The sequence below is a fragment of the Paenibacillus sp. JSM ZJ436 genome, assembly GCF_044383795.1.
Taxonomy (GTDB): Bacteria; Bacillota; Bacilli; order Paenibacillales; family Paenibacillaceae; genus Paenibacillus_AQ; species Paenibacillus_AQ algicola.
The window spans coordinates 115343-173013 of record NZ_JBISEO010000005.1 but is presented as its reverse complement, the minus strand read 5'-3'; the positions used below and the strand labels follow the sequence as shown (position 1 = coordinate 173013).

Below are 57671 nucleotides of genomic sequence, written 5' to 3'. Positions count from 1 at the left end.
TTTGGGTCAGAAGAGGAAGAGATCTTAGGAATCATAAGCAATAAGCCTCCAGTCAGTAAAAAATGATGCCGTAGTTCCATGGTAGCCCCAGACTTGAGATAAGAAAAATAAATTGTTATGATCATCACGATAAGTAAACGCTTATAGTAGAAATATCAGAACAATGTAAAGGGGCTGGCCCGGGATGGATCAAGCGCTGGAGGTATTGGTTACCGTCATTGAGAAGAAGAATTTTACCCGGGCCGCAGAGGAGCTCAGCATGACGCAGCCTGCGGTCAGCCAGTATATCCGCTCCCTGGAGCAGTCGCTGGGAGCCAAGTTGCTGGAGCGGAGTAATAAATATGTACGGCCTACTCATGCAGGAGATATTGTCTACCATCACGCCAAATCCATTCTGGGCACGTATACGGCCATGCAGTCCCTGGTGGATGACGTTATGAACCGGGCCGGGGGCGAGCTGGCGATCGGTGCCAGCTATACATTTGGCGAATATGTCCTGCCGCGCCTGCTGGCCCGGCTGAAGCAGCAATATCCGCTCGTCCGTCCCAGCATTCATATTGGCAATACCGATGTCATTGGCGAGATGGTTCTTAACTATGAAATTGATATCGGCATTGTCGAGGGCGAGTACGAGCATGCCAAGCTGCTGGTGAGTCCCTTTGCCCAGGATGAGCTGCAGCTTGTCGTTCCCAATGAACCGAGGTTTCAGGGAATACGAGACCTTGAGCTGCAAGAGCTGCTGCAGGAGACTTGGATCTTGCGGGAGAGCGGCTCGGGCACCCGGCGCGCAGCCGAGCGGATGTTTGAGGGGCGCGGTCAGAGGCCGCCGTACACACTGGAGTTTGGGAGCACGCAGCTGATCAAGGAGTCCGTCGAGGCGGGCCTCGGCATTTCACTGCTCTCCCGCTGGGCGGTGCAGAAGGAGCTGCAGCTGGGCTCGCTGCTGCTGGTGCCGCTGCGTGGAGAAGCGGTGGTCAGGCCTTTTTCCTGGATTCTGCACCATACACCTTACCGCACCAAAGCCGTTGATGTATTTCTCGATATGCTGAAATCCCCTCTTCAGGGATAGAAGTTCGCAGGCCGGCGAATTAACGTTTGTGAAAAGGATGGATTTGGGTAATACTTGTCACCATAACAAGTTTGGGGTGAATTCTGCCGGTCTTTTGTCCGGCTTCATGATGAATAATATCCATATGCCAGGAAACAAGCTGACACGGACGCAAAAACGAAGAGCCGCCCGCAAGCGGGCCAAAGCGCGGGCTGTAGCTGCGGAGCAGGTACTGCTGGCCAGCGATGCCGCTGTACAGTCAGCAGCTGAATCCAGCAGCAAGAGCAGGCACAGTGGAGGATCCGGGGGCAATCAAGCGAAAAGGCGCCGCCATTCAGCCGCCCGCCGGGACACCGCCTTGAATGTGCCTGCCGCCGCAAAGACCACGGCGAAGGGGCGTCCGGCTGCACCGCCAAGGCCTCCCCGGGTGCCGGGGCAGCCGGACCCGTATGATGCTGCGCGCCTGGTGCCGACCCGGGCCGGCTTTATACGGATGCGGGGCCGCACCGACAAGAACCGCCGCTGGCAGCAGGATATTGATCCGCAGCTCGCGGAAATCCTGGTGAATGAAAGCGCAGCGGTCGTCGTCAACCGGAATACCATCCGCCGCTTATATACGAACAAGGGCTTTCGCAAATATATTTTGGAGCGCGATGCATATCAGTGTTATTTTTGCGGAAACTATGGAAACACGATTGATCACCTCCTGCCCCGGGCAAAGGGCGGGCATACGACACCGGTGAATTGTGTCTGCGCTTGTATGGATTGCAATCAATCCAAGGCAGATCAGCATCTGGAGGATTTCATCAGAAGCAAGCCGCTGGAGGATGGGGAGAAGCCTTCAGGCAGTCAATTTCACGGCATGTGACTAAAAGCGAAGAGATTAGGGAAAATTGTTGTTAGCATGCTCATCGTGGTCAGCTTGCTATGAATTACGCATCCATCAAACTCCAGACGAGGAGGAAACCAACGTGAAAACCATGAACACTATTGCGCTGCTTCTGCTCATTATCGGCGGGATTAACTGGCTGCTTGTCGGCCTGTTCCAGTATGATCTGGTCGCTTCAATCTTCGGAGGCCAGGAGTCCGCCGGTGCCCGCGTCATCTATACTATTGTCGGCCTGTGTGCGCTGTACTCCATTAAATTTTTTGGAGATGTAGCTGACGACCGCCGTGCAGATGCGCGCTAGGCTGTAATATAGCTGCAGAATATGCACAGGAGCAAGCCGTAACGGTGAAAGCCGGGACGGCTTGTTTTTTGATGTTTTTATAGGAAGAAAGATGCAATCATAGGATCCGATCAGCTTATCTATAATGTGTTAGATTACATAAAGGGAACGCTTTTAACTGAGCTAACATACAGCATACAGGTCACAACGTCTCGGGATTGCAGCGTCTTGGAGCAGGGATTTGGGTAATGGGTAACATCAGGTTTTGGAGCACGAGGGAAGCATTGGTTCTAGGGCGGGAGCTTTATTTATAATAGGTAGCTTTGGATGCAACGGAAGGGAGAGCTCAAGCATGAATGACATTCAGGTGACAGTATGGAATGAATATCGGCATGAGAAGCAGAATCCGCAGGTACACAGCATTTATCCGAATGGGCTTCATGAAGCCATTGCCGGCTATCTTCGCAAGGACAGCAGACTGAAGGTACGGACCGCGGTGCTGGATGAGCCGCAGCATGGTCTGAGCGAGGAGGTGCTGGACAACACGGATGTGCTGATCTGGTGGGGCCATAAGGCGCATGACGAGGTACAGGATGATGTCGTTGAAAAAGTACAGCAGCGCGTACTGGACGGAATGGGGCTGATCGTGCTTCACTCTGGCCACGGCGCGAAGATCTTCACGGAGCTGCTGGGGACGAATACCCCGTCTCTGAAGTGGCGGGATGACGGTGAGCGGGAGAAGCTCTGGGTGGTAGAGCCGGGTCATCCCATCGCGAACGGCTTGAGTGATTTCATCGAGATTGAGAAGGAAGAGATGTACGGCGAGCGATTTGAAATTCCGGCACCGGATGAGCTGGTGTTCATCTCCTGGTTTGAGGGCGGCGAGGTGTTTCGCAGCGGCTGCTGCTACCGGAGAGGCACGGGCAAAATCTTCTATTTCCGTCCCGGACACGAAACCTTTCCGACCTATCATCAGCCGGAAGTGATGCAGGTGATCCAGAACGCCGTATATTGGGCGGCCCCGACAGAAGGCGCTGAGGTCACGTATGGCCGGGTGGAGCGTGACCGGGAGCATCAGGCCAGTCTCTAAAACAAGCGGTTACCTCAAAAACCCTGCAGGGCGTGCCTATGCGCCTTGCAGGGTTTTTGAAGCGTGTCTTGGTTCGGTATTAAGAGGTATACCGCTGCCGCAGCGTCTGGGTCATGGCCGCGACCTCTTCCTCCCGCGGCAGGCGCAGGGCGGCTGCTGCGGCGTCCATGGCCTCGGGGCTGAAGGACTGCTGCTGCATACGCACCGTCTCCTTCAGGAGCCGGATTAGCTCAGGCACCGCCAGGGCACCAAGTGAGGTGAGCTCCTGCAGGCTGGCCGTGGATTCTCTCGTGACCTTGGGATAAAGCTCTGGCGGCGTGTCGCCGGCGGCTTCCTCATAGAAGGCGCGCACAAGGTCGGCCCGATTTCCTCCCGACCCTTCCGCAATAATGAACGCCTGCACGATCAGCGCTTTGCTCTGGCGGCGCTGGGCGATGCCGCAGAACTTCTGCCCGGAGATGCTGAGGTCAAAAGCGCCGGGGCAGAAGGCGCCGGCAATTTCGCCTGCCCTGACCTGGCGGCCGGTTCCGCGGAGTGCCTGCTCGATGAGCCCGGCCATCCGGTGGAAGGCCGGCTGGAAGTCGCCCTGCCCCGGGCCGCTGCTCAAAGGAACGATCAGTGAGACATTGACAACGCCGGGATCCAGCGGTACGGCTGCACCGCCGGAGTGCCGGACAGCAACGTCATAGCCGAGCTTCCGGATGCTTCGGGATGCAGCCGCGGCACCGGGAAGCCGGCTGTCGCGAACGCCCATGACGAGAGCGCCGGGATGCCTCCAGATATGGCAGATAGCCGGCCCTCCGGCCCCCGTCTGTCTGCACAGCAGCTCATCCAGCGCAAAGGCGTTCAGGACATCTCTTCGCTGCAGGTCACCGCTTCGATCCAGGAGCAGAATCGGACCCGCCTCCTCCTGCAAAACATTCAAATCCGACATGGTACAGCCTCCTTCTTCTGGAATGGCACCGGATGCTGCGGCCAGGCTTGCAGCGCCGGGTATATAGGTTCAGCATAGCATAGAGCCATTGCGCGGTGATATGGTCTTTTCTACATAAATTCTTGTAACGGCGATGAAAGCGCTGTGCGGGGGGATAAAAAATATAGGATTGACAAGAAGTGAGTAAAATCCTTATAATCCTAGTGTGTTTCTAGGGATTATATTAGAGGAGGAAGTTATGATGAGAACCCATGCCCGGAGATTGAAAGGGCTGACCATAGGTCTGCTGCTAGTGGCATTATTGGCAATGACTGCCTGCGGGAATGACGCCAAGAGTGGTGAAGCCAGCGGTGCAGGAGAGGGAAAGACTGATTTTGTCGTCGGATATTTAAATGTTATGGATGATGCACAGGCGATGCTCGCTTATGAAGCGAAGCTGTACGAGAAGCATGGGCTGAATGTCACCATGCAGAAGTTCAAGAGTGGAACGGATCTGATCAAGGCGATGGTAGGCAAGCAGGTGGATGCCGGCGTGCTGGGCTTTACGAACGCGGTTTCCTGGGCGTCGAAGGGAGCCGGCGTAAAGGTGGTAGGCGGAGCTCAGCTGGGCTTTCACAGCGTATTGGTGAAGGAAGACAGCAGCATTGCCAAGATTGAGGACCTGAAGGGCAAGAAGCTGGCCTCCCAGGGTCAGGGCAGCACGGCTGATATTGTACTGAACGGTGTGGTGCTGAAGGAAGCGGGCCTGACGAGCCAGGATTTGCAAATGGTTTACGTAGATCCTGCACAGGCGATCCAGTCTCTGTCCTCGGGTGCTGTGGATGCGGCGTTTGTGTTTGAGCCTTACGACAGCATCGCCTCCCATACGATGGGCGCGAAGCAAATTTATGAGATCGGCAAAGTGTGGCCGTTTCCTTGTATGGTCGTCATCACGACCGACGAGAACCTGGACAACAACCGTGACGCTGTAAACAAGCTGCTGGATGCCCAGAAGGAAGCGATCGAAATGCTGCAGGAGGAGCCGGTGAAATCCGCAGGCCTTATTATGAAGCATTTTGTGGAAGGCGACACGATGGATTCCCATCACGGCGGAACGGTAGAATCCGTGGATGTGATCAAGCAGGCGATCGAGACGCAGGTGTTCAACTGGGATATTACCCCTGACCAGATTACACGTATGCAGGAAATTTCCGATATGATGAAAGAGCAAGGCGTGCTGGAAACAGATGTAAATGTAGAAGAATTGATTGATCTGAGCTGGCAGAATGAGCAGCAGAAGCAGTAAGCATTAACAGCAGTGATATGATCATAATGAAAAAGGAGAGCTTCGGATGATACCTGCCCCGCGTAAAACAACTCGCAGCCGTACTGCATCCGGCTCCTTCTGGCGTAAAGTGCTTCCGTATCTGCTTGCAGTCGGAAGCCTTTTGGCGATTTGGCAGATTACGGCCCTATTCCTGCCGTCGTTTCTGCTGCCGGATGTGCCGGATGTCTTTGTCCGTTTATTTGACAGTATTCAAGACCCGGAATTTATGGGTCATATTGGAGACAGCCTGTTCCGCTTACTATGGGGGTATCCGCTGGCCTGTCTGTTCGGAGCGCTGCTGGGCTTGATCGGCGGGGTGTCCCGGGGCTTTGCTGTATATCTCCGCAGCCTGATTTCCATTTTACAGGCGATTCCGCCGATCACCTGGGTGCCGTTCTTCGTCATCCTGCTCGGCTTCGGCAGCAAGACGATTATTACCGTCATTATTATTGCGAGCTTCTTCCCCATGGCTTTGTCCGTACTGAACGCGACAGAGGGGGTCAACCGGACGCATCTGGAGCTGGCGCGGGTCATGGGCGCGAGCCGGGGCCAGCTGCTATCCAAGGTGTTTGCGCCGGAATCGCTTCCGGCATTCGTAACCGGCGCTCAGGTAGCCTTCGGCAACGCGTGGCGCTCGCTGATCGCGGCAGAGATGGTGGGAGGCGCCATGGCGGGCCTCGGCTTCTACTCCAAGTGGCGCGGTGAGGTGGCGGACATGGAAGGTGTACTGATGAGCATCATTATTATCGGCTCCATCGCAGCGGTGCTGGATCTCGTACTGCTGGAGGGCCTCAAGAAGCGGCTGCTTCGTTACCGTTATGTCAAACCGGGAGGAGAGGATTAAGCTGCAGAATATAGATATTAAGAATGTATCCAAATCCTTTGGCTCACTCCGTGTGCTGGAGCAGGTGGACTTTAGCATCGCAAAAGGGGAGTTCGCAGCCATTGTCGGACCCTCCGGATGCGGAAAGAGCACGGTGCTGCGGATGATTGCCGGGCTGGAGTCTCCGGGCAGCGGAGCCGTTACGGCGAACGGGGCAGACATTGAGAAGCCGGAGCCCAGCCGAATGCTTATTTTTCAGGAGCATGCCTTATATCCGTGGCGGACGGTTGCGGACAACGTGGCCTTTGGCCTGGAGCTTGCAGGAATGCGGAAGAAGGAGCGCAGCCAGCGCGTGGATGAGGTGCTTGCCAAGGTCGGATTGACCGGCTTCCAGAAGTACTATCCTCATCAGCTATCCGGCGGCATGCGGCAGCGGGCGGCCATCGCCCGGGCACTGGTTACGGACCCGGAGGTGCTGCTGCTGGACGAGCCGTTCGGAGCGCTGGATGCCATTACGAAAATTTCCATGCAAAATGAACTGCTCACCCTCTGGGAAGGCACCGGCAAAACGGTGCTGCTCATCACCCACGATATCGACGAGGCGATCTACCTGGCGGACACGGTCTATGTGATGAGCCCGCGTCCCGGCCGGATTGTAGAGCAGATCAAGCTGTCGATGCCCCGCCCGCGTAACCGGAACGGTGCAGACTTTGTTGCGGTACGGGAGCGCGTAATGAAGCATCTGGATCTGGCCCATCATTAATGTGGACTGATCCGATAAGAATGATATGATAGAGAGGCGGAGCTGATGAAGCTTCCGTCCTTCTTTTTGTTCATGATCATCAATGATAAGGAGCTGAAGGCTGTGAAGGTATATAATAACGTAGCCGAAATGATCGGCGGCACGCCCATGGTACGCCTGGGACGCATGCTGCCTGAAGATAGCGCCGAGGTATATGTGAAGCTGGAGATGTTCAATCCGTCAGGAAGTGTCAAGGACAGAGCGGCGTCCAACCTCATTCAGACAGCAGAGGAGCAGGGCTGGCTCACGCCGGGCGGCACTATTATCGAGCCGACCAGCGGCAATACAGGGATCGGCCTGGCAATGATTGCTGCAGCAAAAGGCTATCGGGCGATTCTGATCATGCCGGATAATATGTCCAAAGAGCGGATTAACATTTTGAAGGCTTACGGAGCGGAGGTCGTGCTGACCCCGAGCAGCCAGCGGATGCCGGGTGCCATTGCAAAGGCCCAGGAGCTAAAGAAACAGATTCCGGGGTCCTTCATTCCCCAGCAGTTCGAGAACCGCGCCAATCCGGATGTTCACCGCGTCACGACAGCACCAGAGATCCTGCAGCAGATGGAAGGGCGGCTGGACGCCTTTGTCGCCACAGCCGGTACAGGCGGTACGGTCACGGGCACAGGAGAGGAGCTGCGCCGGCATCTGCCGGATCTGCATATTGCGGTCGTGGAGCCGCAGGGCTCGCCCGTGCTGTCGGGCGGAGAGCCAGGGCCGCACAAGCTGGTGGGAACGAGCCCGGGGTTCGTCCCGGCCATATTGAATACCCATGTATATGATGAAATTATTCAGATTGCCGACGAGGACGCGCTGCAGACGGTAAGAGATCTGGCCCGTAAAGAAGGCATCCTGGTCGGACCCTCTTCAGGTGCCTCCGTGTTTGCGGCCTTGCGTGTAGCCCGAAAGCTTGGTCCGGGGAAAAGAGTCGTCTGCATTGCGCCGGATACCGGTGAACGGTATTTGAGCATGGATATTTTTTAGGAAGAGACGCAGCGAGGCAGGCTGCAGGATTCCTTTCTTGTATAGCTATAACAAGAAGAGGCCCCGGGGAAGATCGCTGGATCTTTCCGGGGCCTCTCTATGGTCATGGGAGTGCGTGCAGCACTCCGGCATGAATGAAGGATAATGTAGAGATATGGAATGGAATTATACGACGCCTTGAGCGAGCATGGCATCTGCGACCTTCAGGAAGCCGGCAATATTTGCGCCGACGACAAGGTTGCCCGGGCAGTCGTACTCTTGAGCTGCCTTCACGCTGCTGTTATAGATGTTCTTCATGATCTCATGCAGCTTGCCGTCCACCTCTTCAAAAGTCCAGGACAGTCTCATGGAGTTCTGGGACATTTCCAGAGCAGATACAGCCACGCCGCCGGCATTGGCAGCCTTGGCAGGTCCAAACAGTACGTTATTGCTCAGGAACAAGTCGATGGCGCCCAGGGTGGAAGGCATGTTGGCACCTTCACCGATCGCGATGACGCCATTCGCAATCAGAGCTGCGGCTGCCGCTTCGTTGATCTCGTTCTGGGTTGCGCATGGCAATGCGATTTCACAAGGCAGGTTCCAGATTCCCTGCCAGCCTTCGGAATATACCGCAGACGGACGGTGCTGAACGTACTCGCTGATCCGCTTGCGCTCCACTTCCTTAATTTGGCGAAGCGTATCCAGGCAGATGCCCTCCGGATCGTAAATGTAGCCGCCGGAATCACTGCAGGCTACGACTTTAGCGCCAAGCTGCTGGGCTTTCTGGATCGCAAACGTGGATACGTTGCCGGAGCCGGACACGACAACGGTCTTGCCCTGGAAGCTGGTACCCTTGGATTTCAGCATTTCCTCCACAAAATAGACGCAGCCGTATCCGGTAGCTTCCGGACGGCCCAGACTGCCGCCATAGTTCAAGCCTTTACCCGTCAGTACGCCAGCCTCATTACCGCCGCGGATGCGCTTGTACTGCCCGAACATGAAACCGATCTCACGTGCGCCTACACCGATATCGCCAGCCGGAACGTCACTGTCCGGACCGATATATTTGTAAAGCTCAGTCATAAAGCTTTGGCAAAAACGCATAATTTCATTGTCCGATTTGCCCTTCGGATCAAAATCCGAGCCGCCTTTACCGCCGCCGATCGGCAGGCCGGTCAGGGAGTTTTTCAGAATCTGCTCGAAGCCGAGGAACTTGATAATGCTGGCGTTCACGGAAGGATGAAAACGAAGACCGCCTTTATAAGGACCGATTGCACTGTTGAATTGTACCCGGAAGCCGCGGTTCACATGCACCTTGCCCTGATCGTCAACCCATGGAACACGGAAAGAAATGACACGCTCCGGCTCTACGAGACGTTCCAGAATACCTGCCTCCTGGTATTTAGGATGTCTTGAGAAAACGGGAACGAGCGAGTCCACGATTTCTTTTACGGCTTGATGAAATTCTGGCTCATTCGGATTGCGCTGCTGTACGGTTTCAAATACGGATGTTACATAAGAGACCGCATCCTGTGTAATCTCGGATGTCAAATTCATGTACACGTCCACCTCACTCATATTTATGTATTACGTTGTATTTTACGAAAATAAGGGACTGATGCAAGCTGTAATTTATATATTTTAGATTATTGTTTGCACTAAAACACATATATGCATATGGTGTAAAATACAAACTGTATGTCATATAATGCAAGCAAGACGGCTCGTTGAACGAGCCGTCTTCATATTCGCGAAATGCTTTAAGGATTGTTGCCATGCTGCTTGGTCGGGAGCTTGGCGGAAGGAGTACCCTTGCCATTGTTTTCCTTGTTATGACGGGCTTTCTCGGCGTTTTCATTCATCTTGTTTACGAACTGACGGGTGCTTTCCATGGAAGTCTCACGCTCCTTCTGAAGGAGAATTGCCGCAAGGAGGGGCATCCTTCTGACATAGCATGTCCAGGTGAGGGATAATGTATAGGCAGATGCATTCATTGTTTATACTTAACATGAAGTTTACACAGCTCATAAAAGTTTCCTATCGAATTCCCAAAAAAGTCTGATGGGGACACTCTGAAATCCGAGAAATCCTTGATTCTATGCGCTTTTTGAGCTGAAATGATGTCTGTTCGGGTGAATTCCTGATGGATTGCTGCAAAATATAAAAAACCTGTTTAATCACGCAAAAAAGCCCGCCATGGTATGAGCCAGGCAGGATTTTTATGCATAATCTCTGACATATCAGGTTCGGTAATGCCCTTCGTTATTGAACCGGAGGATGGCTGACCAGCAGCTCGTATTTATTCAAGGACGCGCCCAGCATATGCTCGCTGCCCCCGCCGCGATGCGCCTGTCGGAAGGACTCGCTGGAGGTCCAGCCTTTAAAGGCGTCCTCATTCTCCCAGACCGTGCACACCTTCAGCTCTTCATAATCCTGGCCTTCCTTCGCCTCATGCCATACCTCGAGACGGATAAAGCCCGGCATATCCTGAACGCCCTTGTTCTGGGCAAACCGCTGCGACAGCTCCTTGCCGTAGCCCGGCGTAACCTTGATCGTGTTCGTAACCACTAGCATGTGCATTCCTCCTCGGTTTATGCTTTTTACAGCCTATTTCGCCTAAAATCCTGGTCCACGTTTATTATACTGCAAATCTTGAGCTCATTTCATCCGGGCAGGGTTAGCAGCAAGCCGCCGTCCCCGCGCCAAATGAATGCGAAAAACCGAACTCGATGCGACCGCCGTCCGTCCCCGCGCCAAATGAATGCGAAAAACCGAACTCGATGCGGCCGCCGCCCGTCCCCGAGCCAAACGAACGCGAAAAACCGAACCCGCCGCCCGGCGCCCGGTCCGCGGTCTTGCGCCCTACGCAGCCTGCGTCCTTGCGGGCTCTTTTTTTATTTGAGCAGGGAAATATGCAATAATAGGGTAAATACATGGTTGAAGCGTTGTCACGGCCTTGGCCCGAGCGCACACTAAAGGAGGAATTTAGATGGACTATCGTATAGAAAAGGATACCCTGGGTGAGATGAAGGTGCCGGCTGACAAGCTGTGGGCGGCCCAGACGCAGCGCAGCCTGGAGAATTTCAAGATCGGAACGGAAATCATGCCGATGGAGATCGTCCATGCTTTTGCCGTCCTGAAGAAAAGCGCAGCGCTGGCGAACCGCCAGCTGGGAAAGCTGAATGAGGATAAGGCCCAGGCTATTGCCGACGCGGCAGATGAGGTGCTGGCAGGCAAATGGGACAGCCATTTTCCGCTGGTGGTGTGGCAGACGGGCAGCGGCACGCAATCCAACATGAATATGAACGAGGTGCTCGCGGCCCGAGGCAATCAGCTGCTGAAGGAGCGGGGCAGTGCCAGCACCATTCACCCTAATGATGATGTGAACAAGTCGCAGAGCTCGAACGATACGTTTCCGACGGCGATGCATATGGCGGCGCTTGCAGCGGTCGAGGATCATGTCCTGCCAGCGCTGCAGAAGCTCAAGCATACGTTTAAGGTCAAGAGCGACGAATATATGGATCTTATCAAAATCGGACGCACCCACCTGCAGGACGCCACGCCGCTTACGCTCGGCCAGGAGATCAGCGGCTGGCACCGCATGCTGGAGAAGTGCGAGCTCATGATCGCTTCCGCTGCAGAGCCGATGCGGGAGCTGGCCATCGGGGGCACGGCGGTCGGAACCGGCATCAATGCACACCCGGAATTCGGCGCCAAAACAGCGGCAGAAATCAGCTCGGCCATGGGTAAGAGCTTCTCCAGCGCGGAGAACAAGTTCCATGCCCTGACCAGCCACGATGAGCTGGTATTTGCGCACGGGGCGATGAAGGCGCTGGCGTCTGATCTGATGAAAATCGCGAATGATGTCCGCTGGCTTTCAAGCGGTCCGCGCTCCGGCATTGGCGAGTTAACGATCCCCGCGAATGAGCCGGGCAGCTCTATTATGCCAGGCAAGGTCAACCCGACACAGAGCGAGGCGCTGACCATGATCGTGTGTCAGGTGATGGGTAATGATGCCGCGATTGGTTTTGCCGCGAGCCAGGGGAATTTTGAGCTGAACGTGTTCAAGCCGGTCATTATTTATAACTTCCTGCAATCTGCACGGCTGCTGGCTGATGGCATGAATTCCTTCAATGAGAATTGTGCGGTGGGTATTGAAGCGAATCTGGAGGTGCTGCGCTCTAATATGGAGCGCTCGCTGATGCTGGTTACCGCGCTTAACCCGCATATCGGGTACGAGAATGCGGCAGCCATTGCGAAGCAGGCACATCAGCAAGGAACGACGCTCAAAGAAGCTGCGCTCGCCAGCGGGCTGCTGACGGAGGAGGAGTTTGATCAGTATGTTCGTCCGGAGGAGATGATTCACCCGAAAGCTTAACAGGCTAAAGGGAATGTGTCCTAATACAAGGTGCATGAAGGGCAGGGGGAGAACGGTGAAAAAGCAGGAGGATGCGGTGAACTGGAACAAGCATCGCTGGACGGCTGTCGTGCTGTCACTGATTGCTACGGGAGCAGGGATGATGTACATCGGTACGGGCTGGATGATATTCTGGGCCCTTCTGTTCATCGTCTTTCAAGGTTTGGCGGTAATGCTGTTCTTCTTCACCCTCGGTTTCATAGGCTTGCTGATTGCTCCGGCGATGCTGTTGATTCATCTGATCGGTGTGGGGGTCGCCGCGATGTATTTCAGGAGACCGAAGGATGGGCAAGAGCAGCTGAACAAAGAGCGGCGCCTGGCTGCACCAGGTCTGCTGCTGCGCGGATTGCTCGGTGTAGCTCTTTTTGCGGGCAGTCTGTATGGAGGTTATACCGTCGGAATGATGCCTTTTACCAAAACAGAGCGAGAGCAGGCTGCAGCAAGCAGTGCAGCAGAGCAATATTTGCAGGATAAATACAGTGAGGCCTTTGAGGTCACCGAGGTAGAATACAACTGGTCCACCGGCTACTATACAATGAAGGCGCATCCGGCCGGGCGCCCCGAGCTTTACTTCAATGTGAGTGCGAAGGATCAGGAACCGCTGGAGTTTCGTGATTATTATGAACTGGCAAAGCCTTGAATCGCGACAGTACGCCATAACTCTAAAAAAGGGGCTTCCTCATCGTAAGATGAAGAAGCCCCTTTCCCATGCGCGCCAGTGACATCGGCTTGCGCCGCATAAGGTTACATACTTACATCAGCCTTGGGACGGCGTCCCAGCGAAAGCTTGTTGAGTATCACCGTAATGAGGAACGAGCACAGCAGGCTCGCCAGCATGGAGATCGTAAAGCCAAACGCATTGTTGGACAAGGTCGGTGCGAAGAAGGACGGAACATAAGCGGTTCCGCGGACTTCGAACAGACCCACCAGCAGTCCGCCCAAGCCGGATGACATGATAGCTCCGCCGAACACCAGCTTGTTCGAGAACATAAAGGGATACGCAGCCTCGACAAAGGTACCAAAGCCCATATTCATGGCAAAGCCGGGTGCGGCGACGGCCGCTTCCCCTTTGTCTCTTGGGGCTACGATGTTGGCGAGCGTAATGCCGGCCGAGACCATCACGAGACCGACCATGTCTACAGCGCCGAGGAAGCTGTTACCGGTGCGTTCCATCTCCAGCAGCACGATCGGCAGAATGGCGGCGTGATATACTCCGCCAATGATGGCTGGCCAGATCAGCAGGCCGGCGATCAATCCAGCGATGGCCGGGTTGAAGGAAACGAGCATTTCAATCAGGCCGCGAATGCCTTCTCCGGCGGCCAGCGCGATAGGGGCGATCAAGAAGTATACAGCTAAACCTGAGATCAGGCCTGCCAAGCCTCCAGCGGCAATGTTCACTGTCGTTGCGGGAAAGCGCCATTCCACACATTTACGAAAAATAAAATGCACCAGCAGTCCGGCCCCGATCCCGCCGATGATTCCGCCTATAATGCCGCCTTCTGTAGACAGCACACCTGCCACAATTCCGGCTACAATCGACACTTCATCCAGCTCAGACACCTGCTTGGCCGCAATAACAGCCAAGATGACCGGCAGCGCCTTGATCATAAGCTCGAACACGGTGGACAGTGACGACAGCCCGGGAATTTTACTCGCAGCCAGGATTAGAGCCATCGCGATAAAACCGGGCAATGAGGCCATCATAATCCCGCGCAGATTGATTCGCTTCCACGGAGAAGACAGTGCATCATCTCCTGTCCCGGCTCCAGCCGTGCTGCCAATGACAGGACGGTACGGCATCCGCCAATGCTTGCACAGTGAGGTTACGAAGGTGACGGCGCGTGTCCGGTTCGTCGTGCCGGTCGTGCCGGATGCAGCGATGACATGAACGCCTCGGGATTGAATGCCAGCCATAGAGGTGCCACCCGTCCCGGTCACCGGGATCTTATGACGGGCCGCGGCTTCAAACACCAGGCGGTTGGTTCCCTCCGGGTCGGCGCTCATGACGATGATGCCGTCAATTTCACCCAAAGTAATCTGCTCTGCAATGTCCTGATCCAGCTGCCGGGCAGCCTCGTTTACTTCCTGCAGCGTTCCTTGGGCCGCGATGACCGGCTCGTCTTGCGACATCTTCCAAGAATAAAGAGTAGCCCGGGTATCAGGCTTGGCCTGATCCATAGACGCCTCTGCGGCAATAAATTGAAGCGCAGCACAGCTTAAGTCAGCACTTTCCATTTGAATTAAAATTTCGCCCAGCAGCCTTCGGGGGTCTTTACCACCCAGATTGTAAAGATTTCCTCCGCTGCTTCCGATGATTGCGATTTGTCGACTCATGCGTCTTTGCTCCCCCTAGTCTAATAGCCATGTGATATTAGCTATATTACATTAGAGAGCTACCACATTAAAGTGTAGACAAGAAAAAAAGCAGGATCCCTAACGGGATACCGCTCATTCTTCTACTAAACATAATACATCCGCCCTAATGCTGCTCCTCCAGGGCTGCCGCTGCTTCCGGATCGGTCTCTTCCTCTTCCGCCTTTACAATCTCCAGCTTCGTATACCGGTGCGTCTTCTTCTCCAGTACGGTGAAGGTCAAGTGACTATACTGCCACTGGTCACCCTTGACCAGCTCGGAGTTGTGCCCGTACAGCCAGCCGCCGATCGTATCCAGCTCTTCGGTGCTCAAGTCGGTTAACAAAATATCGTTGATCCGGTTAATGGACACCTTGCCGTCTACAATGAGGCGGTTTGGCTCCGGCTGAACCAGCTCCAGCTCTTCATCATCATCGAATTCATCGCGAATTTCTCCGACGATCTCCTCCAGAATGTCCTCAATCGTAATCATACCGGAGGTTCCGCCGTACTCGTCAATCAGGATGGCGATGTGCGTGCCTTCCTGCTGCATCTTCTTCAGCAGCTTCTTGACCGGGGTTGCTTCCGATACTGTCATCGCCGGGTGGATCAGCTTCGAAAGATCCACGCTGGCGTTATCGTCAAACTCCAGGAAGAACTGCTTCGTGTTGACCATGCCGATGACCTGGTCCTTGTCGCCGCGGACGACAGGAAAGCGGGTATACTGCTCCCGTTTGATGATCTGCAGATTTGCCGCGAGTGGTTTATCGACGTACAAGCAGATCATATCGGTACGCGGTACCATAATTTCCTTGGCCAACAGCTCGTCGAAGGCAAAAATACGGCTAACATAACCGTATTCGCTTTGATTGATTTTGCCGCTCTCATAGCTGTCGCTTAGAATCACACGCAGTTCTTCCTCTGAGTGCGCCTCTTCATGCTCGCTGGCGGGATGAAGCCCGAACAGGCGAACCAGCCCGTTGGCGGAGCCGTTCAGGAGCCAGATAAACGGGTACATGATGCGGTAAAACCAAATGATCGGCTTGGCGGTCAAAAGTGTAATCTGCTCTGCCTTCTGGATCGCCAGTGTCTTCGGCGCCAGTTCCCCGATCACAACGTGAATGTATGTCATAAATAAAAATGCAAACAAGAAGGACATGGTGCCCGAAAGCGCCGTCGGCAGTCCTAATGCATCGAATACCGGGTGAAATATCGCTTCAAAAGTGCTCTCTCCCAAATAACCGAGACCGAGTGCTGTAATCGTGATGCCCAGCTGACAGGCCGATAGATATCCGTCGAGATTAGTGACGACCTTTTTGGCGGAGAGTGAATTCTTGCGCCCCTCCAGAACCAGGGTATCAATCCGGCTGGTGCGGATCTTGACGATCGCAAATTCGGTCATGACAAAAAAGGCTGTAAAAGCAATAAGTAATGCCACTAAAAATAAATTAAAGCCTATACTGTCGTACAAAACAAAACACATCCTTTATCTTTTTCTGGTCCGAATCTGTTGCTCTAGCTTACGGCAAAGCCACTGTGAAATATGCACTGCACTCTCACATAATTCGACCTGAATTTCAAAGGCTCCAGAAGCCGGTGCTTCCGAATCAAAAACATGCGGGAAGCCTGTTCATGATGGTCTTGTCGGTTAGAGGATAAGCTCCGCACGTATTGGCGCAGCCTGCTTATCCTTCGTATGGGGTCGTCCACGTCGTCACTCCTAATCCGCAGCATGTTACGATGCATGATATGTTCAAAGCTTATATTTCAATATATTTCTTTTATCATAAGAAATATATTGGCTTTATGTCAAATTACACATAACCTGCAGCCGTTAAACCGGCTGCTCACTCCATGAAGCAGAGGCTGCTGCAAACCGCACATAAATCAGCCCTGCAGGCTGGAATGCTTTGCCTGCAGGGCTGATTATTCTAACGATTTATGCTGTCTTATTTGCGGGCCTCCACCTGACCGTAGCCGTAAGTTTCAAACCAGCCTTTAATGGTGTCAAAGTTCTCGGAGAAGGACAGGCTGAGCAGCAGCATGATGCGGGCATGAGCCGGGTTCAGGTTGTCGCCGCCAATAATGCCTTCGCCGCTGGAGTAGTTGCTGCCGGATCCGGTACGGGTGGTGGATACGAAGATGACGCCCTCTTCAATCGCCTGCTTGCGCTCCTCGCTCATAGCCCGGGAGATGCCGCCTGCGCCGGTTCCTGCAGTGACAATACCGTCAGCACCCGCCTTGGCAAAGCCGCTGATTGCACCTGCTCCTGCATCCTGGTAGGAGTAGGCGATTTCGACCTTGGCCAGATCCTCTTTGCCAATCTTGTTCAGATCAAACGGAGTAGCCCACTGGCCGCCGTTTTTCAGTGCGCGGAACGGTGCACGGTAGACGCGGATCTGGTCGCCGTCGATATGGCCCAGGGAGCCGACGCCAGGAGATACGAAGGTATCTGTACGGTAAGAGTTCGTTTTGGTAACCTCACGTGCTGCGTGGAACTCGTCGTTCAGCATCAGCACCGTTCCGAAATATTTCGTTTTGCCGCTGGCTGCCAGCTTGATGGCGTTGTACAGATTCGCTTGAGCATCCGATCCGATGACTGTCCAAGGTCTCATGGAGCCTGTAATGACCACCGGCTTCGGGCTGCGTACCGTCAGATCGAGGAAGTAAGCAATCTCCTCCATCGTATCGGTACCGGTCGTCACGACAACGCCGTCCTGGGTCTTCAACGCTTCATCTACAGTTTTGGACAGATCGTACAGCTGCTCCATAGAATAAGCACTAGAGCCGGAGTTGCCGAATTGATAAGAGCTGACTTCGGCGATCTGATCCTTGTTCGGCAGGGCGGCTACCATATCCTCAATGAGCAGTGTGCCCGAACGGTATTTGGTAAAGCTTGTTTCATCGACAGACTGTCCGGCAATGGTGCCTCCGGTCGCGATGACCTGAACCATAGGAAGCCGCTTGACAACCTCTACTTTAGAGACGACAGCTTCAGCAGCATAGGTTGGCGGAGTGCTGTACGTTAGAGGCAGGATGGCGGTAACGGCCATACTTGCGGCGAGAGTCCATTTTAATCCTTTAGCTTTCCAATTCTTCATGTCATCAACCTCCAGTAGTGTGTGTGTTAGTATTATGTAAGTTAAGGTTACATATAAACAACTTCATGGAGGAATCATAATATGATGTGATATATTTTAACAAAACGGATTTACAGGCAAAATCGTCCAAAAAGACGTATTATCCAACCTTAAAGAAGGTATTACTCGTGAATTTCATAAAATTTCTTGCAAATGCCCTGTTTTATTGGATTTATTTTCATGAAAAGGTCTAAAGTTTGTGTAAGAATACATAACATAAAAAATAAATATAAAAAAATCCTCCTTCGTCTCAAAGAGACCAAAGAGGATGCAAAGTGTTTATACAATGAAGCTACTCTTGCGGAGTATGAAACGGCAACTGCCGGATGTAGCTGTCTGACAAATGCAAGAGCTCCAAAGACCGGTTAAATTCATCTTCTGTTGCGGACATTTGAGCAGCGGTATGACTCGGCAGCGGGTACACCGTGCCATCATCATAGCTGTTGCCCGGCATAAACAGACTGGTGTTGTTGATGAAAGAGCCGGATGGCAGATAATAACGCTCAGGCAAGAGATTGCTCTCCGTCGCATTCAGCAGATCCTGACCGAAGTATAGCTGCTCTTCCAGTGAAGCTCCGGTCAGATTGGCTACCGTCGGCAGGATGTCGATCTGTCCGCCGATCTGCGGCGCAACGCCTGGCTCGATGCCCTCACCGTAAATCATAAACGGAATGTTAATCATATCGGCGGTCACATATTCACGGCCCAAAATTTCGCGCATCAGCTGCTTGTCATCAGGGTCCAGAGAATAAATGGGCAGCCCCAGATGGTCGCCATATACGATAATGAGGCTGTCTTCCCAGATGCCGTCCTGCTTAAGCTGCTCCATAAACTGCCCCAGCGCGTAATCGGCATAATTCTGCGAGCGAATATAGTCTCCCACGAAGGTATCCTCATAGCGCTCCGGCAGCTCCATCTGATGCTTCTCCTCCGGAATCGTATACGGATGGTGAGCCGTCATGGAGATGACCTGGGCGTAGAAGGGCTGTTCCGCCTCATCCAGCTGCTTCATTTGTGAAGCGGTCTTGCGATACAGGGTTTCATCAGAAGCGCCGAAGAACACCTGATCCTCTTCCCCGAAAAATGCCTTGTCATAATAATGATCAAAGCCCAGAGCCTTGTACAGCTCTCCACGATTCCAAAATTCCACAACATTTGTATGGAAGGTGGCCGACTGATAGCCATCCTCCTTCAGCAGCTTCGGAAGGCTGGGCAGCTGCCGGTCAGCATAGTGCTGGGTCGCCGCACCTCGGGGCGGAATGTAGAAGGAGGTGTTGACCACAAATTCGGCATCCGAGGTGTTTCCCTGGCCGACATTCTGGTAGAAGTTCGGGAAATAGAGGCTCTCTGCCGCGATCTTGTTCATGTTAGGTGTAATTTCCTGACCATCAATGCTTAAATTCATCAAAAAGGTCTGGAATGACTCCATCTGGATCAGGATCACATTCTTGCCTTGGGCTATGCCTTCATAAATCGTTGCGGCTGCCGGAGTTATCCCCTTGAGCTTCTGGATCCGTTCCTGTGTAATGCTATCTGCATCTGCAAGCTCAATCTCCTCCGACTTCAGGATGGTGTAAAGCTCATAGTTGAGAATGCCCATCTCTTGCGCCTGGACGATTTCGTTCATGGCCGAGCGGTTGGGAAGTATTTGAAAGATGCAGAGCAGCAGCGAAAAGACAAACACCACCGAAGCCAATGAACGGCGGGTTCTGCGGGCGTGCTTCTGCTTCCAGGCCTTCACATTGTCATTTCTCCACAGCAGCATAAACAATACAATAATGTCAGTAAAAATGAGCAGAAAATGAGGGTCCATCAGTGAGAATACACTGTTACTGACCGCAGTAACCTGATTCACCTGCTCCAGTGCATGATAATTGACCATGACGCCGTAATATTTGTAATACATGATGGCCGCGAAAAAAATAGCGGTGAGCAGCAGGTTCACCGACATATACACCGCCATTTTGCGCTTGGAGGCAAAGCCTTCAATCAGGCTGAAGATCAGCCAGATAAACGGGATTTCTGCCAGCAGCGGGCGCCAGGGCATAACGTCGTCAAAGATGACGGCCCAGGCCAGGTAGCTCTTGAGCACCATAAGGACGGAAAAAAAGATAAAGGGCTTCGTCATCGTCATTGTCAGCCTAAGCCGGTTCTGTGCATACACGGATAAACCGCCTTCCTTTCATTCATTTGAAGCAAAACAGCTCTCATCAGGCGCTGCTGTATTCAAACAATATTTGTAAGGGATTAACAAATTGTATTATGACTCGTTTTGTAAAGGAAGTCAAAAGGCTGTTAACCAAACTACCCAATGCCTACCAAATGTTTACCCTTTTATTAAAGGAGTGTAAACAGGTCAAATCTATACACAAAAAGAACACCGGCATCCTGCACCGGTGTTCTTTCGCATTCAAAGCAGAGGATAAAATTACTCCTGCACGGCAGCCGGGACAGCGGGCGCTATCCCGCGGCGGGAAGCCCAGATCATACTGAGGACGACACCGCCGACCAGAATGCAGGCTCCGAACAAATACGGAATGTTAATGTGAACATCGAACAGGTTGCCTGCAATCGCCGGACCTACGATGTTACCCACGCTCATATAGGCATTGTTCATGCCGGCCACAAAGCCTTGTTCATTGCCAGCCATCTTGGACAGCAGGGTATTGATCGCAGGGCGCATGATAGCTGTGAACACAAAGAACAGGACCGAAATGCCCAGCACATACCAGAAGTTGCTGGAGAGCAGCAGCAGCACCATGCAGACAGCCGCCGCCAGGAAGCTGGCAGAGATCAGCTTGATTTCCCCGAACCGGCGAAGAATTTTGTCAATCAGCATCGCCTGGATGACCGTTCCCACCAAAGCGCCCACCGTAATGACGACAGAGATCTGCTTTGTGGAGAAGTTATAGCTGGCATCAGCGTAAAGCGGGAAGATCGCTTCAAAATTCATCAGGCCCAGTGTCAGGACGAACACGAGCAGCAGTGGTACGAAATACGGCGCTTTAGCCGAGAACACGAACTGCTTGAAAATGTTCTCCTTCTTGGCCGTAACCGCCCGCGCTGCCAGCTGCCGTTCCTTGCTCAGCGTCTCCGGGAGAATGATAGAGGAGAGCACCAGGGCAACCGCAGCTACAGCGGCGGAAACGTACAGGGGTGTACGGATGCTGACCTCCGACAGGAATCCGCCAACGCCGGGGCCTACCACGAAGCCGAGAGACATTGCTGCTCCGAGCATACCCATGCCCTTGCCGCGGTCCTCATCGGTTGTAATATCGGCGACAAACGCCATCATTGGCGGAATCAGGGCCGCGCCGCCCATACCACCGAGCAGGCGGGACAGGTACAGCATCCACACCTCTCCTGCGAAGGCGAACAGCAGCTGGGACAGGGTAAAGAGGGCCAGACCGGCAACGATCATCTTCTTGCGGCCATATTTGTCAGACAATTCACCGACAATCGGCGAGAAGATAAACTGGGTGAGGCCGGAGGCGGCAACGAGATAGCCGGCCGTCTTGCCGCCTGCTCCAAATTCCTTCAAAAACTCAGGCAGGATCGGGATAATCAAGCCGATACCGAGCATCGCGATGAACATATTGACCATCAGCAGAACGAGCGGACCGGTCTTTTTTTGCTGTATAGACATGAGTAGTCTCCTTCTATATATATTCGTGCTTTACATCAAGACATCCGACTGGACTATAGCCCGTGAGAAAGCTACTGGCTTATCGTAGCAGGGTTTAAGGAGCACAGGCAATAGATGATTTAAAAATTTACACATACTTCAGAAAATTTACATGACGCTTCGGATTCCGAACAGATGAGTGAACAATCCACTCATAATTTTGGATTCATCGGGCATTCTATCCAGTGCAAGCCGTTTACAAAGGAGAGATGCAGATGAATCACGATTCAGATAAGCGCCGTATGGAAGGGCCAAACCGTGAAGCAGCCGGAGAAATGGAAACCGGGCAGACGCTGACAGACCGTCAGGGCCATCCGATCCACGACAACCAGAATGTGCGCACCGTTGGCGATCGCGGACCGACGACGCTTGAAAATTATCATTTTCTGGAGAAAATCACTCACTTTGATCGGGAGCGGATTCCCGAGCGTGTTGTTCACGCCCGCGGGGCTGGCGCGCATGGATATTTTGAAGCGTATGGCACGGTGGGAGATGAGCCGGTATCGATGTACACTCGGGCCAAGCTGTTTCAGGAGCAAGGCAAGCGGACACCGGTATTTGTCCGGTTCTCCACTGTGGTGCACGGCTCCGGCTCCCCGGAAACACTGCGCGATCCCCGCGGCTTCGCGGTGAAATTTTATACCGAGGAAGGCAACTGGGATTTGGTGGGCAACAATCTGAAAATCTTTTTTATTCGCGATCCGCTGAAATTTCCTGATATGGTGCATGCGTTCAAGCCGGATCCGGTGTCAAATGTCCCCGGCCCTGTGGGCATGTTCGACTTCGTCTCCCGTTCCCCGGAAGCTACGCATATGATCACGTTCCTGTTCTCCCCGTGGGGGATTCCGGCGAATTACCGCCAGATGCAGGGCTCCGGCGTCAATACATACAAATGGGTGAACGCCGAAGGGAACGCCGTGCTGATCAAGTATCACTGGGAGCCGCTGAAGCAGGGCATCCGCAATCTGACGCAGAAGGAAGCCAGCGAAATTCAAGGGATGAATGACAGTCATGCGACCCAGGATCTGTACGAGGCGATCGAACGCGGAGAGTATCCGGAGTGGGAGCTGTGTGTGCAGATCATGAGTGATGATGAGCACCCGGAGCTGGAGTTCGATCCGCTGGATCCTACGAAGCTGTGGCCGCCGGAGCAGTTTCCGTTTCTGAAGGTAGGCAAGATGGTGCTCGACCGCAATCCGGAAAATTATTATAACGAAGTGGAGCAGGTCGCCTTTGGCACCGGCGTGCTGGTGGATGGACTGGATTTCTCGGACGACAAGCTGCTGCAGGGGCGTACCTTCTCTTACTCAGATACCCAGCGCTACCGGGTCGGTTCGAACTATTTGCAGCTGCCGATCAATGCACCGAAGAAAAGAGTCGCAACGAACCAGCGCGGCGGACAGATGCAGTATTACGTGGACCAGGCTCCGGGGCAGAATCCGCATGTGGATTACGAGCCGTCCATGATGGATGGCTTGAAGGAAGCGCTGCAGTCCGGCAAGCCGCACGAGCCCCACTATAACGAGCGTCTGGTGCGCAAGCCGATTGAACGAAGCCTGAACTTCAAGCAGGCCGGCGACACCTACCGCGCGTTTGAGGAATGGGAGCGCGAGGAGCTGGTCAGCAATCTGGTCGGTGCCCTGTCCCTGTGCAGCTCGGAGATTCAGGAGCAGATGGTGAAGCATTTTACCGAGGCTGACCAAGACTACGGCCGGCGCGTGGCAGAAGGGCTCCAGCATCATACCGGCGGGGGCGATATGCGGGAGCAGGCTGTGGAAGAAGCGAAGCGCGAGGGTAAGGAAGCCGATCCTTATTAAGCATTCATGGAACGCCGGCAGGACGATGGTCTTGCCGGCGTTCACTTGGACGCGCTGGAGAACGCTTACCTCTAAAGTTACGGTCAGTGACCAAGCAGCGATATATGCAAGGATCATGCATTCATTAATTCCAGCAAAAATTTATGCAAACCCCGTCAATGAAGGGTAAACATGGTAAAATAACGAGGTTGTTAGCAATGAAGAATTCATGAAGCGGGGGTAAGCTAGTCATGAGTGAACAGAACGCAACCATCAAAGCGGGGTTAATCGGATTTGGCCTTTCGGGCTCCACGTTCCACGCTCCGATCCTGTCCAGTATACCGGACTATGAGATTGCAGCGGTGGTCTCCTCCCATCCGGAGAAGGTCTACAAAGCTTTGCCAGAGGCGGTTGTCTATAGCCAGGTGGAGCAGCTGCTGAATGATGCCTCGATCGACGTTGTCATTGTGACCAGTCCCAATGCGACGCATTATGAGTATGCCAAGAACGCAATCGAAGCCGGGAAGCATGTGGTCGTAGAGAAGCCCTTTACCGTAACCTCAGAGGAAGCCAAGGCTCTGATTGCTCTGGCCAAAAACCGCGGCGTGCTGCTGACGGTGTATCAGAATCGGCGCTGGGATAATGATTTCCTGACGGTACGCAATCTGCTGGAAACGGGTGCGCTGGGCCGGCTCTCGCTGTATTATGCCCAATTCAACCGGTACCGTCCCGATATCAAAAACAGCTGGAAAGAGCAGGGCGAGCCCGGCACAGGGCTGCTTTATGATCTGGGCTCACACCTGCTGGATCAGGCGCTGGTGCTGTTCGGCAAGCCCCAATCCATCTGGGCGGATCTGCGGGAGGAGCGTCCCGGCTCGGCGGTGACGGACTATTTCCACCTCGTGCTGGCGTATGAGAACCACCGTGCCATTCTGCATGCGGGCTCGCTGGTACGTCAGGCGGGACCGAGGTTTGAGCTGCACGGAGATAAAGGCAGCTTCCTCAAATACGGGCTTGATCCGCAGGAGGGCCAGCTCAAGCAGGGACTGCGGCCCGGCGATCCCGGCTGGGGCGAGGATCAGCCTGATCAGTACGGCGAGCTTGCTACCGAGTTCAGCGGCCTTGCTGTACAGGGGCAGATTGATACGCTGCCGGGACGCTATCACGCTTTTTATCAGGGGCTTGCGGAGGCCATTCGTTCCGGCTCTGTGGTGCCGGTGAATCCCGAGGATGCTCTGAGCACCATCCGGCTCATTGAGTATGCGCTGGAAAGCCACCGCAAGGGCTGCGTCATTCAGGTGGAGGAATAGAGTCCCCTTTACATAACAAGCCGTCCTCAAGGGAACAGTAGACGGGATATGTCCTATGGCGGCGGCCACCGGCTGAGCTTAGTGCCAAAGGGCAAAATTTCGTTCTAGAGGAGGTATTCACCGTGAAAACCGTGAAGCCAGGCTCCCGATGGTTGATTTTTTCGGTTTTACTGCTGTGTACGGCGCTGCTGACATATCTGCTGCTTCCGGCTTCAGTCCATGGAGAAGGGCGGGCCTTTCATTTCGGCTTCAAAAAAAGCGAGGGCGGTAAGCTTCCCTCCATCGACCAGGAGGGCTTCAAGGAGCTCTTGAAAAAGCACGGAGCGGTATTTATGGGCGATCCGGCCCGCAAGGACCTGTACCTGACGTTTGATAACGGGTACGAGAACGGGTTTACGCCGGCAATCCTGGATACGCTGAAGGTGAAGCAGGTGCCGGCGGCTTTTTTTGTCACGGGCCATTATGTAAGAACGCAAGGTGATCTCTTGAAGCGAATGACCGCAGAGGGACACATCATCGGCAATCATTCGTGGAGCCATCCGGATGTTTCGGCGATTACGGAGGACAAGCTGCGGCAGGAGCTGGACCGGGTGAAGTCAGAGGTGAGTGCCGTAACCGGCCAGCAGGAGATGAAGTATTTGCGGACTCCGAGGGGCATTTTTAATGAGCGTTCTCTTGCGGTGAGCAAGGAAATGGGATATACGAATGTGTTCTGGTCGATCGCCTACATGGACTGGGACGTCAATGCGCAGAAGGGACCGCAGCATGCGCTTCAGAAGGTCACGGCCCAGCTGCATCCGGGAGCCGTGCTGCTGCTGCATTCTATCTCCCGGGACAATGCCGAGGCCCTTGGCGATATCATCGACGAGGCCCGCAAGCAGGGCTACGAATTCAGGAGCCTGGATGAGATGGATGCCAAGCTGCCTTAAGCCCTGACCGCAAAAGCTTAAAATGAGGGTGCAGGGGTAAAAGTGGGGCAGGCATAAGCATACGCGCAAGCAGATCAGCAGATGCCCTGGAGGCCGGAAACGGCTTTCGGGGCATTTTTGATGGGGTCTGCTTTGCAGCCTCCTTCACGATTACAGGGGGAACGGGAGTTTGGTATAATACGGATCAGAAACCTGTACGCTAAAAAAGGAGTCTGTACCGCCTATGTCCCATAGAATTGAAATATCGGTCCGGCCGCTGGTAGAGTACGTGTTCCGGAGCGGCAGTATAGTGTCCGGCTTCCGTACCTCCTCCTCCCTGACCGAGGGAACGAGAGCGCATCAGCTCATCCAGCGGAGCTATGGAGAGCAGGACCAGAAGGAAGTGCATCTTACGGCTGAAATTCCGTGCGGCGACCTGATTTTTGCAATTGAGGGGCGCTGTGACGGATTGATTCTGTCTGGGGACGGGCCGGTGATTGACGAAATCAAGTCCACCGCCGGCACTTTGGAGGAGATTCAGGAGGACACCTATCCTGTTCACTGGGCCCAGGCTCAGATGTATGCCTATATGTACAATCGTCTTCACCCGGAGACGCCGATTACGGTGCAGCTGACCTATATTCAGATTAGAAGTCAGGAGATCAAGACGTTCCGCCGGACCTTGACGGCTGCCGAGCTTGAGGATTTTGCCCTTGGTGTAGCGGAGAGCTACGCTCCGTATGCCCGGCTCCGGCTTCAGCATGCACAGCAGCGGGATGAGAGCATCCGGCAGCTTTCGTTCCCTTTTCCGGATTACCGGCAGGGGCAGCGAAGGCTGATGGGAGCGGTCTACCGCAGCATTGGAGAAGGGCAAAGGCTGTTTGCGAGGGCACCGACAGGGATTGGCAAGACGATCTCGACGCTTTTTCCTTCGATAAAAGCGATGGGAGAAGGCACGCTGCAGCGGATCTTCTATTTGACGGCGAAGACCATTACCCGGACCGCCGCAGAAGAAGCGCTGGAGCACCTTGCTGCCGGGGGGCTGCGGCTGCATGCCGTAACCTTGACAGCGAAGGACAAGATTTGCTTCGGGGCGGAAGAGGGCTGCACTTCAGAGGGCTGTGTGTTTTCCGAAGGATATTATGACCGGATCAATGGGGCGATTCTGGATCTGCTGGAGCATGAGACGTCAATGACCCGGCCGGTTATTGAGGCCTATGCGCGCAAGCACCGGGTATGTCCGTTCGAGTTCTCTCTGGATGCGGCTTACGCGGCCGATGTTGTCATTTGCGATTACAATTATATTTTTGATCCCAAGGTGTCGCTGAAGCGGATGCAGGAGGATACCAAGAAATCCTCTGTGCTGCTGGTGGACGAGGGTCACAACCTGGTGGACCGTGCCCGCAGCATGTATTCGGCGGAGCTGAGGAAGTCGATGTTCCTGGACGTGCAGCGCGCTTTTAAAGAGCGGAATCCCGGAGTTTATCAGGCAGCCAAGACGGTGAACAACCGTTTTATTGTGCTGCGCAAGGTAAGCGGGGAGGAGCCGCGGGTGGTCGGCTCGAGTCAGCCGGAAATGCTGGATGAGCTGCTGGAGGCGTTTGTGCAGCAGGCAGAGCCGGAGCTCATGAGCGGGCGGGGCGGCGAGGAGAGTGAGCTGCTGCTGGAGTGTTATTTTGCGGCCCAGGGATATTTGCGCATTTCCCGGCTGTATGATGAGCGGTATGTCACCTATGCGGAGATGGACGGCAGTGAGGTCTTTCTGAAGCTGTTCTGCTTAGACCCCTCGCATCTGCTCCGGCAGGCGGGCAAGAACTTCCGGTCCACCATTATTTTCTCCGCCACGCTGACCCCGCTAATGTATTACCGGGACATGCTGGGTGCGGAGGAGGAGGATTACAGCCTGTCGATCCCGTCTCCGTTCTCTGCGGACCAGCTGGAGGTGAAGCTGCTACCGGTCTCTACACGCTACAAGGACCGTGAGCGGAGCAAGGGAGCGATCCTTTCGCTGCTGACAGGGCTGGTGAAGGAGAAGCCGGTGAACACGCTGGTGTTTCTGCCGTCTTATCCATATATGCAGGAGATCCATGCGGCGTTTAGCGCGGCACATCCTGAGATGCGCACGCTGCTGCAGGGTCACGGGATGAGTGAGGGAGAGCGGGAGGCTTTTCTGGGTGCGTTCCGCCAGAGCGGGGGCGGCCCCATTGTCGGGTTCGCGGTCATGGGCGGAATTTTTTCGGAAGGCATCGACTTGAAGGGAGAGCGCCTTTCTTCCGTCGTGGTGGTCGGAGTCGGGCTGCCGCAGCTGTCATTTGAGAATGACATCATTCGTACCTATTTCGACCGTCTTGGCAAAAATGGCTACGATTACGCCTACGTCTACCCCGGCATGAACAAGGTGCTGCAGGCCGGCGGGCGCCTGATCCGCTCCGAGAGCGATACCGGCACGCTGGTGCTGGTGGACGACCGGTTCCAGAACCGGCAGTACCACCAGCTGCTGCCGGAGGAGTGGCGGAGCTACAAGCGGCTGTAAGCCGAGAACCGCGCAGGTCCATGTCGATGGCATGGGCCTTTGATATATCCGCCGCCTTCCCCCGCGCTCAACGAACGCGAAAAACCGAACTCGATGCGCCCGCCGCCCGCCCCCGCGCCCAATGAACGCGAAAAACCGAACTCGATGCATCCGCCGCCCGCCCCGGCGCCTAATGAACGCGAAAAACCGAACCCGTTGCGTCCGCTGGTCGCCCCCGCGCCCAATGAACACGAAAAACCGAACTCGATGCGCGCGCCGCCCGCCCCCGCGCCCAATGAACGCGAAAAACCGAACTCGATGCGCCCGCTGGCCGCCCGCGCGCCCAATGAACGCGAAAAACCGAACTCGATGCGCCCGCTGGCCGCCCCCGCGCCCAACGAACGCGAAAAACCGAACTCGTTGCGCCCGCTGGCCGCCCCAGCGCCCAATGAACGCGAAAAACCGAACTCGTTGCGCCCGCCGCCCGCCCCCGCGCCCAACGAACGCGAAAAACCGAACACATTCAGCCTCACGCTGCCCAAAACTAGGGACGAATGTGAGCAGGCGCATCCATTTGACTTCACACTTTCCTCAAGTATATATTTAGGTTACCTAATTAATTAGAAAGCTATGTAAAGAGAGCGACTGGCATATTATTAGTTTTACAGAGAGCTACTGTCATCAATTACACCGTTGTCAGACAAACTATCATCACTGAGCAGCCCGTCATCTACTGAGCCATCACGCGATCCATCATCCGGTGCACCGCCACCATGAACGAGAAGTAATCAAAATGGAGTGAATAAGCATAAGAAGCGAGGTGTGGCATGGCAGATTTTCATCGACCTCCACGGACGGAGGACCATAAGAGCAGCAATGGAAAAGGGGGTCACCCGTTGAACGAAAGGGAAAACGAAAGCGAGAGCACTCCCGATGAGCCTATCACGGACACCCCTTCCTCGAGCATAGAGGAGCCTCCTCAATCGCAGGAGCCTCCGCAATCGCAGGAGCCCTCGCCCCCGCAGGCGCCTCCCTGCAGCGAGGTGCCTGACCTCCAGGCTTCTTGCGACGAGGAGCCGGAGGATGTCTGGGGTGAGGCAGCGCGGCAGCTGATGAAGTCATTCGGGCTGTTTCGCAAGCGGCCGTGGGAGCAGATGTCCCTTGGCGGCTATACAGCCGGTGAAATCAAGGTGCTGATGACCTTGAAATTTCATGCAGGCATGCAGGAAACAGACAGCCTGAAGGTGTCCGAGATCAGCAGCCGGATGGGCGTGACGTCCCCGACGATTACCCAATTCATCAATGGCCTGGAGGCAAAAGGCCTCGTAACCCGCATTATGGATCCGCAGGACCGCCGCGCAGTGCGCGTGGAGCTTACTGAGGAGGGGCAGCAGATTGCGGATCAGGCGCATGAGGCGTTCCGGGCGCATTTTAAAGGGCTGGTGCAGTACCTGGGCCGCGAGGAGAGCGCGGAGCTCGCTCGCCTGCTCACGAAAGTATACATCTATTGGACCGAGCACGAGGCAGCGCCTCCACCGCCGGGATCTGAAGCGAAGGGAGAAGAATAGAGAATGCTGAGCTTATTACGATACATGAAGCCGTTTCGGGGAGCTGTGCTGCTGGTGCTGTTATTTACGTTCTTGCAGACGCTGTCCGAGTTGTTTCTGCCAACCTTGATGGCAGATATTGTGGACAAGGGCGTGGTGACCGGCGATATCGCCTTGATCTGGCGCGTTGGCGGGATCATGCTCGCGATTGCGGCAGGAGGCGTGCTCTGCTCCATCGCAGCCAGCTATCTGGCGGCGAGGTCGGCTGCAGGTCTCGGCAAAATTTTACGTCAGAACGTGTTCAGCCACGTCGAGAATTTCTCGCTGCAGGAATTTGACCGCATCGGCACGGCCTCGCTCATTACGCGCACCACGAACGACATCAATCAGGTGCAGCAGGTGACGATCATGATTCTGCGAATGCTGGTGCTGGCGCCGCTCATGTGTATCGGAGGCATCCTGATGGCCGTTTCGCGCGATCCGGGACTGACTACGGTGCTGCTGATTGTGCTGCCGGTGCTGGGTCTGGCGATTTTTCTGATTGCTTCCAAAGGCATTCCGCTCTTCAAAAAAATCCAGGTCAAAATCGACGCCCTCGGGCGGGTCACCCGCGAGGGATTGACCGGCATGCGCGTCATTCGCTCCTTCAACCGCGTCCAGTATGAGGAGAACCGCTTCCAGGAGGCCAACGAGGATCTGACCCAGGTGTCGATCCGGGTGAACAAAATCATGGGCGCCATGATGCCGGTCATGATGCTGGTCATGAATATGGCGACCATCGCCATTGTCTGGTTTGGCGGGGCACGCATTCAGGACGGGTACCTGCAGGTCGGCGATCTCATGGCTTTCCTGCAGTATGCGATGATGATCATGTTCTCGCTGATCATGCTGTCTGTGATGTTCGTCATGATCCCGCGCGCACAGGCATCCGCAGTCCGGATCAATGAGGTGCTGCAAATGCAGCCTGACATTGAGGATCCGAAGACTGCGGCCCCGGCACAGAAGGGGAAGGGCCGGATCTCGTTTCAGGACGTCACCTTTTATTATCCCGGTGCTGAAGCGCCGGCATTATCCAATATTACGTTTGAGGCCCATCCCGGAGAGGTAACGGCGATTATCGGGGGCACAGGCTCCGGCAAATCGACGCTCATTCACCTGATTCCGCGCTTTTACGATGTGACCTCAGGCACAGTCAGCCTGGACGGGGTGGATGTCAGGCAGCTCACCCAGGAGCAGCTTCGGGAAGCCATCGGGTATGTACCGCAGAAGGCTCTGCTATTCACAGGCACGATTGCCGAGAATATTCGCTACGGAAAAGAAGACGCCACCGATGAAGAGGTGGCCCGTGCCGCCGAGATTGCACAGGCCAATGAATTCATATCCGCCATGGAAGGCGGCTACGAGGGATTGATCACCCAAGGCGGGGGCAACGTCTCCGGCGGACAGAAGCAGCGTCTGTCTATTGCGCGGGCACTGGTACGGCGGCCGGAGGTCTATGTGTTTGATGACAGCTTCTCCGCGCTTGACTTCAAGACCGATGCCCGGCTGCGCGCAGCGCTGAAGCAGGAGACCACACAGTCTACCGTCCTGATTGTAGCGCAGCGGGTGAGCACGGTCATGGAAGCGGACCGCATCATCGTGCTGGAGGAAGGCCAAATCGCCGGCATCGGCAAGCATCAGGAGCTTATGGAGACCAGCAGTGTGTACCGTGAGATTGTAGCATCCCAGCTGTCAGAGGAGGAGATCGCATGAGTGGAGAACAACAGATCCGCAGCCAGAATGCCGGCGGACCTCCTCATGGAGGCGCCTCGTCTCATGGCGGAGGGCATCCCCGGGGCGGTGGACATCCCCGCGGGGGCGGTCCCTTCGGAGGCGGACCGCACGGACCGGGTATGCCTGTCGAGAAGCCTAAGGATTTCAAAGGCACCTTCCGGCGGCTGGCCGGCTATCTGAAGCCGCATCGGGGCAAGCTTCTGCTCGTGCTGGCGGCAGCGCTCCTAAGCACGGCCTTCAGTATCGTCAGCCCCAAAATCCTGGGTGAAGCGACCGATGTGCTGTTTGATGGCTGGAAGGCGATTCAGGGAGATCCGGCAGCCAGCATTGACTTTGCCGCACTCCAGCAGATTCTGCTCTGGCTGGGAGGCTTGTACCTGTTGAGCTCCGTATTCGCCTATATCCAGCAATACGTGATGGCAGGGGTTGCCCAGCGCACAGTGTATGATCTTCGGGAAGAAGTGGACCATAAGCTGAGCCGCCTGCCGCTGAAATATTTTGACGCCCGCTCGCACGGGGAGACGCTCAGCCGGGTGACGAACGATATGGACAATATCGCCAGCACCCTGCAGCAGAGCCTGACACAGCTCATTACATCTCTCGTGACCCTGGTCGGCGTCATCGTCATGATGCTCTGGATCAGCCCGCTGATGACGCTGGTCGTGATTCTGACGCTGCCGCTCAGCGTGATCGTCACAATCTCGGTCGCCAAGCGTTCCCAGAAGCAGTTCGCAGACCAGCAGAAGCATCTGGGCCAGCTGAACGGCCATGTGGAGGAGATGTACACGGGGCATCGTGTGGTGAAGGCGTTCGGCCGTGAGAAGCAGAGCATTCAGGAATTTGACAAGGTCAATGACAAGCTGTATGAGGCCGGCTGGAGAGCCCAGTTTATCTCCGGGGTCATTATGCCGCTGATGATGTTTATCGGCAACATCGGCTACGTCATTGTCAGCATTCTGGGCGGCATTCTGGTGACGCGCGGCTCCATCACTGTCGGCGATATTCTCGCCTTTATTCAATATTCCCGTCAGTTTACCCAGCCGATTACCCAGCTGGCGAACATTGCGAATGTGATTCAGTCCACGATTGCTTCCGCAGAACGCGTATTTGAAGTGCTGGATGAAGAGGAGGAGATTCCGGAGGCGGCAGGCTTGCAGCAGACGGCTGCACCGGTCCGGGGCGAGGTACAATTCCGGCAGGTGGCTTTTGGCTATAAGCCGGACCAGCTGCTGATCGAGGATATGAATGTGTCTGTAGCCCCAGGTCAGATGGTCGCGATCGTAGGGCCAACCGGAGCCGGAAAAACAACCCTCATCAACCTGCTTATGCGCTTCTATGAGCTGAACGGCGGGGCGATTACGATTGATGGCACCGACATTACCGACATGAAGCGCAGTGAGCTGCGCGGCTTGTTCGGCATGGTGCTTCAGGACACCTGGCTCTTCAATGGAAGCATCCGGGACAACATTGCTTATGGGCGGGAAGGCGCCAGCGAGGGAGATATTGTACGGGCGGCAGAGGCGGCGCATGCGGATCATTTTATAAGGACGCTTCCGGACGGCTATGATACCGTGCTGAACGAGGAAGCCTCTAACATCTCGCAGGGACAGAAACAGCTTCTGACTATCGCGAGAGCGATCCTGTCCAATCCGTCCATCCTCATTCTGGATGAGGCGACCAGCAGTGTGGATACCCGAACCGAGCTGTATATCCAAAAAGCGATGAAGCAGCTCATGCAGGACCGAACGAGCTTTGTCATCGCCCACCGCCTGTCCACGATCAAGAATGCCGACCTGATTCTCGTCATGAACAAGGGACGCATCGTGGAGCAGGGCAGCCATAAAGAGCTGCTGGCCAAAGAAGGTTTCTATGCCGATCTTTACAACAGCCAATTCAGCGAAAAGCAGCAGGCAGGCTGACGAACACGCAAGTCAAAAAGGGTCCCGGCAAAGGAGAGAAGCTTCTCATCCTGCCCGGGACCCTTTGATGTTATGGGGCTGCAGCCGGCCGGGAGCTCCCGGCCTTGCTCATGACCAGGTCCGCGAACGCTCCGTACAATCCGCCTTGCTGTGCATACTGCTCCTTCAGCGGTGCAGCCGCGCCCTGGTACCGGACATGACCGGCATCCAGAAAAATAACCTCGTCCGCCGACTGCTCCGCCACATTGAGCTGATGCGTCGAGAAGATCACGCTCTGTCCTTCAGAGGCACATTGCGAGACCAGCTCGGCAAAGGCGTTCATCCAGTAGGGATCGAGTCCGTTCGTCGGCTCATCCAGGATCAGCAAGGGCGGTGCCGCGAGCAGGGCCTGAGCGAAGAGCAGCCGCTGGCGCATACCCTTGGAAAAGGCCGCGACCTTCCGGTCCTTCACCTCGCGGAGCCCAGTCCGCTCCAGCAGCTCATGGACTCTGGCCGGCGCTGCGCCCCGGAGAGAGGCGTAGAAGGACAGCGTCTCGTAAGCCGTGAGCGCCTCGCCGAACTGAAAATCATCCGGCATGTACCCGATACTGGCGGCGCATCTCTTGAACTGCCGCTTCCAATTCATGCCCAGCACAGATACCGTGCCGCTGCTGGGGGAGGACAATCCGGCGGCCAGACGGAGCAGCGTGCTTTTGCCCGCGCCGTTGCCGCCGCACAGTGCGAGGATTCGGCCGGCTTCAAGCTTTAGATGGAGCGGCTGGAGCAGGGTTTGCCCTTTGATGACCTTGGAGACCTGCTCTAGCTGCAATACGGCTGTTTCAGACATGGGTTCGCCTCCTTTGCATGATCCAGGCAGACAGGCCCAGCAGCATCATCATCCATACTGTGCTGACACTCAAGAAGATCAGGGTGCCCTCCGGCTGAGCCATCAAGCCGACCCATTTGTAATATTCAGGACCGAGCACCGCTCCGCCGCCCAGCTTGATGACGAGAAACAGCCGGGACAGCTCGGCAGGATTCAGAAAGACCAGTGTCATCAGAACCGGCTTGATCCAGAGGTAGGGCAGCATCCCCAGCACCGCAATGATCAAGGTGGGCCAGCCCAGCACGAGCAGGAACCAGACGGCGACCGAGAGGGTCAAGGCCTGCCAGCGATTGCTGGAAAGGGCGCCGATCAGCAGAGACAGGCTCAAAAAAGAAACAATCAGACAAGCTGAGAACGTGAGAAACAGGATGTAGGTGCTAAAGGTGTATGTCTGTGTCACCAGAAAGCTGACCAGTCCGGAAAGGCCGAAGCCGGCCGCAACAATGATTAGCAGGACAGCCAGTGTGCCTGCAAATTTCCCCGTGACATATCCGCAGGTGCTGATGGGATATGTCGAGAGAAGCTGCCAGCCCCCCTCTTCTCGTTCTGCTGCAATAGAGAAGGAGCCGAGCAGCAGCGCCATGAGCGGAAGCAGATACAGGAGCAGATTCATCACAGCCCCGGTCGTCCCGGTGTACCCTCCGGAGCTTTGCTGCTGGATCAGCAGCAAAGCCAGGCTAAGGAGGACGAACAGAGCCATGAAGGAGTAAGCCCATGCGCTGCGAAAGCCCAGCTTGATTTCCCGGGAAGCCATCGCGGACGCCGCTCTCAGGCTTAGAAAATCCTCCGGCTGATGCTTATTCATGACCCCCGCCTTGCTCAGCCTGGCCATCTCCGTGCTTCTCCTCCCCCTCATGCTGCTGACTGCCGTGCATGTCCTCCATCATATCCATGTTGGACTTCCATTCATGCTCCTCCAGCTGCGCCGCTGTTAACAGCGTTCCGCCGCCGTATTCCTGCATAAACCGCTCGGCACTCGGCTCGTCTTTGAACGATACCATGCCGAACGCCATTGGGGTACGGATGCCATCATCATAAACATAAAAAGCATCCTTCAAATGCAGCCATTCCAGTGTGAAATAATCGCGAACAAACTGGGCTCCGATGTCCTCGGTGCCATGCTCCTGCTTCCACACGTACAGATCGCCGAGATCATCAAACTTTAACGTCCTGTAATCCTTTAGCTGGAGCTGAACCGCATAGGCATTATCCTTGACCTGCATATTGCAGACCGGGCACTTATCGACCTGCTCATCAATCGGGACAGCGGCATATTCCTCTCTGCCGCAGCCCGCGGCAAGCAGTAGCAGCAGGCTTGCGAATACGATCCATGTTATTTTTCTCATGACGAGAACCTCCTGAATTTAAGTATAGTGGCAGATCCGACTCCCAAGAGCAGCAGAGACAACAGCAGCACGCCGGTCTCTGCTTCTCCTTCAGCATTCCTGCTCGCAGGCGGCTCCAGCAATGGGGCAGCATCCCTCAGCCACGTCTCTGCGCCGCTCTGGAACAGCTGCTCCAGCACGGGCATTCCCGGTGACTGGAACAGCAGCTGGAAGGGCGGCACCGGACCAGAAATCTGCAGAAAGAAGGGATTTACCGAGTACGGCAGGCCGCTGAAGCCTGAACCGTCCACATCCAGCGTCGGTGCACTGTCCCAGTAGTTACCGTCTGACGTATTACCGCTGCTATCCACGGCTTGAGCGGCCACGACATTGGCGGTCAAGGTGTTGTTGTGGAGCACATTGTCTGCCGAGCTCAGCATTTGGATGCCGATAAAATTGCTCCGCAGCTCATTGGATAGAAGCCGGTTATTCTCCGAGCCCTGAATATAGAACCCGACCCGATTCCCCTCGGCGATATTGCCGGCAATGGTGGAGTCATACACCTCAAAGAGCAGCAGCCCTTGAGCATTCACGTTCTGACTTTGCTTCTCGAAGCGATTGTTCTGAATACTCGCCTGACGGACACTCATGACCATGGCGCCTGTGATGTTCCCGAAGCCCCGGTTATCCAGCAGCTCCAAATCCTTCGTAAACATGAGGTGAAAGCCGTACCTGGAGCCGGATACCTCATTGTCCACCAGGGAAAGAGAGCTTCCGCCTTCCACATAAATGCCATCCTGCATTCGCTGAATGTCGCTGCCGGTAATAGTAATGCCGCTGGAGTCCAGCAAATCCATGGCATTGCCCCGGGAAGACCCCGGCTGCTGGCTGCCCAGAATGGTCATGTCCCGGAGTGTAATGTCCTTCGCCTGCCTCAGATTTACACCAGCCCCCAGTGTCTTGATGGTGAGGCCAGACAGCCTGCTCTCTGAAATTTGCTGCAGCAGCACCGCCGGAATAGCGGGGTCCCGGTGTAAATGGACTAGGTTCATCCCCTCCAGGTTAATTCCGCTTGAGAGAAGCGTCAGGACGGGCTCCGAGGTCTCGTTCACGATCTTGACATCTTTGCCCTGCAGCGTAAGCGGCTTGTCAATAACAGCAGGACCGCTGTACGTGGTTGGCTCCAGGGTAAGGATCTCCCCGGGCTGAGCTTGATCTAGGAGCGGCTGAAGCGGAACGGGGCTCTCCTCCGCGTCAGCGGACATTCCCAGCGGCAGCAAGACTGCAGCCATGACCGTTAACAGCAAAAAGGCACGGAGCACCGTGCCTGGGCGGAGAAACTGCATGATGAGAAAGCCTCCTTTCCTCCGGCCGGTTTTTTTATCCATCCTAGAGGAAAGGGGGACTGGTGGGTATAGCTCGAAAGAGTCATTTCACCCAGCCCTGATCGTACGCATAGCGGGTCAGCTGAACCCGATTGTCGAGATGGAGCTTCTGCATAATGTTCTTGAGATGGTTCTTGACGGTGTGCTCGGAGATCACCAGCTCCGTAGAGATGTCCCGATTGCTTTTTCCTTTGGCAACCTGCTCCAGAATTTCCTGCTCCCTTGGGGTCAGCGGAGAACGCTCACTGGCCGGTGGCCGGGTGGAGAATTCTTTCAGCAGCTGTACGGCCAGCTCACGGGTCAACGGCGCCTCATCGAGCGCAACGGCTCTGACGTATTCCAGCCAGGCTCCTGGCGTAATGTTCTTCAGCAGATAGCCCTGGGCGCCCTGCTTGATGGCCTCGAACAGATCGGTAATATCATCAGAAACGGTGACCATAATGATCTTGACGTAGGGGTAATTGTTCTTGATCTGACGGGTGGCTTCCAGGCCCGACATGCCTGGCATATTGATGTCCATCAGAATGACGTCGGGCATGTAGACAGCGGTATGCTCCAGGGCCTCCTGCCCGGTTTGTGCCTCGGCAACGACCTCGAATGACGGCTCCGGCTCCAGCAGCTCGCGCATGCCCTCCCGCGCGTGGCGGTGATCGTCTGCGATAAGAATTCGTATCGGCTGCATCAGAGGTCCTCCCTGCTGCTCGTGATGGACAGCACCGTCCGGCCTTCCCGCCGCGCGAGGTTCATGCCCCAGCCCAGCTGTCTGGCGCGCTCGCGGACAATTCGCAGGCCGAAGCGACGCGGGTCCTCCAGCTGCTGTGCATCCATGCCGTGTCCGTTATCCTGGATCGCTACGCGCCAGCCTCCGTCCGGTGTGGACAAGCCCTGCACATAGACCTCGCTCGCCTCGGCATGCTTCCGAATGTTCTGCAGGCCTTCCCGCACCGAGGAGTAGAGTTCCACCTTCTCCTTGGCGCTCAAGGAAGCCTCTGGAATGCTCCATTCCATGATGACCGGAATGCCATGCTCCTCCTCAAATTGGACAATAAGCCGCTGAAGGGAGTCCTGCCAGCTTGACATTTCATGCTCCGGCTCCTTACGCAGGCTGCTGATGGCCTGCCTGACATAATCGTTGAGCTCCTGAGTGACCTGGTGGAGGCCGGGGTAGCTTGCAGCGGCGGCCTCCGTTTCGGCGGCTTTCAGCTTGTCGACCTTGACGCCAAGCAGAAAGAGCGACTGGGCCATGCCGTCATGAAGCTCCCGCGCTACGGCCTCGCGCTCCTGCAGCGCGGCTTTGGCCGACTGCTCCTCACGAAGCTGTGCCTGCAGCTGCTCCATGCGCTGAAACAGCTTCAGGAGCAGGGTCACGCTGACGAGAAAGACGAGCAGCGGTGCCAGCCAGTTCCCGAGCTCCATGGAAATATAGGGAAGCAGATATTCGTGGCGCACAAACTCCCAGATCGCAATGGTCAGCGTGGGAATGACCAGAATCAAAATTTTAATATGCTTATAGTTCATGGCAAAGCCACCTTTTAGGATAGAATCTGGTCTCATCATACCATAGGACAAGAGAGATTTTGGCCAAAACAAAATGAACCCGCTTTGCCGCAAGTTTCTGCAAAGGTCTGCCCCCTGTGCGTGATATGCTTGATTAATAGAAGGCTCTTCAAGGGTAAAGAATAGCAATATGTCTTGCATGTGACAATGTACATATCGGTAAAGGAGTGTTTCACATGTATAATCGGGCGATGCTGATTTATAACGGAAAGGCGGGACAGCAGGATTGGGCCGGGCTGCTGGGCAGCGTGAGTGCGATTATTGCTCCGGCCGTCCGGGAGCTTCTCCTCTATCAGACCTTGAAGCCCGGTGACGGGGAGCAGGTATGCAGGGAGCGGGGGGAAGAGTTTGATCTGGTGTTCATTATGGGCGGTGACGGCACCGTACATGAGTGTATTAATGGCCTTGCGCGTCTGCAGGCGCCGCCGCTGATCGGCATCATACCGGCAGGTACCTGCAACGACTTCGCCAGGTCGCTCAATCTGCCGCCGGACCCGCTGCTGGCGGCTCAGCAGCTGCTTCAAGGCCGCCACCGCTATGTGGATCTGGGCGTAGCGGGGGATCGGGTGTTTACAAATTTTTACGGCATTGGCCTCATTACGGAAGCGTCCGATAACATCTCCTCCGGCCTGAAAGGGGCGCTGGGTAAGATCAGTTATTTCATCAGCACCCTGCAGACCGTGCGTTCTGCCGAGCCGTTCCGCTACAGGCTGGAATGGGAGGGCGGTACGCTGGAGGATGAAGCAGTCATGATTTATGTGTCCAACGGACGTTTTCTGGGCACACAGCCTTTACCGTTCCCGAACAATGCTCTGGAAGATGGAAAGCTGGACGTCATGGTGATCCGAGAAGCCGGTCTGCCCCTGCTCAAAGAGCTGCTTAGCCGCAAGAATCAGGAGGACTGGCAGCCTGGAGACGAGAGCATCTCTTACTTCCAGGCCTCCTCACTAGAACTGTCCACCGCTCATCCGATGAAGGCAGACATGGACGGAGAGAAGTATCTGGATACGCCCGCGACGCTTCAGGTATCGTCACAGGCGCTGCAGTTTCTGACCGGGTAAGCGCGCTGACCTCTTCTTATCGCTTCAGTCCTAGCCAGAACATATCAATTATGTCCCGGGCTAGCTTGGACGCCGGCGTTCCCTTAGCGATCTCCCGGTTGCCGACCATCAGCACGGACGAGATCGCATGGGCCGCGAGAAGGGGGTCCATATCGCGGATTTCCTTGGACTCCATGCCCCGGCGAAGATGCTCGGCGAGAATATCGTGAATGTCGTCTTCAGCGCGGTGGATCTCGTTCAGCTGCTCTGGGGACAGTGAAGAGCGAGCCTCTCTCATGATGGTCTCGAAATCGGCATGATGTCGGCTCAGCTTGGTTTCGGCCAGCAGAATCAGCCGCTCCCGCAGAGACATTTCTTGATCTAGAAGAGCCGCGGTGCGCTGGCTGACCCGGTGCATGACGGCTGTCAGTGCAGCAGTAAACAGCTCCGGCTTTCCCTTGTAGTAGTAATATATAGAGGCCTTCGTAATCCCGCAGGCCTTGGCAATCTGCTGCAAGGACACGGCTTCATAACCAAGCTCCATAAACAGCATAGAGGCTTTGATTAATACGGTTTCCTGCACCGACGGCTCCTGATCCTTCCGCTTGGGTCTGCCGGGAGATCGGAGATTGGATGACATAGTTGGATCCTTCTTTCTTCGCAATCTAATATTGGATTTGATAATTAACCTTCCGGTATATATAATTAATTTCAGCTTCGAGAGCTGCCTTGTTAGCGAGATAATAAACTCGTTATTCCCGGGTGAAACCCGAACAGGCGGCTATAAACAAGATTTTGACAAAACCGCGTGCCTTTTTCAAGTGCACGAAGCTGAAATGCGCGTACAAGCGCCAGAAAGAAGGGAGAATAAGGAAATGAAAGAGCATGGCTTCGGCCGATGGGTGGCTGGTCCCAAGACCAAATGGATTACACTCTTAGTATGGATTGCACTGGTTGCTATTTTGAGCATGGCCTGGCCGATGGTCAACGAGAAGGAGATCAACAATGCGCCAAATCTGCCGGAGGACAGCCTGTCCGTGCAGGCAGAACAGGTTGCCGCGCGCGAGTTCCCCAGCGGAGAAGGGGTTCCGGCGCTGCTCGTATGGCAGCGGACCGGCGGCTTGACGGATGAGGATCTCGGCGTCATTCAGCAGCTGTATGGGAAGCTGTCGGCAAGTCCGGTGCCTTATCAGCTGCCGGAGGTCATTCCCTTTGACAAGCTGCCGCTGCCGGCATTGAAGCAGCAGCTGTCGGAGAACGGGAGCAGCCTTGTGACCCCTGTATTTTTTGAAGAATCGGCAGGGGCGAAGGAGACGGAAGAAGGTCTGGAGCAAATCCAGGAGCTGACGAAGGACATCGCCGGAGCCAATCCGTTCGAGGAGAGCCTTGGAGGAGAGGAGCTCACCGCCCGGGTAACTGGCCCTGCCGGAATTTCGGTGGATGCCACCGGCTTGTTCGAGGATGCGGATGTCTCGCTGCTGATCGCGACCGTGCTCATCGTGCTCGTCATCCTGCTGTTGATTTACCGCTCACCGATTCTGGCCCTTATTCCTCTCGTGGCTGTAGGCTTCGCTTATGGCGTCATCAGTCCCGTGCTGGGCTTTCTGGCCGGCGAGGGCTGGATTACGGTTGACAGCCAGGCCATTGCCATTATGACGGTCCTGCTGTTCGGCGCAGGAACAGACTACTGCCTGTTCCTCATCTCCCGTTTCCGTCAGGATCTGCGGGAAGAGGAGAGCAAGAGCGGCGCCTTGTTCCGGGCGATGACTCAGTCCTCCGGCGCCATTGCCATGAGCGGCATTACAGTCGTCATTGCCATGCTGGCGCTGCTGTTTGCCCAATACGGCGCCTATTACCGGTTCGCCATTCCATTCAGCTTGGCAATTCTGATTATGTTCATTGCCAGCCTGACACTCGTGCCGGCGCTGCTGGCCATTCTGGGCCGCGCCTCATTCTTCCCGTTCGTCCCGCGGACGCCGGCGATGGAAGAAGAGCGCGCCAAGCGCAGAAACAAGCCGGTCAAGCACCGCAAGGTCCAGTCGGACAACTGGATCGGACGCCTGGTGACTACCCGTCCCTGGACGGTTGTCCTGACCGGGGTCGTCCTGCTCGGCGGTCTTGCCGCTTTTACACCGCAGTTGAAATTTACGTATGACATTCTATCCTCATTTCCGGAGGATATGCCTTCCCGGGAAGGCTTCAGCATTATTGCCGAAGAATTTACACCCGGTGAACTCGCTCCCGTCAAAGTGATGCTGGATACAGAAGGCCAGGAAATCAATATTCAGGGCATCCTGGAATCCCAGTCCTTCGTCAGCCAGGCAGGAGAGCCGGCAGAAGGAGCGGAGAATCCGAATATTAAGGCAGTCGATGTGGAATTGGCCATGAATCCGTATGATCTGGAGGCCATGCATCTGATTCCCGACATTCGCAGTCTCGCCGAGAGTGCACTGACCGAGGCTGGCATCCAGGACGCGGCCTCCAAGGTATGGGTGTCCGGGCAAACGGCAGTGCAGTACGATACCGAGCTGATCGGTGACCGCGACACCCGGATTATTATTCCGGTCGTCATCGGCATGATTACACTGCTGCTTCTCTTGTATTTACGCTCTGTCGTAGCTACCGTGTATCTGGTGCTGACCGTCATCCTGTCCTATTTCTCGGCACTGGGACTGGGCTGGATCGTGCTTCATTACGGCTGGGGAGCGGAGGCCATTCAAGGCTCCATTCCGCTGTATTCCTTCGTATTCCTAGTTGCACTGGGCGAAGACTACAACATCTTTATGATCTCTAGCATCTGGAAAAAAAGCCGGCACATGCCGCTGAAGCAAGCTATCCGCGAGGGTGTGCATGAAACCGGCTCGGTCATCACCTCTGCCGGCCTGATCCTTGCGGCAACGTTTGCCGTACTGGCTACGCTGCCGATTCAGGTGCTCGTGCAGTTTGGTGTTATTACTGCGATCGGCGTTCTGCTGGACACCTTTATCGTTCGTCCTTTCATCGTACCGGCAATTACGAACCTGCTGGGCCGCCGCGCCTTCTGGCCTGGCAAGGCTCCGTATGAGGAAGGGGCCGCTGTCAAGGAGCAGGCCTGATTAGATCTTGGCCTTGCTGGAGAGGATAAGCCGGAGCGTCCTGATCGGGAGCTCCGGCTTTTTTTACACCCAGCGTTGTAACTTTCCTGTGTATTGCTCTACAATGAGGAAATCACAGGCGGAAGGAATGCATCTATGTTAAACAACAGGTTCAGACTGAAGGAACGAGATACAACGCTCAAGACCGAAATGGTCGCGGGCCTGACGGTGTTTCTCACCGTAGCTTATATTATCATTGTCAACCCGATGATTCTGAAGGACGCGGGTGTGCCGTTTGATCAGAGCTTTACGGCCACCATTGCTGCCGCAGTAATCGGAACGATGTTTATGGCCTGGTTCGCCAATTATCCAGTCGTCATCGCCCCGGCGATGGGACTGAATGCTTATTTTACGTACTCTGTCGTAGGCGGTCATGATATCCCGTACACGGTCGGCTTCTCGGCCGTTTTTGTGTCGGGAATTATATTTCTGCTGATCTCCATGACTTCACTGCGGACACGGCTGATCCATGCGATCCCCGACAATCTGAAGCATGCGATCGCTGCAGGCATCGGGCTGTTCATTGCCTTTATCGGCATGCGGCTCTCCGGCATCATTGCGGATCATGAGACCAATCTCGTGACGCTAGGGGACTTTACCGAGCCGGGGGTAGCGCTGACGCTGACCGGGATTGCGATCACGATTGCGCTGTTCGCTTTGAATGTGCAGGGGGCTCTGTTTGTCGGGATGATCCTGACCGGTATCATTGCGTGGTTCACAGGACAGCTTCACTTTAATCAGGGGCTGGTATCGTTGCCGAGGCTGCCAGAGGGAATTCTGGTCTTTAATCCCGTGGCTTCGGTACAGCAGGTTATTGAATACGGCTTATACAGTGTCGTATTCTCGTTTCTGCTGGTGATGCTGTTTGATACCACAGGGGCGATGCTGGCCATTCTGAAGCAGGCAGGACTGCTGCGTGACGGCAAGCTGGAGAAAGCGGGCAGTGCGTTTGCTGCCGATTCCGTCGGCACCATGGTCGGCTCCATGCTGGGCACAAGCCCGACAGCGGCGACGGTAGAATCGGCGGCCGGTGTTGGAGCCGGAGGCAAGACCGGCATTACGGGACTGACGGTGGCGGCCTTATTCGGGGTCGCTGCTTTTTTCAGCCCGCTGATCGGGTCTCTGTCAGGGGTAGCGGCTATTACGGCACCGAGCCTGATTATTGTCGGCTGCATGATGATTCGCAGTGTGTCTGACATCGAGTGGAATGATTTTGAGGAAGCCTTTCCGGCGTTTCTGGTCATCATCAGCATGCCGCTGACGTCAAGCATCGCGAACGGGATTGCGCTCGGCTTCATTTCTTATCCGGTCATGAAGATCGCGAAGCGCAAGTTCAGGGATGTGCACCCCTTCGTCTATGTATTTGCCGTACTCTTTCTGGTGCAGCTGATTTTCTTTGCCCATAACTAAATCTCTTTAAGGGTGATAGGACCGGGGATTGCAGCAGGCAAGCGGGATGCAGGGGGCCGGATTGAGGTCAGGGAATATGTCTCAGAGCATTGCATATCCTGTATCATGTCTCTTATAATGATGTGAGTATTGGGTAAGGGAGCCATGAATGAATTTGAAGAAATCCGTATTGAACCGATTGGTTTCGGACATGCTGCTCCGGTCGGGAAGCGGAGTTGCGGTGAAGCTGGAGTCCCGTTTTCCGGGGGGCCGATTAATCGGCGGGAAATACGGAATGGACGCTCACGCGGTAACGATGTATACCGAGGTTATTCAGCAGCAGTGCCTGCAGTTGTTTGGGTCGCTGGAGTCTGTCTACGATTACTTTACAGTAGTGTTTGCCCACGAGCTGGGACACGCGATGGATGACGAGCTGTCCGTTATGATTGAACGCCTGGATGCCGCCGAGGATGAGCGCGCCCGGACCGAGATTGCGCTGCAGATCGAAGAGAAGGCCTGGAGCTACGCCAGAGGATGGCTGACCGAGGTCGATCCCTCCTTCATCAGCGTTATCATTGAACAGTCACTTGCAGCCTATCACGAAGAACTGGCACCGGTGACCGCTTAATGCGGACATTGTGCTGACATGTTAAACAGGCAGGAGATACCCTGGCCGGATGCTATAGGAATGAACCTGTAGCAGTATCGGCGAAAGGGAGCTCCTGCCTTTTTTTTGTATATACTTAATCTTCGTGGTCCAGCTTGCGCAGCGGCTCGATCGCCGGCCCTTCCAGCACTTTACCGTCAAATCCGAACCGCGAGCCGTGGCACGGACAGTCCCATGACCGTTCGCCGTCATTCCACTCCGTCTCGCAGCCCATATGAGTACAGGTCGTATCCACCAGAAACAGCTGACCCTGCTCGTCACGGTAAGCCCCCGCACGCTGCCCGTGATGGCGGACGACTGCGGCCTCACCCGGCTTCACCTCACTGATCTTGGCATGGCTCAGATCCAGCTTGCCGGAGATAAGCTCCTTCGCCACACCTGCCCCCTGAGTCACGAGGTTCTTGATCGATGGATCAGCCTTGAACCGGGACGGTGAGAACAAGCTGCTGAAGCGGTTGTCTCTTCCCAGAATCTGATCTCTCAGCAGAAGCGCTGCCGCTGTTCCGTTACTCATGCCCCACTTGCGGTAGCCGGTCGCGACGAAGATGCGGTCCTCCTTCGAGGTGAGCGGTCCAATGTACGGAAGGTTGTCGATGGTAATCAGATCCTGGGTGGACCAGCGGTACGGAATAGCCGAGGCGCCCAGCAGGTTGCCGCCGAATACCTCCAGCTTCTCGTAGTGTCCGTGCGTGCATGGACTGCGTCCGGTGACATGGTCTTCCCCGCCGACCAGAACCAGCTCCTCTCCGGCATAGCTGACCGATCGAAGAGATCGGGAAGGCTGATCCACACTCAAATACATGCCGCCCGGATAAGCGGTTTCCGGCTTGATGGCCACGACGTAGGACCTTTCCACATGCAGCCGGGCAAAATACATGCCCTTCCCGTCATAGAACGGAAAATGGGAGGCCGAAATGGCATGCTGACACGTAACCTGATGATGTCCGCGCTCGGTGTACAGCTTAACAGGGCCCTCTGTCTCGGCCTGCTCATCCATCGTCGTATTCTCATAAATTTTTCCGCCCAGCTTCAGGAACTCCTCCACCAAGCGCTTTAAATAAGCCAGCGGATGAAAGCGGTACTGCCCAGGCATTTTGATCGCGCCGGTAATTTGCATCGGCAGCGGCAGCCGGTCCAGCCACTCCCCCGGAATGCCCAGCTTCTGATACGCCTGGTATTCCTCCTCCAGCTGGGATTTTTTCTTATCCTCTTCCGTTGTGTAAATGTATGCATCCTCTTCCACCCAGTCGCATTCCGCATTCAGCTCACGCGTCATCGCCTTCATCCAATCCATCGCTTCCGTCTGGGCTTCATAATACAGCCGGGCCTGCTCCTCGCCAAAATGCTGCATCAGCTCATTGTAAATCAGTCCATGCTGCGCCGTAACCTTGGCGGTCGTGAAGCCGGTAGCCCCGTCCAGAATTCGCCCCGCATCCAGCAGAACGACGTTTTTTCCTTCCTTGGCCAGGAGATAAGCCGCTGTAATGCCCGTAATTCCGGCACCGACAATAGCAACCTCGGTCTCGATATCCTCCGCCAGCCTTGGAAAAGCCGGCAGCTCTGTCGTCGCCCTCCATAAAGATTCCGGCAGCTGCGGCAGTTCGCTGTGTCCCTTCATTGGACCGTCCATCGTATCGCCTCCATTGATCGGTATCTTTGTCATCCATTATTACCACCGACAGGGTAAAAGAAACGACTGCCTGGACCAGCATTTTTGAAAAAAGCGAGGACTTCTCGCCAAGCTTCATACATAATTTAGCCGCTCAATGAAAAAAATACCTGTCATCAGCAAAGGAAGATGGAATCCGGAAGGAGACAGGATGGATGAAATCCGGAACAACGACAGAAAGCGAAGACACCCTGCAGTGGCTGCAGCAGCAGCTGGAGGAGATGGGGGATAAAGAGGTGTGCACCTTATCCAGCGGGGAAGAGCAGCTGAGCATGGTGTATTTGAAATCGATGACCGATCCCTCGCTCATTCAAGAGCAGCTGGTAAACCGGTTCTATGAGATGGACAGCCTGGAGCAATATCAGCAGTATATGGATTCCTTCCCCTCCATTCAGCAGCCTCAGTCGAAAGAGGAAGCTATAGAGGCGCTGCTGAAGGGCTCGGTGGTGCTGTTTATCAGGGAGCACATCTATTTGTTTAATGCACTCAAGGTGCAGGGCTCCAGTGTGTCCGAGGCTAGCACGGAGAATGTGATCCAGGGCCCGACCGACTCTTTTACAGAGGATATAGACATCAATATGAACTTGATCCGGCGCCGCTATCAAAGTGTGGATCTCAAATCAGAGTATATGAGCATTGGCAAGGTGTCACAGACCCGGATTGCCATTGTCTATGATACAACCCGGGTAGATCATGCCGTACTAAAGGAGCTGAGGGAGAGGCTGGGCAATATTGACGCTGACGTGATTCAAGCGGCATCGGAAATTGAGCGTTTTTCGATGAAGCCGAGATGGCGTCTGTTCCCGACGATGATGGTCAGTGAGCGTCCCGACCGGACGGTCCTGAATTTGTCTCAGGGTAAAATCGTGGTGCTGATGGATACGACCGGCTACGCCGTGCTGCTGCCAGCCATCTTCAATGATTTCTTCACGGCCATGGATGACCAGATCCAGCTGCCGCCGGTAGGGTGGTTCCTGAAGACAATCCGCTACATTGGCTTGCTGGCGACATTGCTGCTGCCCGCGTTCTATATCGCATTTACCTCCTATAATCCCGAGATTCTAAAAATGCAGATCGCGCTCCTGATCGCCGGCAGCCGGGCGACGGTGCCCTATCCCTCGTTCATGGAGGTGCTGTTCATGCTGCTCGCCATGGAGTTTCTGATTGAGGCCAGTGTGCGGCTTCCCAAGGCGATCGGACCCACGGCTACGACCGTAGGCGGCTTGATTCTGGGAACGGCTGCGACGGAAGCGGGGCTTGTAAGCAATATCATGATCATTATCGTAGCGGCCGTCGCGATTTCCAACTTCGTAATCCCGGTCTCGATGATGAGCTTTGGCATCCGTGTGACGAAATATATATTTATCGGACTGGCCACCTTCTTCGGTCTTGTAGGCATCGTGCTGGGAATTATCGGCCTGATTGTCTACCTTACGAGTCTGCGCAGCTTTGGTCAGCCATATCTGAAAATGTTCGCCATCCGCAAGCTGACAGGGGAGGGCAAATAATGGTCAAGAATGTCTATTTCTACTACCTGTTTCTGCTCAACGCGCTGATGAATCTGGTTAATTTCGTGCCGCGGATCTTAATTCATGACCGGTTCAGGGGCTCGGTGCTGGGAGTCATGGTTGCGATCCCGATTGGGCTGGTCACAATCGCACTGTTTGTCCGTATGATTCAGAAATTTCCGGGCATGGGCGTCCCGGAAATCTTCGCGAAATATATGTCGCGCTGGATCTACAAGCCGCTGCTATTCATGCTGGCGTTTGTCTGGTTCTATGCCAGTGCGGTGACGCTGGTCGGCTTCGTGGATGTGACCGGGCGATATATCAGCCCGGATGTATCTCCGTACGCGATTCTGATCGGATTTCTGATCCTCGTAAGCCTGAGTGCGCGCAGAGGCAGTGAGTCACTTCTGTACGCGCTGGAGATTGTACTTTTCATTATGGTGCCCTTAATCATTTATATGACCTACCGCGGACTGAGCAGCCCGTACTTTCAATGGGATGCGGTTCGGCAGGCCATGACCTTTATGGGTCATGCACCGACGCTCACCTCGATTGCGGGGGCTACGTATATCTTTAGCGGATATGCGAATCTGGTCATCTTCAACCGCGTGTTTGAAAAGGTACAGGTCCGTAAATTTTGGGTCATTGCTGCAATCGGTGCCTTGATCGTCGTCATGGCTATGTTTGCACCGATCGGATTACTGGGCGTGGAGGGGGCTGGTTACCACGTATATCCTTCCTTTTCCACAGTCGATTCTCTGCGTATCCGGTATTTCATTATTGAGCGGATGACCTATGTGTTCTATGTCGTTTACCTCTCACTCTCCCTCGTAAACTCCATTATCCATTGGCATGTTGCCAAGGAGCTCGTGCTCGGGGTGTTCCGGCAGCACAAATCGTCCGAAGGCGGGTGTCCGAAGGAGGAGAAGTCACAGAGCCGACTGGCCTGGTGGGTGCTGGGTATCTTCTCCGCGCTCGTGCTGGGAGCGGCTTATCTGGTTGATCAATTCTCTAACAATACAATGGCGGTCTGGTTTCTGAATACCCGGTTCTTTGCCGAAATGCTGCTCCTCCTCCTGCTCGGCTATTGTGTGCTGAAAAGGAGGTCGGCGGCGTGAGCTTGAGAACATTACGGAAGAGGGTCCTGATCCTGCTCTGCTTGTGCTCGCTTCTGATATCCGGCTGTGAGTTCCGGGACATTGACCTGCGGCTGTTCATTGTGGCCATGGGTGTGGATGTGGTAGAGGACCGTCCCGAGATGCTGCGCTATACGTTCAAGATTGCCGTGCCGACAGGAGACCCCAAGTCCGGAGAGCTGAAGTCTATTATTATTCAGCAGGAGTCATCCTCTGTAGCGAGAGCCGTAAGAGAAATCAAATCCAAGGTGGACAAGGAGCTGGATTTCGCGCACTGCCGCGTCCTGCTGCTGGGCGAAGCCTACGCCCGGAAAGGAATTCGGGACGTGGAGGAATGGATTATCCGCCGGCGGGATACGCAGCTCATTATGTATCCGGCGGTAGCGGTGCCGGATGCCAAGACCATTCTGAACATCAGCCCCGCTACCGAGCGGATTGCCGGCAACGCGAAGGCGCTGGCACTCAGTGAGGAAGGGACTGAGTCGCCATACATTGCCAAGACGTATTTATTTGATGTGGACCGCCGCGTGCGGGAAAGCGGAATTGATCCCTATATGCCGGTCATTACAGTGGATAACAAGGAAGAAGGCGTGCTGAACATTAACAAGACGGCTCTCATGGATAAGGAGCGGGTGAAGCTGATGCTGGAGCCGGAGGAGAGCAAGCTGTTGAACGTGCTGATGATCCGGAACCTGCTGACAGATCTCGGAACGACGATGAACGGCAGCCGCTATGAAATGAACGTGGACCGCAGCCGGGCCAGGTTCAAGATTGTAGTTCCGGAGCCAGGCAAGGAAGAAATTCAATATAAGCTGACGATTGGCGGCAACCTGGAGGAGAAGGAAGACTACGATCAGCTGACTCACAGCGAGTTGAGGGAGCTGGAGCAGGCATTTAATGAGAGTCTGTCGCAAGAGGTCACGAAGCTGCTGGAGAAGATTCGGGAAACCGGCACCGATCCGTTAGGCTTCGGGCTGAGATACTTTGCCACGCACTGGAATAACAATACCGAGAAGCAGCAGTGGGAAGCCATGTATCCGCACATTACGTTCAAGGTAGAGGTGGATACGCAGATTAAGGGAACAGGCTATAGCCGTTAAAGGGGGATATTTCCACACCGGGAACCGGGAAGCGCACGGTGCAGCAGACATCCAGGACGTGCTTTTAGAGGTCCGTGAATGGTAGAATAAAGAGGTACCTATCATCACAGCGGGAGGTTATATGAATGGAATTTAGAAGACTTGGCGCAAGCGGTCTCAAGGTAAGTGACATCAGTCTCGGAAGCTGGCTGACCTACGGAGGTTATGTGGAGCGGGAGAATGCCGTGAAATCCATTCAGACCGCCTATGGGCTCGGTGTGAATTTTTTTGATACGGCGAATGTGTATGAACGGGGTGCAGCGGAGGTGGTCGTGGGAGAAACACTTCGGGCATTTCCAAGGGAATCCTACGTGCTGGCGACCAAGGTGTTCGGCAGAATGGGAGACGGCGTAAATGACCAGGGCTTGTCGCGCAAGCATATTATGGAGCAGTGTGACGCCAGCTTGAAGCGCCTGGGCATGGATTACATTGATATATACTACTGCCACCGGTTTCATCAGGACACACCGGTCCAGGAAACGCTTCGTGCTTTGGATGACCTGGTGCGCAGCGGCAAGGTGCTGTATGTCGGCGTGAGCATGTGGACTGCGGCACAGCTGGAGGAGGCTCTGGCGGTGGCGGACCGGCTGCTGCTGGACCGGATCGTGGTGAACCAGCCGCTGTACAATATGTTTGATCGGGAGATCGAGAAGGAAATTATTCCGCTGGGCGAGCAAAAAGGAATTGGACAAGTGGTGTATTCTCCACTGGCTCAAGGCCTGCTGACCGGCAAGTACACTTCTGCCTCCAAAGAGGAAATGCCTCAGGACAGCCGCGCCGCTAAGCTGGGCGCCGATCGGATGAAGCTGAATGGGGATAGAATCGAGAGGGTTCATCAGCTGACGGCGATTGCCAATGAGCTGGATATGACCATGAGCCAGCTGGCGCTGGCCTGGGTGCTCCGTCAGCAGAACGTCAGCAGTGCCCTTGTAGGAGCAAGCCGTCCGGAGCAGGTGGAGGAGAATGTGAGTGCCTCTGGCATCAAGCTCAGTGAGGATATCGTTCAGGCGATCGAGAGCATTCTGACCGCCTGAACCCGGCGGCGGGTCTGCACCGGCTCAGGCTTGAGCTGAGCCGGTACACACCCGGTTCCGTCCCTCCTGCTTGGCCCGGTACAGCTCCTCGTCGGCCTGATGAAGCAGCTCCTGCACATCATCACATTTCAGCGTGTCCGGGTAAACGGCAACGCCGGCAGACACGGTCACTTTCAGGGCGGTGCCATCGCCCAGCATGAACACATGCTGCTCGACCGCCCTGCGGATCTTATCCGCCAGCAGTGTCACCTCGTGAGAGGCCAGGCGGGGAACGAGAACAGTAAATTCCTCGCCCCCGTTCCGGGATACCTCATCCGTAGGGCGAGCGTGCAGCTTCAAGAGCGAGCTCAGCTGCTTTAGAACGACATCTCCGGCCGCGTGACCGTAGGTGTCGTTTATTTTTTTGAAATGATCTATATCGAGGGCAATAACGCCCAGCGGCTCCTGGCTTCGCCGCGCTTGCCGGAAATGCTGGTTCAGCAGCAGCTCGAATTGGCGGAGATTATGCAGGCTGGTCAGGTGATCGGTTTGAGCCTGCAGCGTCATCCGGGCGAACAGCCGGTTCGAGGCGAGAGAATATTCCAGCAAGGCATAGATGACGAGTGTAGCTGCTGTAGAAATGCTTAAGTATATGGCAACGACTTCCAGCAGCAGCTCGTGGACGTTGATCGTCAGCACGATCGAGATCACGATAATCGAGATCAGATTCATGATCAGTAGCTTCTGAAGGCGCTTCCCGGTATGTAAGGCGATAAGGGCGCAGAGCACAGCGATCACAAGCATGCCCGCACCGGCGATTATGGATACCTGGCTCAGACCGAACAGCACAATCCGGCCAGCCGTGATAAGCACCCCGGAAATGAGCGAGGGAAGCCAGCCCACGTAGCCCGCAACGATCACAATCGCCAGATGCCGCAGGTCGGATATGACTTCATCGTTAATGGGAAAAGAATAATGCATGAGGATAATGCCGTACATTCCGAACATGGTGCCGGAAACGAGCTGTACCCGCAGGCTCGGCGCCTCCAGGCTGTATACATATTTAGTGGATAGCAGGCCGGTCAGATAAAGAAAGGTTACCAGCACACAGGCATTGATAAACAATATATTGACCAAGAATTCGACATTCCCTTCCGAAGCATGCCCTCCATGAAGAGAGCTGCCAACAGCACATTTTCTTTATATTACGAAAAGAAACGAATGGTGTCGATATGCGGTTTCATATTTTACCAATGAACAGGGCTTTAGTCCCGGGTTAGGATGGGAAAGGGTTGACTGAAGCTCCATCAAGATTTATACTTGATCTAAAAATAAATTAAATAAAGGGTGAGACCTTTGAGAGCATTAAATTTAACAACACAGCGCCAGGCGGTGTTTGATGTCGTGCGGGATTCGGAAGACCATCCTACCGCTTCGGATATTATGAACCGCTTGGTGGAGAAGGGATATAATCTGGCGTACGGCACGGTTTATAACTCGCTGCGCTATTTGACCGATAAGCAAATGATCCGGGAGCTGAAGCTGGGGGAGAGCGCAAGCCGCTATGATGCCCGCACGGACGAGCATCAGCATATTATGTGTGAGGTATGCGGCAAGGTGGATGAGGTCATGACCGAGGTTCCGCCGGAATGGAACCGCGTGGTCGCGGAAGAGACAGGCTATACCATTAATCATGCCCATGTGGTATTCGGAGGAGTGTGTCCCGAATGTCAAACCAAGCGAAGCAAGTAGCACAGGCAAGAGGCGGACTCGTCTCTTTTGCAGGAACATCCTGGCCAGAGCCATACAGCAAGCCGCTGGAGGAATTATCCTGCCCGGTGTCTCTATACCGCGCGGCGATGCTGAGCCGCCAGCCGGGACGCGTACATGAGCTGGGGCTTATTTTGTCGGAGCATTGCTTTGATGTCATGATGATGCGCAGATGGGAGCCCCGCCTGACCTCGGCCCTTACCGCCGGTCTTGTGATCGCCGATCTGACGCATTGCGATACGCCGGGACAATTTGACGAGGAGTGCGTGATGCTCATGCCGGAGGGAGTCCAGCTTCCTGTCATGTACCTTGTTAACGAGACGCTGATGAACAGCGCCAGCACGTCCATGCTGGACAAGGAGCTTCTGGTTTGGCCGGCCCGTTCTGCGCAGACCCTGATGTATCAGATTCAGCGCAGCATTCGTGTTTATGCCGCGTCTCAGCCGGAGGTCATGTCAGAATCGCCGAGCCGGGAGGTCTATAAGGACCTGTGGATTGACCGCGACAAGATGACCGTGCAGCGCCGGGCTCTCCCCGTGCATCTGACGAAGACGGAGTACAGCCTGCTTATCCTGCTGCTTGACAGCAAAGGCGCAGTGCGCACGCGTGAGGACCTGATGAGTGAAATCTGGGACACCGATTTTCTCGGAGGCAGCAATGTAGTGGACGTCCATATCAAAAGCCTGCGCAAAAAGCTCGGTGACCATGCCGGTGCGCCGCAATATATAGCAACCGTAAGAGGAGTCGGATACCGCCTGGCGGACTGACTCCTTTTTTTGCACAGAAACAGGCCGTCAGGCTGCTCCATGCTTATGCTCATTCATGAAATCTTCATGCTTGAATCATAAAGCCCTCATAAACCAATCAGCTAACCCTCATGAAAGGCTCATGGATTGCTCATGCATGAACCCGCCTCTCAATGCTACAATCAGTTTATAAATTTAGATCCAGTCTAAAATCAAATTCATAATAACGGAGGCATACATCTATGAATACGAGATTAACGACCAATCAGGGCGCTCCTGTAGGTGACAATCAGCATTCCAAAACCGCAGGTCAGCGCGGCCCGACACTCTTGGAGGATTACCATCTGCTGGAGAAGCTCGCTCACTTTGACCGTGAGCGGATTCCGGAGCGTGTTGTGCACGCCCGCGGCGCCGGAGCGCATGGTGTATTTGTGACCGAGAACAGCATGAAATCCCACACCCGGGCTGCTTTTCTGCAGGAGGCGGGACAGGAGACGCCGGTATTCGTCCGCTTCTCTACCGTGATCCACGGTGTCGGCTCGCCGGAAACTGCCCGTGATCCGAGAGGCTTCGCGGTGAAGTTCTATACCGAAGAAGGCAACTATGATATTGTCGGCAACCACCTTCCGGTCTTCTTCATTCGCGATGCTATGAAATTCCCGGATATGGTTCATTCCCTGAAGCCGGCACCGGATACTAACATTCAGGACCCTGGCCGGTACTGGGACTTCATGACGCTTACACCGGAATCGACGCATATGATGACCTGGCTGTTCTCCGATCACGGGACGCCGGCTAATTACCGGCAGATGGACGGATTTGGCGTCCATTCCTTCAAGTGGGTGAACGCAGAGGGCAAGGTTACGTATGTGAAATACAAGTGGGAATCGCTGCAGGGTGTAGAAACCTTCACGGCGGATGAGGCGGGAGCCATGCAGGGACGCGACTTCAACCATGCAACCCGCGATTTGCGGGAGCATATTGAGCAGGGACAGTTCCCGCAGTGGCGCCTGCAGGTGCAGATGATGCTGCCGGAAGAAATGGATGCCCTGGCGTTTGATCCGCTGGACCCGACCAAAACCTGGCCGGAGGACCGCTTCCCAATGCATACGGTCGGCACGATGACGCTGAACCGCAACCCGGATAATTTCTTTGCTGAGGTGGAGCAGTCGGCCTTCTCCCCAAGCGTGCTCGTGCCGGGCATTGAGCCGTCAGAGGATAAGCTGCTGCAGGGACGCCTGTTCTCCTACCCGGACACCCAGCGCCATCGTCTGGGCGCGAACTACCTGCAGATTCCGATCAACTGCCCGTATGCTCCGGTTCGCAATCATCAGCGCGATGGTCTGATGAACGTGAAGCAGGACCCGTCACCGGTAAACTATGAGCCGAACAGCTACACCTCAGGACCGTCGGAGGATCACGCATACCGGGAGAGCGAAAGTCCGCTCCATGGCAGCACGGTGCGCCAGCGGATTCAGAAGACCGATGACTACACACAAGCGGGAGAGCTGTACCGCTCCTTCACCGAGCAGGGCAAAGCCAGCCTTCTGCACAACCTGATTCAGGATCTGAGCCAGGTGAAGCACGATATTCAAATGCGGGCGCTGTGCCACTTCTTCCAGGCAGACCGGGAGCTGGGCATGAAGCTGTCGCAAGGGCTGGGAATAGATATTAGCGGCCATATGTCCGGACCGCAAGCTTAATCAAGAATGAAATCAGGCCGCCTCTGTGCTTCGCTGCACAGGGGCGGCTATTTTTCATGGAAATGAAGTCTATCCCTTTCTATTCCAGAGAAGGACAAGTATACTGAAGGAATCATTGGATGGTGAAGGTCTGCTTCGCGAAAGCAGGTCATCAGGGAGGGATCATATGGCACAGCCTATGAAAGGGAAAGTCATCGCTTTGACAGGACCGCGCAAGGCCACGGATATGGCCAAGCTGGTAGAGAATATGGGGGGCACACCGCTGATCCGGCCGGCTCAGGGCACGGTGTTTCTGGATGATGAGGCGCTTCGGGCCTCCATCACTGACTGGGTAGAGCATCCGCCGGACTGGAGCCTGTTTACAACGGGAATCGGCTTTGAGGCGATCATGGATATGGCGGAGCAGATGGGCGTACAGGAGAAGTTGCTGCAGATCCTTCAGAACACCCGTATTGCCGCCCGCGGCTACAAAACGGTCAATGCACTCAAGAAGCGGGGCCTGAAGCCGCTTGTGCGCGATGATGACGGAAGCACCGCAGGATTGATTCGGGCGTTTGAAGGCTATGATATACAAGGAAAGCGGGTTACTCTGCAGCTCCACGGAGAGTCTGCACCGCAGCTTGTGGCATGGCTTCAGGAGAAAGAGACCCAGACCGTGCAAATCCTGCCCTACAAGCATATTCCGCCTGAAGAGGAGGAGCTGGGACTGCTCCTCAGTGAGATCATCCGTCACCAGGTGGATGCGGTTGCGTTCACGAGTGCGCCGCAGTTCCGTTTTCTTGCGGAATATGCGCGCCGGAAGGAATCCTGGGAGCCGCTTGCTGCAGCTTTATGTGGTCCGGTTATCGTCTGTGCGGTGGGCAAAGTGACCGCGCAGGGCTTGATCGAGGAAGGCATCGAGCCGCAGGTCGTGCCGGAGGAAGAGCGGATGGGCAGCATGTTGGTGGCGCTGGGGCGCTATTTTGCAGAACGGGGGTAAGCCCTTAGGACATTGCTTGAGATCAAGCCTGAATTCGCAAGGAGGAATATGATGGACAAGAGAAAGGCACTTTTACTGGGAAGCTACACGCATCCCAAGTTTCATCCGCTGCAAGGCATTGACACGCAGATATCGCATCTGCTGAATGATATGTTTACCGTGCAGTGCACGGAGAATCACAAAATGCTTCGCGAGAGCAATCTGTATCCCTACGACCTTTGTATCGCCTACAGTGATCTGTGGGATGAGAAGGTATCGCCCAAACAGACCGCGGGCCTGCTGTCCTATGTGAGCGGTGGCGGAGGGCTCATCGTGCTGCATAACGGCGTTTCGCTCGCGAACCGCTATGAGCTGGCACAGCTGCTGGGAGCCCGCTTCGACGGACATCCGCCGATGCAGCCCCTGAAGTTTATGCCGGCGGCAGAGGGTCATGACATTATCGAGGGCGTAGAAGCCTTTGAGATGGAAGAAGAGCCGTATCGCTTCAAGCTGGACCCGTTTACGGAGAGACAGGTGCTGCTGGAATATGAGCACGAGGGTGAGCGCTGGCCGGCCGCATGGTGCCATACATACGGAATCGGCCGGGTCGTCGTGCTGATGCCGGGACATCATGAGCCTTCTTTCATGCATGAGCCATTCCGCAAAATGATCGTACAGGGAGCGAAATGGGCTTCGCGTTATCCTGGTAAAATAATACAATGAGGTGGATGTTTTGCCGAACTTTCAACAATTAGGCATCGATGAGAAAATGGTACGCAAACTGAAGGAGCAGGGGATTTCTGTGCCGACCCCGGTGCAGCAAGAGAGTATACCGATGCTCCTTACGGGAAAGGATATCATTGCCCGCGCGCGTACCGGGACTGGCAAAACGCTGGCGTTTCTGCTGCCAATCTTAAAGCAGATTGACGCTGCCAAGCCGTATCCGCAGGCGCTGATCGTAGCGCCGACGCGGGAGCTGGCGCTGCAGATTACGGAGGAGGCGCGGAAGCTGTCCTCCGGTACCCCGGAAGGCGTTAAGCTTCTGGCCGTCTATGGCGGTCAGGATGTGGAGAAGCAGCTGCGCAAGCTGGAGGGCGGCCGTCATCTGATCATCGGTACTCCAGGGAGACTGCTGGATCATTTGCGGCGTGGCACTTTGGAACTGGGCGGTGTGAAGCA

Annotated in this window: 50 protein-coding genes (1 of these 50 cut by a window edge); 32 read left to right on the top strand and 18 right to left on the bottom strand. The window is 55.1% G+C overall.

All coding sequences use genetic code 11. The features are described from left to right. Positions 1-184: 184 nt before the first annotated feature. The 4 genes from ACH6EH_RS08895 to ACH6EH_RS08880 all read left to right on the top strand — a co-directional run bounded on the left by ACH6EH_RS08895 (position 185) and on the right by ACH6EH_RS08880 (position 3307). A complete protein-coding gene (locus tag ACH6EH_RS08895) occupies positions 185-1069 on the top strand; it encodes a LysR family transcriptional regulator (RefSeq protein ID WP_397332028.1) in 885 nt (294 codons plus the stop codon). A 106-nt stretch (positions 1070-1175) separates the two neighbouring features. Then, entirely contained in the window at positions 1176-1916 is a 741-nt protein-coding gene (locus ACH6EH_RS08890) for an HNH endonuclease (RefSeq protein ID WP_397332026.1), read from the top strand. 103 nt (positions 1917-2019) lie between these two features. Further along, positions 2020-2238, top strand: coding sequence for a DUF378 domain-containing protein (locus ACH6EH_RS08885; protein ID WP_138227373.1), 219 nt, complete (start codon positions 2020-2022; stop codon positions 2236-2238). A gap of 331 nt (positions 2239-2569) precedes the next feature. After that, positions 2570-3307: a ThuA domain-containing protein gene (locus ACH6EH_RS08880; protein ID WP_397332024.1), complete on the top strand. Its 738-nt coding sequence runs from the start codon at positions 2570-2572 to the stop codon at positions 3305-3307. 79 nt (positions 3308-3386) lie between these two features. On the opposite strand, the gene ACH6EH_RS08875 is transcribed toward ACH6EH_RS08880, so the two are convergent. Continuing rightward, complete coding sequence (locus tag ACH6EH_RS08875) at positions 3387-4241, bottom strand: lipoate--protein ligase family protein (protein ID WP_138227371.1); 855 nt, start codon at positions 4239-4241, stop codon at positions 3387-3389. A 238-nt stretch (positions 4242-4479) separates the two neighbouring features. On the opposite strand from ACH6EH_RS08875, the gene ACH6EH_RS08870 reads away from it, so the two are divergent. From ACH6EH_RS08870 to cysK, 4 genes are all read left to right on the top strand, one after another. Next, positions 4480-5526 (top strand): ABC transporter substrate-binding protein, encoded by a 1047-nt coding sequence (locus ACH6EH_RS08870; RefSeq protein ID WP_208203802.1) that lies wholly within the window; start codon positions 4480-4482, stop codon positions 5524-5526. Between the two features lie 46 nt (positions 5527-5572). After that, a complete protein-coding gene (locus ACH6EH_RS08865; RefSeq protein ID WP_138227369.1) occupies positions 5573-6391 on the top strand; it encodes an ABC transporter permease in 819 nt (272 codons plus the stop codon). Beyond that, complete coding sequence (locus ACH6EH_RS08860) at positions 6366-7133, top strand: ABC transporter ATP-binding protein (protein WP_397332023.1); 768 nt, start codon at positions 6366-6368, stop codon at positions 7131-7133. Before ACH6EH_RS08865 ends, ACH6EH_RS08860 begins: the two co-directional genes overlap by 26 nt. 102 nt (positions 7134-7235) lie before the next feature. Then, entirely contained in the window at positions 7236-8150 is a 915-nt protein-coding gene (cysK, locus tag ACH6EH_RS08855) for a cysteine synthase A (RefSeq protein ID WP_397332135.1), read from the top strand. Positions 8151-8315: 165 nt separating this feature from the next. On the opposite strand, the gene gdhA is transcribed toward cysK, so the two are convergent. The 3 genes from gdhA to ACH6EH_RS08840 all read right to left on the bottom strand — a co-directional run bounded on the left by gdhA (position 8316) and on the right by ACH6EH_RS08840 (position 10703). Next, a complete protein-coding gene (gene gdhA / locus ACH6EH_RS08850; protein ID WP_138227368.1) occupies positions 8316-9686 on the bottom strand; it encodes an NADP-specific glutamate dehydrogenase in 1371 nt (456 codons plus the stop codon). Positions 9687-9889: 203 nt separating this feature from the next. Then, the gene (locus ACH6EH_RS08845) at positions 9890-10021 is read right to left on the bottom strand and encodes a DUF4023 family protein (protein WP_397332022.1); all 132 of its coding nucleotides are present in this window, start codon (positions 10019-10021) and stop codon (positions 9890-9892) included. Between the two features lie 370 nt (positions 10022-10391). Continuing rightward, on the bottom strand, positions 10392-10703 hold the full coding sequence (locus ACH6EH_RS08840; RefSeq protein ID WP_138227366.1) for an antibiotic biosynthesis monooxygenase: 312 nt from the start codon (positions 10701-10703) through the stop codon (positions 10392-10394). A gap of 415 nt (positions 10704-11118) precedes the next feature. Here ACH6EH_RS08840 and fumC point away from each other — a divergent pair, with 415 nt between their 5' ends. Then, on the top strand, positions 11119-12507 hold the full coding sequence (gene fumC / locus ACH6EH_RS08835; RefSeq protein WP_397332021.1) for a class II fumarate hydratase: 1389 nt from the start codon (positions 11119-11121) through the stop codon (positions 12505-12507). Positions 12508-12562: 55 nt separating this feature from the next. Next, positions 12563-13186 carry a hypothetical protein gene (locus ACH6EH_RS08830; protein ID WP_397332020.1) on the top strand — a complete coding sequence of 208 codons (624 nt, stop codon included), beginning with the start codon at positions 12563-12565 and terminating at the stop codon, positions 13184-13186. 104 nt (positions 13187-13290) lie between these two features. On the opposite strand, the gene ACH6EH_RS08825 is transcribed toward ACH6EH_RS08830, so the two are convergent. From ACH6EH_RS08825 to ACH6EH_RS08805, 5 genes are all read right to left on the bottom strand, one after another. Next, positions 13291-14880, bottom strand: coding sequence for a PTS sugar transporter (locus ACH6EH_RS08825; RefSeq protein ID WP_397332019.1), 1590 nt, complete (start codon positions 14878-14880; stop codon positions 13291-13293). 145 nt (positions 14881-15025) lie between these two features. After that, positions 15026-16381, bottom strand: a complete 1356-nt coding sequence (locus ACH6EH_RS08820) for a hemolysin family protein (protein WP_397332018.1) — start codon at positions 16379-16381, stop codon at positions 15026-15028. Positions 16382-16847: 466 nt separating this feature from the next. After that, complete coding sequence (locus ACH6EH_RS08815) at positions 16848-17999, bottom strand: asparaginase (RefSeq protein WP_397332017.1); 1152 nt, start codon at positions 17997-17999, stop codon at positions 16848-16850. Positions 18000-18330: 331 nt separating this feature from the next. Beyond that, positions 18331-20172 carry an LTA synthase family protein gene (locus ACH6EH_RS08810; protein WP_397332134.1) on the bottom strand — a complete coding sequence of 614 codons (1842 nt, stop codon included), beginning with the start codon at positions 20170-20172 and terminating at the stop codon, positions 18331-18333. 294 nt (positions 20173-20466) lie between these two features. Beyond that, the gene (locus ACH6EH_RS08805) at positions 20467-21684 is read right to left on the bottom strand and encodes an MFS transporter (RefSeq protein WP_397332016.1); all 1218 of its coding nucleotides are present in this window, start codon (positions 21682-21684) and stop codon (positions 20467-20469) included. A gap of 248 nt (positions 21685-21932) precedes the next feature. Between ACH6EH_RS08805 and ACH6EH_RS08800 the strand changes: the two genes are divergently transcribed. The 8 genes from ACH6EH_RS08800 (at position 21933) to ACH6EH_RS08765 (ending at position 33488) form a co-directional block, all read left to right on the top strand. Further along, entirely contained in the window at positions 21933-23540 is a 1608-nt protein-coding gene (locus tag ACH6EH_RS08800) for a catalase (RefSeq protein WP_397332015.1), read from the top strand. A gap of 230 nt (positions 23541-23770) precedes the next feature. Beyond that, entirely contained in the window at positions 23771-24829 is a 1059-nt protein-coding gene (locus ACH6EH_RS08795) for an oxidoreductase (RefSeq protein ID WP_397332014.1), read from the top strand. A 185-nt stretch (positions 24830-25014) separates the two neighbouring features. Continuing rightward, positions 25015-25758: a delta-lactam-biosynthetic de-N-acetylase gene (gene pdaA / locus ACH6EH_RS08790; RefSeq protein WP_397332133.1), complete on the top strand. Its 744-nt coding sequence runs from the start codon at positions 25015-25017 to the stop codon at positions 25756-25758. Between the two features lie 223 nt (positions 25759-25981). After that, the gene (locus ACH6EH_RS08785) at positions 25982-28270 is read left to right on the top strand and encodes an ATP-dependent DNA helicase (RefSeq protein ID WP_397332013.1); all 2289 of its coding nucleotides are present in this window, start codon (positions 25982-25984) and stop codon (positions 28268-28270) included. Positions 28271-28309: 39 nt separating this feature from the next. Beyond that, positions 28310-28873 (top strand): hypothetical protein, encoded by a 564-nt coding sequence (locus ACH6EH_RS08780; protein WP_397332012.1) that lies wholly within the window; start codon positions 28310-28312, stop codon positions 28871-28873. Between the two features lie 272 nt (positions 28874-29145). After that, complete coding sequence (locus ACH6EH_RS08775) at positions 29146-29817, top strand: MarR family winged helix-turn-helix transcriptional regulator (RefSeq protein ID WP_397332010.1); 672 nt, start codon at positions 29146-29148, stop codon at positions 29815-29817. A 3-nt stretch (positions 29818-29820) separates the two neighbouring features. Continuing rightward, the gene (locus ACH6EH_RS08770; RefSeq protein ID WP_397332009.1) at positions 29821-31548 is read left to right on the top strand and encodes an ABC transporter ATP-binding protein; all 1728 of its coding nucleotides are present in this window, start codon (positions 29821-29823) and stop codon (positions 31546-31548) included. Continuing rightward, entirely contained in the window at positions 31545-33488 is a 1944-nt protein-coding gene (locus tag ACH6EH_RS08765; protein ID WP_397332008.1) for an ABC transporter ATP-binding protein, read from the top strand. The genes ACH6EH_RS08770 and ACH6EH_RS08765 overlap by 4 nt, the downstream gene beginning before the upstream one ends. A gap of 70 nt (positions 33489-33558) precedes the next feature. Here ACH6EH_RS08765 and ACH6EH_RS08760 read toward each other — a convergent pair whose 3' ends face one another. The 6 genes from ACH6EH_RS08760 to ACH6EH_RS08735 form a co-directional block, all read right to left on the bottom strand. Continuing rightward, positions 33559-34314 (bottom strand): ABC transporter ATP-binding protein, encoded by a 756-nt coding sequence (locus ACH6EH_RS08760; RefSeq protein ID WP_397332007.1) that lies wholly within the window; start codon positions 34312-34314, stop codon positions 33559-33561. Then, the gene (locus tag ACH6EH_RS08755) at positions 34307-35185 is read right to left on the bottom strand and encodes an ABC transporter permease (RefSeq protein WP_397332006.1); all 879 of its coding nucleotides are present in this window, start codon (positions 35183-35185) and stop codon (positions 34307-34309) included. Before ACH6EH_RS08755 ends, ACH6EH_RS08760 begins: the two co-directional genes overlap by 8 nt. After that, the gene (locus tag ACH6EH_RS08750) at positions 35151-35699 is read right to left on the bottom strand and encodes a nitrous oxide reductase accessory protein NosL (protein WP_397332005.1); all 549 of its coding nucleotides are present in this window, start codon (positions 35697-35699) and stop codon (positions 35151-35153) included. The genes ACH6EH_RS08755 and ACH6EH_RS08750 overlap by 35 nt, the downstream gene beginning before the upstream one ends. Then, positions 35696-37024 (bottom strand): right-handed parallel beta-helix repeat-containing protein, encoded by a 1329-nt coding sequence (locus ACH6EH_RS08745; RefSeq protein ID WP_397332004.1) that lies wholly within the window; start codon positions 37022-37024, stop codon positions 35696-35698. The genes ACH6EH_RS08750 and ACH6EH_RS08745 overlap by 4 nt, the downstream gene beginning before the upstream one ends. An 82-nt stretch (positions 37025-37106) precedes the next feature. Then, entirely contained in the window at positions 37107-37745 is a 639-nt protein-coding gene (locus tag ACH6EH_RS08740) for a response regulator (protein ID WP_138227347.1), read from the bottom strand. Continuing rightward, the gene (locus ACH6EH_RS08735) at positions 37745-38581 is read right to left on the bottom strand and encodes a sensor histidine kinase (protein ID WP_397332003.1); all 837 of its coding nucleotides are present in this window, start codon (positions 38579-38581) and stop codon (positions 37745-37747) included. Before ACH6EH_RS08735 ends, ACH6EH_RS08740 begins: the two co-directional genes overlap by 1 nt. Before the next feature lie 215 nt (positions 38582-38796). On the opposite strand from ACH6EH_RS08735, the gene ACH6EH_RS08730 reads away from it, so the two are divergent. Continuing rightward, positions 38797-39681, top strand: a complete 885-nt coding sequence (locus ACH6EH_RS08730) for a diacylglycerol/lipid kinase family protein (protein WP_397332002.1) — start codon at positions 38797-38799, stop codon at positions 39679-39681. A 16-nt stretch (positions 39682-39697) separates the two neighbouring features. Here ACH6EH_RS08730 and ACH6EH_RS08725 read toward each other — a convergent pair whose 3' ends face one another. Continuing rightward, positions 39698-40300 carry a TetR/AcrR family transcriptional regulator gene (locus ACH6EH_RS08725; RefSeq protein WP_397332001.1) on the bottom strand — a complete coding sequence of 201 codons (603 nt, stop codon included), beginning with the start codon at positions 40298-40300 and terminating at the stop codon, positions 39698-39700. 235 nt (positions 40301-40535) lie between these two features. On the opposite strand from ACH6EH_RS08725, the gene ACH6EH_RS08720 reads away from it, so the two are divergent. From ACH6EH_RS08720 to ACH6EH_RS08710, 3 genes are all read left to right on the top strand, one after another. Next, the gene (locus ACH6EH_RS08720; RefSeq protein WP_397332000.1) at positions 40536-42755 is read left to right on the top strand and encodes an MMPL family transporter; all 2220 of its coding nucleotides are present in this window, start codon (positions 40536-40538) and stop codon (positions 42753-42755) included. 135 nt (positions 42756-42890) lie between these two features. After that, positions 42891-44204: an NCS2 family permease gene (locus ACH6EH_RS08715; protein ID WP_397331999.1), complete on the top strand. Its 1314-nt coding sequence runs from the start codon at positions 42891-42893 to the stop codon at positions 44202-44204. 148 nt (positions 44205-44352) lie between these two features. Beyond that, the gene (locus ACH6EH_RS08710) at positions 44353-44811 is read left to right on the top strand and encodes a hypothetical protein (protein WP_233281070.1); all 459 of its coding nucleotides are present in this window, start codon (positions 44353-44355) and stop codon (positions 44809-44811) included. A gap of 115 nt (positions 44812-44926) precedes the next feature. Here the strand turns inward: ACH6EH_RS08710 and ACH6EH_RS08705 are convergent, their stop codons facing one another. Continuing rightward, a complete protein-coding gene (locus ACH6EH_RS08705) occupies positions 44927-46513 on the bottom strand; it encodes an FAD-dependent oxidoreductase (protein ID WP_397331998.1) in 1587 nt (528 codons plus the stop codon). Positions 46514-46674: 161 nt separating this feature from the next. On the opposite strand from ACH6EH_RS08705, the gene ACH6EH_RS08700 reads away from it, so the two are divergent. From ACH6EH_RS08700 to ACH6EH_RS08685, 4 genes are all read left to right on the top strand, one after another. Next, complete coding sequence (locus tag ACH6EH_RS08700; RefSeq protein WP_397331997.1) at positions 46675-48027, top strand: spore germination protein; 1353 nt, start codon at positions 46675-46677, stop codon at positions 48025-48027. After that, positions 48027-49145 carry a GerAB/ArcD/ProY family transporter gene (locus ACH6EH_RS08695; RefSeq protein WP_397331996.1) on the top strand — a complete coding sequence of 373 codons (1119 nt, stop codon included), beginning with the start codon at positions 48027-48029 and terminating at the stop codon, positions 49143-49145. The genes ACH6EH_RS08700 and ACH6EH_RS08695 overlap by 1 nt, the downstream gene beginning before the upstream one ends. After that, on the top strand, positions 49142-50263 hold the full coding sequence (locus tag ACH6EH_RS08690; protein WP_397331995.1) for a Ger(x)C family spore germination protein: 1122 nt from the start codon (positions 49142-49144) through the stop codon (positions 50261-50263). Before ACH6EH_RS08695 ends, ACH6EH_RS08690 begins: the two co-directional genes overlap by 4 nt. Before the next feature lie 125 nt (positions 50264-50388). Further along, a complete protein-coding gene (locus tag ACH6EH_RS08685; RefSeq protein WP_397331994.1) occupies positions 50389-51336 on the top strand; it encodes an aldo/keto reductase family protein in 948 nt (315 codons plus the stop codon). A gap of 24 nt (positions 51337-51360) precedes the next feature. Here ACH6EH_RS08685 and ACH6EH_RS08680 read toward each other — a convergent pair whose 3' ends face one another. Continuing rightward, positions 51361-52452 carry a diguanylate cyclase gene (locus tag ACH6EH_RS08680; protein WP_397331993.1) on the bottom strand — a complete coding sequence of 364 codons (1092 nt, stop codon included), beginning with the start codon at positions 52450-52452 and terminating at the stop codon, positions 51361-51363. A gap of 219 nt (positions 52453-52671) precedes the next feature. Between ACH6EH_RS08680 and ACH6EH_RS08675 the strand changes: the two genes are divergently transcribed. From ACH6EH_RS08675 to ACH6EH_RS08650, 6 genes are all read left to right on the top strand, one after another. Further along, positions 52672-53067, top strand: coding sequence for a Fur family transcriptional regulator (locus ACH6EH_RS08675; RefSeq protein ID WP_138227337.1), 396 nt, complete (start codon positions 52672-52674; stop codon positions 53065-53067). Beyond that, entirely contained in the window at positions 53043-53852 is an 810-nt protein-coding gene (locus ACH6EH_RS08670; RefSeq protein WP_397331992.1) for a winged helix-turn-helix domain-containing protein, read from the top strand. The genes ACH6EH_RS08675 and ACH6EH_RS08670 overlap by 25 nt, the downstream gene beginning before the upstream one ends. Before the next feature lie 221 nt (positions 53853-54073). Next, the gene (locus ACH6EH_RS08665; RefSeq protein ID WP_397331991.1) at positions 54074-55534 is read left to right on the top strand and encodes a catalase; all 1461 of its coding nucleotides are present in this window, start codon (positions 54074-54076) and stop codon (positions 55532-55534) included. 166 nt (positions 55535-55700) lie between these two features. Next, complete coding sequence (locus ACH6EH_RS08660) at positions 55701-56513, top strand: uroporphyrinogen-III synthase (RefSeq protein WP_397331990.1); 813 nt, start codon at positions 55701-55703, stop codon at positions 56511-56513. Between the two features lie 51 nt (positions 56514-56564). Further along, the gene (locus tag ACH6EH_RS08655; protein WP_397332132.1) at positions 56565-57215 is read left to right on the top strand and encodes a ThuA domain-containing protein; all 651 of its coding nucleotides are present in this window, start codon (positions 56565-56567) and stop codon (positions 57213-57215) included. Positions 57216-57225: 10 nt separating this feature from the next. Continuing rightward, positions 57226-57671, top strand: partial view of a DEAD/DEAH box helicase gene (locus ACH6EH_RS08650; RefSeq protein WP_397331989.1) — the start only. It continues 1030 nt past the right edge of the window; only the first 446 of its 1476 coding nucleotides appear in the window; the start codon lies at positions 57226-57228; its stop codon lies off the right edge, out of view.

What these genes read in the sequence shown, in the direction of transcription:
- ACH6EH_RS08895 (WP_397332028.1), top strand. Translation starts at nt 185, where the DNA reads ATGGATCAAGCGCTGGAGGTATTGGTTACCGTCATTGAGAAGAAGAAT.
- ACH6EH_RS08890 (WP_397332026.1), top strand. Translation starts at nt 1,176, where the DNA reads ATGATGAATAATATCCATATGCCAGGAAACAAGCTGACACGGACGCAA.
- ACH6EH_RS08880 (WP_397332024.1), top strand. Translation starts at nt 2,570, where the DNA reads ATGAATGACATTCAGGTGACAGTATGGAATGAATATCGGCATGAGAAG.
- ACH6EH_RS08875 (WP_138227371.1), bottom strand. Translation starts at nt 4,241, where the DNA reads ATGTCGGATTTGAATGTTTTGCAGGAGGAGGCGGGTCCGATTCTGCTC.
- ACH6EH_RS08870 (WP_208203802.1), top strand. Translation starts at nt 4,480, where the DNA reads ATGATGAGAACCCATGCCCGGAGATTGAAAGGGCTGACCATAGGTCTG.
- ACH6EH_RS08865 (WP_138227369.1), top strand. Translation starts at nt 5,573, where the DNA reads ATGATACCTGCCCCGCGTAAAACAACTCGCAGCCGTACTGCATCCGGC.
- ACH6EH_RS08860 (WP_397332023.1), top strand. Translation starts at nt 6,366, where the DNA reads ATGTCAAACCGGGAGGAGAGGATTAAGCTGCAGAATATAGATATTAAG.
- gdhA (WP_138227368.1), bottom strand. Translation starts at nt 9,686, where the DNA reads ATGAATTTGACATCCGAGATTACACAGGATGCGGTCTCTTATGTAACA.
- ACH6EH_RS08845 (WP_397332022.1), bottom strand. Translation starts at nt 10,021, where the DNA reads ATGGAAAGCACCCGTCAGTTCGTAAACAAGATGAATGAAAACGCCGAG.
- ACH6EH_RS08840 (WP_138227366.1), bottom strand. Translation starts at nt 10,703, where the DNA reads ATGCTAGTGGTTACGAACACGATCAAGGTTACGCCGGGCTACGGCAAG.
- fumC (WP_397332021.1), top strand. Translation starts at nt 11,119, where the DNA reads ATGGACTATCGTATAGAAAAGGATACCCTGGGTGAGATGAAGGTGCCG.
- ACH6EH_RS08825 (WP_397332019.1), bottom strand. Translation starts at nt 14,880, where the DNA reads ATGAGTCGACAAATCGCAATCATCGGAAGCAGCGGAGGAAATCTTTAC.
- ACH6EH_RS08820 (WP_397332018.1), bottom strand. Translation starts at nt 16,381, where the DNA reads ATGTGTTTTGTTTTGTACGACAGTATAGGCTTTAATTTATTTTTAGTG.
- ACH6EH_RS08815 (WP_397332017.1), bottom strand. Translation starts at nt 17,999, where the DNA reads ATGAAGAATTGGAAAGCTAAAGGATTAAAATGGACTCTCGCCGCAAGT.
- ACH6EH_RS08810 (WP_397332134.1), bottom strand. Translation starts at nt 20,172, where the DNA reads ATGACGATGACGAAGCCCTTTATCTTTTTTTCCGTCCTTATGGTGCTC.
- ACH6EH_RS08805 (WP_397332016.1), bottom strand. Translation starts at nt 21,684, where the DNA reads ATGTCTATACAGCAAAAAAAGACCGGTCCGCTCGTTCTGCTGATGGTC.
- ACH6EH_RS08800 (WP_397332015.1), top strand. Translation starts at nt 21,933, where the DNA reads ATGCAGATGAATCACGATTCAGATAAGCGCCGTATGGAAGGGCCAAAC.
- ACH6EH_RS08795 (WP_397332014.1), top strand. Translation starts at nt 23,771, where the DNA reads ATGAGTGAACAGAACGCAACCATCAAAGCGGGGTTAATCGGATTTGGC.
- ACH6EH_RS08785 (WP_397332013.1), top strand. Translation starts at nt 25,982, where the DNA reads ATGTCCCATAGAATTGAAATATCGGTCCGGCCGCTGGTAGAGTACGTG.
- ACH6EH_RS08770 (WP_397332009.1), top strand. Translation starts at nt 29,821, where the DNA reads ATGCTGAGCTTATTACGATACATGAAGCCGTTTCGGGGAGCTGTGCTG.
- ACH6EH_RS08765 (WP_397332008.1), top strand. Translation starts at nt 31,545, where the DNA reads ATGAGTGGAGAACAACAGATCCGCAGCCAGAATGCCGGCGGACCTCCT.
- ACH6EH_RS08760 (WP_397332007.1), bottom strand. Translation starts at nt 34,314, where the DNA reads ATGTCTGAAACAGCCGTATTGCAGCTAGAGCAGGTCTCCAAGGTCATC.
- ACH6EH_RS08755 (WP_397332006.1), bottom strand. Translation starts at nt 35,185, where the DNA reads ATGGCCAGGCTGAGCAAGGCGGGGGTCATGAATAAGCATCAGCCGGAG.
- ACH6EH_RS08750 (WP_397332005.1), bottom strand. Translation starts at nt 35,699, where the DNA reads ATGAGAAAAATAACATGGATCGTATTCGCAAGCCTGCTGCTACTGCTT.
- ACH6EH_RS08745 (WP_397332004.1), bottom strand. Translation starts at nt 37,024, where the DNA reads ATGCAGTTTCTCCGCCCAGGCACGGTGCTCCGTGCCTTTTTGCTGTTA.
- ACH6EH_RS08740 (WP_138227347.1), bottom strand. Translation starts at nt 37,745, where the DNA reads ATGCAGCCGATACGAATTCTTATCGCAGACGATCACCGCCACGCGCGG.
- ACH6EH_RS08735 (WP_397332003.1), bottom strand. Translation starts at nt 38,581, where the DNA reads ATGAACTATAAGCATATTAAAATTTTGATTCTGGTCATTCCCACGCTG.
- ACH6EH_RS08730 (WP_397332002.1), top strand. Translation starts at nt 38,797, where the DNA reads ATGTATAATCGGGCGATGCTGATTTATAACGGAAAGGCGGGACAGCAG.
- ACH6EH_RS08725 (WP_397332001.1), bottom strand. Translation starts at nt 40,300, where the DNA reads ATGTCATCCAATCTCCGATCTCCCGGCAGACCCAAGCGGAAGGATCAG.
- ACH6EH_RS08720 (WP_397332000.1), top strand. Translation starts at nt 40,536, where the DNA reads ATGAAAGAGCATGGCTTCGGCCGATGGGTGGCTGGTCCCAAGACCAAA.
- ACH6EH_RS08715 (WP_397331999.1), top strand. Translation starts at nt 42,891, where the DNA reads ATGTTAAACAACAGGTTCAGACTGAAGGAACGAGATACAACGCTCAAG.
- ACH6EH_RS08710 (WP_233281070.1), top strand. Translation starts at nt 44,353, where the DNA reads ATGAATTTGAAGAAATCCGTATTGAACCGATTGGTTTCGGACATGCTG.
- ACH6EH_RS08705 (WP_397331998.1), bottom strand. Translation starts at nt 46,513, where the DNA reads ATGACAAAGATACCGATCAATGGAGGCGATACGATGGACGGTCCAATG.
- ACH6EH_RS08700 (WP_397331997.1), top strand. Translation starts at nt 46,675, where the DNA reads ATGAAATCCGGAACAACGACAGAAAGCGAAGACACCCTGCAGTGGCTG.
- ACH6EH_RS08695 (WP_397331996.1), top strand. Translation starts at nt 48,027, where the DNA reads ATGGTCAAGAATGTCTATTTCTACTACCTGTTTCTGCTCAACGCGCTG.
- ACH6EH_RS08685 (WP_397331994.1), top strand. Translation starts at nt 50,389, where the DNA reads ATGGAATTTAGAAGACTTGGCGCAAGCGGTCTCAAGGTAAGTGACATC.
- ACH6EH_RS08670 (WP_397331992.1), top strand. Translation starts at nt 53,043, where the DNA reads ATGTCAAACCAAGCGAAGCAAGTAGCACAGGCAAGAGGCGGACTCGTC.
- ACH6EH_RS08665 (WP_397331991.1), top strand. Translation starts at nt 54,074, where the DNA reads ATGAATACGAGATTAACGACCAATCAGGGCGCTCCTGTAGGTGACAAT.
- ACH6EH_RS08660 (WP_397331990.1), top strand. Translation starts at nt 55,701, where the DNA reads ATGGCACAGCCTATGAAAGGGAAAGTCATCGCTTTGACAGGACCGCGC.
- ACH6EH_RS08655 (WP_397332132.1), top strand. Translation starts at nt 56,565, where the DNA reads ATGGACAAGAGAAAGGCACTTTTACTGGGAAGCTACACGCATCCCAAG.